This is a genomic window from Saccharothrix sp. NRRL B-16314 (genome assembly GCF_000716595.1).
In the GTDB taxonomy this organism is placed as follows: Bacteria; Actinomycetota; Actinomycetes; order Mycobacteriales; family Pseudonocardiaceae; genus Actinosynnema.
Genome location: NZ_JNXC01000002.1, coordinates 111,290 through 166,355 on the forward strand (window position 1 = coordinate 111,290; position 55,066 = coordinate 166,355).

The following is a 55,066-nucleotide window of genomic DNA, read 5'->3' on the forward strand; positions in this document are numbered from 1 at the left end:
ACCGCAACGCGGACGGCTCGATCGCCGAGATGTGCGGCAACGGGGTGCGCGTGTTCTCCCGGTACCTGGTGGAGGCCGAGCTCGTGCCCGCCGGTGAGTTCACCATCGGCACGCGGGCCGGTGAGCGGCACGTCGTCGTGCACTCGGACGGCACGGTCACGGTGGACATGGGGCGGGTGCTGGTCACCGGCACGAGCACCGCCACGGTCGACGGCCGGACGTTCAGCGGGGTCGCGGTGGACGTCGGCAACCCGCACCTGGGCTGCGTGACGGACGTGCCGGTGGCGGAGCTCGACCTGCACCTGCCGCCCGGCCACGACCCGGCGCAGTTCCCGCACGGCGTGAACGTCGAGTTCGTCAACGTGCTGGGCGACGGCGCCCTCCGGATGCGCGTGCACGAGCGCGGCGTGGGCGAGACCAGGTCGTGCGGCACCGGCACGGTGGCCGCGGTGGCGTCGTGGCTGCACGGCACCGGTCAGCGGGTCGGCAAGGCCACTGTGGACGTCCTCGGTGGACAGGTGTCCGTGGTGATCGAGGAGGAGAGCTCGACGCTCACCGGCCCGGCCGTGCTGCTCGCCCGCGGTGAACTCGACCAAGCCTGGTGGGACGCGCTCTAAGAACTACCGGAGCACGAGCGCCACGCCGTGGTCCAGCCGTCGGTCGAACGCGGTCGGCTCGAGGTCGTCCGCCACGGCCCGCAGTGACGGGTAGCCGCCCAGCGAATCACCCAGTCCGGCGACGCCGGGCGCGGCCTGCTCCTCCTGCACCAGCCCCAGCGTGAGGTGGACGAGGGTCCACAGGGTCCACGCCGGGCGGGGCACACCACCCGCTACCAAGGCCGCCGCCAACGCTTCGGCGAAGCGCAGCGTGCCGGGCTCGGCCGCGCAGGTCCCGACCACGCCGAACGCCACCCGGTCGGCGTCGACCTCCTGCGGAACACGCGGGCGCAGACCGCGCTGATGACGGCGTACTCGGTGGAGGGGCAGGCGTTGCGCGAGGTGATCAGCGCCCGGATCGCGGACGTGCCGGCGTTCTCGCGGACGTTGGCCGAATCGCTGTCCGCGCTGTCCGTCGCGTACCCGGCGGGACCGGACGACCACCCGTTGACCGGCACCCGCGCGCCAAACCTGGAGTTCGCCGACGGCGACCTGTTCACCCTGCTGCACCCCGGCCGGCCGGTGCTGCTCGACTTCACCTGCGGCGCGCTCGACGGTCGTCCGGTGGCGCTGACCGGCGACCGCCCGGCGTGGGCGGACGTGCGGTCCGCGCTGATCCGGCCGGACGGCCACGTCGGGTGGGCCGCCTAGAGGGCGAAGACCTCCAGCCTGCCGAGCCGATCCCCGGCCACCGTCTCCGGCGGCGAGGTGGGCGCGGTGCAGCAGACGAGCTGGTCCTCCACGATGGCGACGGCGAAGCAGAGCTGGCTGGTTTCCACCTTCCGGGTGATCTCGCCGCCCTCTTCGACCCGGAACGCGAACGGCTGGAGCGCGGGCGCGACCCACACTCCGCCATCGGCGTCCACGGCGATGCCGTCCGGCGCGATGAAGTGCTCGCGCAGCGACGCCCACACCTGCCGGTCCGACAACGAGCCGTCGTCGGCGACCGCGAAGCTGGTCAGGCCGAAGGCGAGGGTTTCCGCGACCACCAGCCGTCCCCGCTCGCCACCTCGGCCGGGCAGCAGCCCCATCCCGTTGGGGAATTTCAGGTCCTCGGCCGCGACGCCGACCGCGCCGTCCGGCTGGACCAGCGCCAACGGCGTGCCGGGCGGCACCCAGTCCGGCTGCAGCATCGGCGCCTCGCCACCCGCCGCGATGGCCGCGTGCAGGTCGAAGCCGAAGTTGCCGACGTACGCGCGACCGCGGGCGTCGACCAGCATGTCGTTGGCGTGGAAGGTGGCGATGCCGTTCAGGTCGGCGTGCTCGACCAGGCCGCCGTCCTCCAGCCGCAGCACCTTCCGGTCCAGCATCGACACCACGAGCAGCCGACCGTCCGGCAGCCAGCCCAGGCCCGACGGCTGCCCCGGCACCGTGCAGACGACCTCCTCGTCGCCCGTCGCCAGGTCGAGCGCGCGGACCTCGTGGCCGTAGAAGTCCGAGTAGTAGAGCCTGCCGTCGGCCCCCTGGCGCGGCCCCTCGCCGAACCGGAGACCTTCGCGGAGCACGGTGGTGTCAGCCATGCCGGTCGACCGTAGTGACCGCCGGCACCTCCCGCATCGCCCGCAGTGGTGACAGGACCACCCACAGCACCGACAGTGCCTGCCCCGTCATCGCCACCCACAACGTCCCCGTGACCCCGATGCCGCCGCCGAGCACGCCGCCGACCAACCCGCCCAGCGGCATCGAGCCCCACACCACGAACCGGATGCTGGCGTTCATCCGGCCCAGCAGGTGGTCCGGGCAGATGGACTGCCGGTAGCTGACCTGGGCGATGTTGTAGACGGTCGCCCCGTACGCCACCGCGGCCTCGCCGACGACCAGGAACGCGATCCGCCAGTCCGCCGCGCCGAGCGGGATGAGGATCCCGAACGGCCAGGTGACCAGGCCGGACAGCCAGATCACCGTGTTCTGGCCGAACCGGGCGTTCCACCGGTTGACGGTCAGCGCGCCCAGCACGCCGCCGATGCCCGCCGAGCTGAGCACCAGGCCGACCACGCCCTCGGACAGGTCCAGCCCGCGCACCAGGAACAGCACCAGCACGGCCGCACCCATGCCGCCGAAGAAGTTGGCGGTACCCGTGCAGCCGACGATCGCGCGCAGCGAGCGGTGCCCGAAGACGAACCTCAAGCCCTCGGCGATCTCGTGCGCCAACCCCGGCTTGTCCGGCTGCCGGGGCGGCGGTTCCTCCGTGCGGATGCGCAGCAGGAACAACGCCGAGGCCAGGTAGCCGACCGCGGTGGCCAGCACACCGACCGCCGCGCCGACGACCTGAGCGACACCACCGGCCACGGCCGGGCCGGACACCTCCGCCACCGCCCGGCTGGCCTCCAGCTTCGAGTTGCCCTCGACCAGCTGCTCCCGGCCGACCAGCGCGGGCAGGTACGACTGGTAGGCGATGTCGAACATGACCGTGGCCGCGCCGACCAGCAGCGCGACCACGACGAGGTGCGTCAGCGTGAGCGCGCCCAGCCACCAGGCCACCGGCACGGTCAGGAGCAGGGCCGCCCTCGTGAAGTCGGCCACGAGCATCACCGGGCGGCGGCGCAGCCGGTCGACCCACACCCCGGCGGGCAGCCCGATCAGCAGGAACGCGGCCGTGCCGGCGGCCGACAGCACGCCCATCTCGAACGGCGTCGCGGCCAGCGCGCCCACGGCGAGCAGCGGCAACACCGTCCGGCCGATCGTCGAGCCGAACTGGCTGATGGTGTCGCCTGCCCACAGCAGGCGGAAGTCGCGATGAGACCAGAGGGACACGCCCTGAAGTCTCGCGGGAGTGATTGGAAAGTGTCAATCACTGAGCGGAGACGAGTCTTATGCTGTGCCCGTGCCCAGACGGATCGCCACCGCCGACGAGGCCGCCGCCCTCGCCTCGGACGTGCGACTGCGGATCATCCGGCTCACGTACGACACGCCGCTCACGAACAAGGAGATCGCCGAACGCCTCGGCAAGGACCCCGCCACCACCCTCCACCACGTGCGCAAACTCGTCGCGACGGGCTTCCTCGAACCGCAAGGGGCGCGCTCGGGCAACCGGGGCGCGCGGGAGATCCCCTACCTGTCGACCGGCCTGTCGTGGCAGCTCGACTGGCGGAAGAGGCCGCTGGCGGCCAAGGAGGCGATCCTCCAGGCGTTCCTGGGCGAGGTCGCCGACGTGGGCGTCGACGCGCTGCGACAGGTCCGGCTCGTGGTGCGGGCCGACCCGGAGGAACTAAACCGGCGCCTCCGTTCGTTGTTCGATGAGCTGGCAGCCGAGCCGGCACACCCCGACGGGGAACGCGTGGCGATCTACCTGGCGATGTACCCGGGCGATTAACCACTCGGACCCGGTAGGGGTGCCGTGGGACGATGAAGGGCAAATGACGGAAAACACGCACATCAGCAACGACTGGCTCGACCACGAGGACGAGCTGTCCACCGGCGACCTGGCGCTCGAAGAGCGCGCCGCACTGCGTCGCGTAGCGGGATTGTCCACCGAGCTCGAGGACATCACCGAGGTCGAGTACCGGCAGCTCCGACTGGAGCGCGTCGTGCTGGTCGGCGTGTGGACCGAAGGCACGGCGGCCGACTCCGAGGCGTCCCTGGCCGAGCTGGCCCTGCTCGCCGAGACGGCGGGCTCCGAAGTGCTGGAAGGCCTCGTGCAGCGGCGCGACCGGCCCGACCCGGCCACCTACATCGGCTCCGGCAAGGTCCACGAGCTGCGCGACGTCGTGATCGCGACGGGCGCGGACACGGTGATCTGCGACGGCGAGCTCTCCCCCGGCCAGCTGCGCCAGCTGGAGGAGAAGCTCAAGGTCAAGGTCGTCGACCGCACCGCGCTGATCCTGGACATCTTCGCCCAGCACGCGTCCACCCGTGAGGGCAAGGCGCAGGTCGAGATGGCCCAGCTCCAGTACCTCATGCCGCGACTGCGCGGTTGGGGTGAGTCGCTGTCCCGGCAGGCCGGTGGTCGTGCCGGCGGTGCCAACGGCGGCGTGGGTCTGCGCGGTCCCGGTGAGACGAAGCTGGAGACCGACCGCAGGCGCATCCGCGCGCGCATCGCGAAGCTGCGCCGCGAGATCGCCGCCATGAGCGTCACCCGGGAGACCAAGCGGCACCGCCGGATCGCCAACTCGGTGCCGAACGTGGCCATCGCGGGGTACACGAACGCGGGCAAGTCCAGCCTGCTCAACGCGCTGACCGGCGCGGGGGTGCTGGTGCAGGACGCCCTGTTCGCGACCCTCGACCCGACCACGCGGCGCACCGAGACGCCCGAGGGCCTGCCCTACACGTTGACCGACACGGTCGGCTTCGTGCGGCACCTGCCGCACCAGCTGGTCGAGGCGTTCCGGTCGACGCTGGAGGAGGTGGCCGACGCGGACCTGCTGGTCCACGTGGTCGACGGCTCGGACGCGATGCCGGAGAAGCAAGTCGTCGCGGTCCGCGAGGTGATCACCGAGATCTCGTCGCGGCGGGACGACCCGATGCCGACCGAGCTGCTGGTGGTGAACAAGGTCGACGCGGTGGGCGAACTGGGCATGGCCCGCCTGCGCCACCTGTTCCCGACGGCGGTGTTCGTGTCGGCGCAGACCGGTGAGGGCATCGCCGAGCTGCGGGAGCGCATCGCGACCATGACGCCGCGGCCGGAGGTCGTGGTCGACGCGATGGTGCCGTACGCGCGGGGCGAGCTGGTCGCGCGCGTGCACCGCGAGGGCGAGGTGCTCAAGGAGCGCCACACCGAGGAGGGCACCGAGCTGTCCGCCCGGGTGCCGCGTGACCTGGCCGGCGTGCTGGAGAAGTTCGCCGTGGACGGAAGCCGCGCTTGAGCCGTTGCGCGCGTTCGCGGTAGTCGTCGGGCTGTTGTTGACGGCCGGTTCCGCCTCGGCGGAGCCGGCCGTCGTCGACGTGTGCGCGGTGACCGACCCGCGCCTGGAGGAGCTGTCCGGCTTCGCGTCCGACGGCAACCAGTGGTTCGCGGTGAACGACAGCGACAACGGCCGGCTGCTGATCCAGGTGCTCGACCGGAATTGCGCGATCACCCGGACGATCACCGCGCCGAACAACCCGTTCGACGTCGAAGACCTCGCCCTCGCTCCTGACGGAACCCTGTGGGCGGCGGACACCGGCGACAACGGCAAGTCGCGGGAAACCGTGGCATTGCACGCGGTTTCACCGGACGGCGGCAGTCGTTTGTACCGACTCACGTATCCTGACGGAAAGCATGACGCCGAAGCATTGTTGGTGGACGGCGCGGGCATTCCGCACATCATCACGAAGGAAACGATCGGGTCGGCTTTGGTGTACCGGCCGGCGTCCGGGTTGAGCGAGGGCGCGGCGACGCCGATGGAGCAGGTGGCCCGCGTGTCGATCGGCAGCACGGACACCGCAGGCGGCCCGTTGCAGAACCCCGTGGTGACGCGCGTGGTCACCGGTGGCGCCATGTCGCGGGACGGCAAGGTGGCAGCGCTGCGGACCTACACCGACGCGTACCTGTTCCCGGTGCCGGACGGCGACCTGGCGAAGGCGTTGGAGGCCGACCCGGTGCGGGTGCCGCTGGCCGGCGAGCCGCAGGGCGAGGCCATCGCGTTCGACCCGGACGGCACGCTGCTGTCGGCGTCCGAGTTCGGCAACGCCGGCAGCACGTCGTCGACCGTGCGTGCGGTCACCGGTGCGGCGGCGTTGGCCGAGCCGCCGGCGCCCACCACGACCCCTGCGGAGGCCCCGGCGCCCGGCGGTGACGCTTCGGCCGCTCCCCCGTCCTCCGAACCGCGTTCGGTGTGGCCGGTGGTGGGTGGCGGCGCGGTGGCGTTGGTGCTGCTGGGAGCCCTGGTACGGCGTTCACGCAGGCGAAAGGCGTAAGTGGCCCGCGCCTCACGGCCCGGACCGCCCGCCTTCCACGTCCTGCCGACTCCCGGAACCGCCGTCGCCAGAGCCGCCCGCTTCAAAGCCTCCCGCTGACAGAGCTTCCGCTTCAGAGCCTGCGCAGTACCGCCACGACCTTGCCCAGGATCGTCGCCTCGTCACCGGGGATCGGCTGGTAGGCGACGTTGTGCGGCATCAGCCACACGTGCCCGTCTTCCTTGCGCTTGAACGACTTCACGGTGGCCTCACCGTCGATCATCGCGGCCACCACCTCGCCGTTGTCCGCCGTCGGCTGCTGCCGGACGACGACCCAGTCGCCGTCGGTGATGGCGGCGTCCACCATCGAGTCACCCACGACCTTCAGCAGGAAGACGTCACCCTCGCCGACGATCTCGCGCGGCAGCGGGAACACGTCCTCGATGGCCTCTTCCGCCAGGATCGGCCCACCGGCCGCGATGCGGCCCAGCATGGGCACGTACGCGGGCGTCGGCTTGGACGACGGGTCCAAGCCGGTCACGATCTCGGTCGGCAGCACGCCCACCGCGCGCGGCCGGTTCGGATCGCGACGCAGGTAGCCCTTCCGCTCCAACGCGCGCAGCTGGTGGGCGACCGAGGAGGTGGAGGTCAGGCCGACCGCCTCCCCGATCTCGCGCACGCTGGGCGGGTAGCCGAACCGGTCCAGCCAGTCGCGGATCACGTCGAGCACCTTGCGCTGGCGCAGGGTGAGCCCGGCGTTGCCCGCGATGTCCGCCGGTTCGGGCGCGGAGGGCACATCGGCGGTGCGCAGGTCTTCGCTTGTCTTGCGTGCCACGGTGCTTCCTCCTCACCGGTCCCGATTGCCCAGGCCGGCTATCCGACGATCTTCACTTGTGGACGGTAGTCGCGTTACCTGTCCAGATCAAACACCTGTTCGAAGTAAACCTCGGCGTGTCGTAGCGATTTCGCCCGACGAAGTGGTAGACATTCGCACGGACGTTCGATCGAACACAGGTTCGATCAGGATCGGATGACCTGCGATGGAGGGCATCATGGCGGTGGTCATTGGCACCCGGAACAGCTTCGAACTCGTGGACGGCGCCGGTGCCGAGGATGTCGCCCTCGGCGCCGGATTGCGACCCGGACCGCGCGTGCTCCGCCGGTTCGAGTTGGCGGACAAGGACAGTCGCCGCCCCGCCACCCGAGCCCGGCGACTCGCAGTACACCGCACCTCGCCGGACCCCGCAGCCTGCCAGGTGCGGCCCCGGCGCCACCCGGCACTCGAGTTCCTCGCGTACTCCGCTGCTGCAGCCGTGTTCGCCGCGCTGCTGAGCCTGCTCTACCTGTACGCGTCAGGGGCCACCACCGTCCCCGAACGTACTAACGTCGTACACGTCCAGGTGGGCGAGACCCTGTGGGACGTGGCGGAGCGCAACGCCCCCCACAGCGACCCGGATGCCGTCGTCTCCCGCATCCGCGACCTGAACGACCTCCCCGACGCCGACATCACCCCCGGCCAACCCCTCGTCGTCCCCGACGGCACCCCCTAACCCCGTGAGTCCTACGTTCAGAACCCGTGAGTCCTACGTTCGGAACACTCGTGTCCTACGTTCGGAACCCGTGAGTTGAACGTTCAGGACGGCACGGCGACGTCTCGAGCGTTGGACTCGCGCGTCCTGAGCGTTGAACTCGGGTGTTCGGAACGTAGGACATGGGTGTTCGGAACGTAGGACTCACGCGTCGTGAACGTAGGACTCACGGGTTCTGGACGTAGGACTCACGCGTTTGCGTTTGCGATTTGGCGGTGACCTGCGGCGAGCCGGCGGGCGTTCCGTGATCGGCGGGTCGCGGAGCGCGCACTCACCCGACCGGGTGACGAGAACGGGCGTGTCCGAGTTGCAGAGCGGTAGGCTCGCGGCATAGGTTGACCCCTACATCTAGTGGTTACACCGTTGTAGTTAGTCCACAGGTTGGGGTATTCCCCATCATGGTGGCTAACGCGATGGATGCTGCGCGGAGGAGGGGAGACGAGCCGTGCGATGCCCGTTCTGCCGGAACGCGGACTCCCGCGTGGTCGATTCGCGCGAGGTGGACGAAGGCCAGGTGATCCGCCGCCGGCGGTCCTGCTCCAGCTGCGGTCGCCGGTTCACCACCGTGGAGGAAGCCGTGCTCGCGGTGGTCAAGCGGTCCGGTGTCACCGAGCCGTTCAGCCGGGACAAGGTCGTCAACGGCGTCCGCCGCGCCTGCCAGGGCCGCCCCGTCGACGAGGACGCCCTGCAGCAGCTCGCCCACCGCGTCGAGGAATCCATCCGCTCGGGCGGCAACGCCGAGATCCCGAGCCACGAGGTGGGCCTGGCCATCCTCGGCCCGCTGCGCGACCTGGACGAGGTGGCCTACCTGCGGTTCGCCTCCGTCTACCGCTCCTTCTCGTCCGTCGAGGACTTCGAGAAGGAGATCGCCGATCTTCGCACCGCCCAGCTCACGGACGACTGAGCGGACGCGCCGCAGGACTGACGGGTGCAGGACCGGCGACGCAGGACAACAGCAGGACAACGAGCGACCGCCTCGGACGGGGAGCCCGGACGTGGTCGCGCCGACACACTTCGAAGACGATTCGAAAGACGAGAGGGACCCGGGATGACGGAGACCGTCGGTGGCTCCAGCAAGAGGACGGCCACCCGCAACGGCGCGGGGGACAAGAACGCCAAGCTGAAGGTGGAGCGCGTCTTCACCACGGCGGGCAAGCACCCGTATGACGAGGTCACCTGGGAGCACCGCGACGTCGTCATGACGAACTGGCGCGACGGCTCGGTGAACTTCGAGCAGCGCGGCGTCGAGTTCCCCGACTTCTGGTCTGTCAACGCGACCAACATCGTCACCAGCAAGTACTTCCGCGGCGCGGTCGGTACGCCGCAGCGCGAGCACAGCCTGCGCCAGCTCATCGACCGCGTGGTGAAGACGTACGTCGCGGCGGGCGTGGAGCACGCCTACTTCGCCACCGCCGAGGACGCCGAGATCTACGAGCACGAGCTGACCTGGATGCTGCTGCACCAGGTGTTCAGCTTCAACTCGCCGGTCTGGTTCAACGTCGGCACCACCTCTCCGCAGCAGGTCAGCGCCTGCTTCATCCTGTCGGTCGACGACACGATGGAGTCGATCCTGAACTGGTACCGCGAGGAGGGCCTGATCTTCAAGGGCGGCTCCGGCGCCGGCCTGAACCTCTCCCGGATCCGGTCGTCCAAGGAGCTGCTGTCGTCCGGCGGCACGGCGTCCGGCCCGGTGTCGTTCATGCGCGGCGCGGACGCGTCGGCGGGCACCATAAAGTCCGGTGGCGCGACCCGCCGTGCGGCGAAGATGGTCGTGCTGGACGTAGACCACCCCGACGTCGAGGAGTTCATCCAGACGAAGGCGCGTGAAGAGGACAAGGTCCGCGCGCTGCGCGACGCCGGGTTCGACATGGACCTGGGCGGCAAGGACATCGTGTCCGTGCAGTACCAGAACGCGAACAACTCGATCCGCGTGTCGGACGAGTTCATGCGCTCCTACGAGGACGGCGGCCAGTTCGGCCTGCGCTCCCGCCAGACCGGCGAGGTCATCGAGCACGTCGACGCGAAGGACCTGTTCCGCAAGCTGGCGCAGGCCGCGTGGGAGTGCGCCGACCCGGGCATCCAGTACGACGGCACGATCAACGACTGGCACACCACGCCGGAGTCGGGTCGGATCACCGCCTCGAACCCGTGCTCGGAGTACATGCACCTGGACAACTCCAGCTGCAACCTGGCGTCGCTGAACCTGATGAAGTTCCTGAAGGACGACGGCACGTTCAACGCGGAGCTGTTCGCCAAGTCGGTCGAGCTGATCATCACCGCGATGGACATCTCGATCTGCTTCGCGGACTTCCCGACGCCCGCGATCGGCGAGACGACCCGTGCGTTCCGCCAGCTCGGCATCGGCTACGCGAACCTGGGCGCGCTGCTCATGGCAACCGGTCACGCGTACGACTCCGAGGGTGGCCGCGCGCTGGCCGCCGCGATCACGTCCCTGATGCAGGCTGTGGCGTACAAGCGTTCCGCGGAGCTGGCGGGCATCGTCGGCCCGTACGAGGGCTACGCCCGCAACGCCGAGGCGCACCAGCGGGTCATCCGCAAGCACTCGGCCGCGAACGACATGCTGCGCACCTACCACTCGAACGATGCCGCGGTGCAGAAGGTCGCGACCAAGGCGTGGCAGGAGTGCCAGAAGGTCGGCGCCCGCAACGGCTGGCGGAACGCGCAGGCCAGCGTGCTCGCGCCCACCGGCACCATCGGTCTGATGATGGACTGCGACACGACCGGCATCGAGCCGGACCTGGCGCTGGTGAAGTTCAAGAAGCTGGTCGGCGGCGGCTCGATGCAGATCGTCAACCAGACGGTGCCGCGCGCGCTGCGGGTCATGGGGTACCAGGAGGAGCAGCTCGAGGCGATCGTCGAGTACATCGGCGAGCACGGTCACGTGGTCGACGCTCCCGGGTTGAAGACCGAGCACTACGAGGTGTTCGACTGCGCGATGGGCGACCGGTCGATCGCGCCGATGGGTCACGTGCGGATGATGGCGGCGGTGCAGCCGTTCATCTCGGGCGCCATCTCGAAGACGGTGAACATGCCGGAGACGGCGACCGTCGCCGAGGTCGAGGAGATCTACTACCAGGGCTGGAAGCTGGGCCTGAAGGCGCTGGCGATCTACCGCGACAACTGCAAGGTCGGCCAGCCGCTGTCGGCGGGCAAGACGGCCAAGGCGGTCGGTGCGGGCTCGCCCTCGTCCGAGGTGAAGACCGAGACGATCGTGGAGTACCGGCCGGTGCGCAAGCGCCTGCCGAAGAAGCGCCCGTCGCAGACGGTGTCGTTCACGGTCGGCGGCGCGGAGGGCTACCTGCACGCCGGTTCGTACCCGGACGACGGGCTGGGCGAGATCTTCGTCAAGCTCGGCAAGCAGGGTTCGACGCTCGCCGGCGTGATGGACGCGTTCTCGATGTCCATCTCGGTGGGCCTGCAGTACGGCATCCCGCTGGAGTTCTACGTCTCGAAGTTCCAGAACCTGCGCTTCGAGCCGGCGGGCATGACGGACGACCCGGACGTCCGCATCGCGACCAGCGTCCTGGACTACCTGTTCCGCCGGCTGGCGCTCGACTACCTGCCGTTCGAGAAGCGCGCGCAGCTCGGCATCTTCACCGCCGACGAGCGCACCGCGCAGGTGTCGGCCGACTACGGCAACGGCGACGTGGACCTGGAGGGTCTGCGCACGTCGGTCGACTCGGCTCCCGCTCCGGCCGCCACCCCGGCGCCCGAGGAGAAGAAGCCCAAGCCGCAGGACGTGAAGGTGGGCAGCTCCACGGAACTGCTCGAACTGCACCTGGGCAAGGCCGCCGACGCGCCGCTGTGCATGACGTGCGGCACGAAGATGCGCCCGGCCGGCTCCTGCTACCTGTGCGAGGGCTGCGGCTCCACCTCGGGCTGCAGCTGATCACGCACTGATGGGAAGTCACGTGCGGTGAGGCGTGACTGACAGCTTCACTGCGACATGGGGGCTGGGACCAACGCGTCCCAGCCCCCATGCGTTTAAGTACGTCACGTACTTGACGTACTCAGACCGGACGGGCACCCTGGTGAGGACACCGGGAGGCTGGCATGTCCGCTGTCCACTACGAGAGCTACACCGAGGCTCGCGCGCACCTGAAGGACTTGCTGGATGCCGCCGAGCAGGGACGGGTCGCCACAGTCCGGCGTGACGCGACCACGACAGCCGTCGTGGACGTCAAGCGGTTGCGCGACTTCCTGGCGTCGATCGTTCCGTCACGCGCTCAGGTCGTTCCCGAGGCCGACGGCTGGTCGGTGTTCATCCCCGGGCTGCCGGTGTCCGCTGACGGTCCGTCGTTCGACGAGGCGATCACCGAGATGATCGACGCGCTGCGGGAGTACGCGGAAGACTGGCAGGACCACCTGCTCGACGTCCCGAACCACCGTGCCAACTGGGGATTAGTGCAGTTGATCAGTTTCAGCGACGACGAGCAGCTGCGCGACTGGCTCGTGGGTACCGCGCGGTGACTTCCTGGCCACAGCCGACGCGCAAGGATCACGAGACCTTCTGCGAGGTCGAGGAGTGGCGTCGGGTGCGCGACGCCCGCGGGCGGACCGGAACGCATCACGTGACCTACGAACTGGACCTGGTCGACGGCCGGACCCTGCGCACCCGCATCTCGCACCCGGTGGATCGCAGCAATTACGGCCAGAGCATCTGGAAGCACATCCTCCGTGATCAGCTGGACGTCGACGAGCCCGCGTTCTGGTCCTGCGCGCAGGACGGCGTCAAGCCCGATCGCGGGAAGCCCGAGCCACCGGCGGAGGCCCTCCCCGCCGACCTCGTGCACATGTTGATCTCGCGTGTCGGCCTGCCCGAGTCCGAGGTGGCCGGGATGGGCAAGGACGAGGCGGTCGCCAGGCTGCAGAGCTACTGGACCGAGGGCAGCTGATCGAGTGCGGAAGTCGCTCACGCGCACGAAGAAGGTCGAGCGGTTGGCTTAGGGTTGGCGGCACATGTCTGCCACTTCCGCACACCGATCACTGGACGGGCTTTCCGTCGGCGACGCCTTGGGCGCGCAGTTCTTCGTCCCCGGCCGCTCCCGCTCCGACCTCGCCGCCGGTAGGCCGCCCGCCGGGCCGTGGCCCTGGACGGACGACACCGAGATGGCCTGTCTGCTGCTGGCCGAACTGCACGAGCACGGCCGGGTCGACCAGGACCGGTTGGCTGCCTCGTTCGCCGAGCACTGCGAGCCCTACCGGGGGTACGGGCCCGGGGCGGTGGTGGTGTTGCACCGGATCCGGGACGGGGTGCCTTGGCGGGAGGCCGCGACGACGGCCTACCGGGGTGAGGGGTCCTGTGGCAACGGGGCGGCGATGCGGGTGGCCCCGCTCGGCGCGTTCTTCGCCGACGACCTCGACGCCGTGGTGACGCAGGCCGTCCTGTCGGCCGAGGTGACGCACCTGCACCCCGAGGGCGTCGCGGGAGCGGTGGCCGTGGCGGTTGCGGCGGCGGTGCCGGGGCCCGATCTGCTGGACGCGGTGTTGGACCACCTGGGTGACACCCAGGTGCGCCGCGGTGTGGTGGACGCCCGCCGGCTGCTCGGGCGTTCCACGGCCGAGGCCGCGTACGAGTTGGGCAACGGCTCCCACTCGACCGCCCAGGACACCGTCCCGTTCGCCCTCTGGGCTGCCGCCACGCACGCCGACGACTACCGGGCCGCCATCGTGGCCTGCGTCGAAGCGGGCGGTGACATGGACACGACCGCCGCGATGGTCGGCGGCATCGTCGCCTGCCGCGCGGACGTTCCGGCCGACTGGCAGGCCCTCCGCGAACCACTGCCGCCGGACCTGCGGACCGGTTCGCCCCTGACGTTCTAGACCACCACCGGTCTGCACGAGACCTCCACCGGATCTCCACGCGAAACCGGCGCGGGGCCGTCCATGCTGGAACGGGGACAGCGCGGACGGGAAGGTCTGATCGTGGGCGGCTTCAGCTGGTGGGTGCGGGAGTTCGAGGCGGAGGCGCGGCGGCGGTCGGAGGTCGGTGATCCGGATTTCACGCAGTCCGCACGACTCCACCCCGCGGTCGTCAAGAGCGTGCAGCGGTTCCAGGTCGGGGAGGCCGGTGACGGCGCGAACCTGATCGCGAAGGCCGCGGCTGCGGGCGACGGCGACTACAAGAAGGTCGTGCGGCTGTTCGTCGGAGAGGAGCAGAACCACGCTCGGCTGCTCGAACTGCTGTTGACCTCGGCCGGCGCCCCGACGATCGCGAGCCACTGGTCCGACGTGGTGTTCGTCAAGCTCCGGCGGGCGCTGGGGCTCCGCCTGGAGCTGATGGTCCTGCTGATCGCCGAGGTCGTCGCCCTCCGCTACTACCGGGCGCTCCGCGACGGCACCCGCGATCCGCTCACCACCGAGGTGGCGGGCCGAATCCTCGCGGACGAGCAGCGGCACGTCCCGTTCCACTGCGACCGGCTGCGGGACGCTTTCGCCGGGTGGCCCCGTCCGGCGAAAGCGGCCACGACGGCGATCTGGTGGCTGCTGCTCTGCGGCGCCGTGGTCACGGTCGCGTGGGACCACGGTCCCGCGTTGCGCCACCTCGGGGTGACGCGACGCGGTTTCGCCGTGGACGTCGCCGGCCTGTTCCGGACCGCCCTGACCGGGGTACGAGCAGGTCAGGACCGCCGGAACAGCTTGTTGCCCAGCCACACGAGCGGGTCGTAGCGCTGGTCGGCCACCCGTTCCTTCATCGGGATCAGCGCGTTGTCGGTGATCTTGATGTGCTCCGGGCACACGTCCGTGCAGCACTTGGTGATGTTGCACAGCCCCAACCCGTGGGACGACTGCACCTCGCCGACCCGGTCCGCCTCGTCCAGCGGGTGCATCTCCAGCTCCGCGACCCGCATCAGGAACCGCGGTCCGGCGAACGACTCTTTGTTCTCCTCGTGGTCGCGGATGACGTGGCAGGTGTTGTTGCACAGGAAGCACTCGATGCACTTGCGGAACTCCTGCGAGCGCTCCACGTCGACCTGCTGCATCCGGTACTCCCCCGGACCGACACCGGCCGGCGGCCTGAACGACGGGATCTCGCGCGCCTTCCGGTAGTTGTACGACACGTCCGTCACCAGGTCGCGGATCACCGGGAACGTGCGCATCGGCGTCACGGTCACCGTCTCGTCCTCCGCGAACACCGACATCCGCGTCATGCACAGCAGTCGCGGCTTGCCGTTGATCTCCGCCGAGCACGACCCGCACTTGCCCGCCTTGCAGTTCCACCGCACGGCGAGGTCCGGCGTCTGGGTCGCCTGCAACCGGTGGATCACGTCGAGCACGACTTCGCCCTCGTTCACCTCGACGGTGAAGTCCTCGAGCCCGCCGCCCTGGTCCGAGCCGCGCCACACCCGGAAGTGCCCCTGGTACCCCATGTCACCCCTCCAGCTCGTCCGCGGCCAGGTACTTCTGCAACTCGCTGTGCTCGAACAACGCCAGCAGGTCCGGCCGGATCGGGATCTGCGGTTCCTCCACGACGTCGACGGCCGAGTCGGAGAGCGTGCACACCAACAACTTCCGCCGCCAGTCCGGGTCCATGCCCGGGAAGTCGTCGCGTGTGTGGCCGCCGCGGCTCTCGGTGCGCAGCAGCGCGGCCCGCGCCACGCATTCGCTGACCACGAGCATGTTCCGCAGGTCCAGCGCGAGGTGCCAGCCCGGGTTGAACTGCCGGTGCCCTTCGACCACCAACGTCGCGGCCCGCCGCTTCAGCTCGTCCAGCCGCTTGATCGCCTGGTCCATCTCGTCCGCCTTGCGGATGATGCCGACCAGGTCGTTCATCACCTGCTGCAGCTCCATGTGCAGCGTGTACGGGTTCTCGCCGCCTCCCGAGGAACCGGAGAACGGCGCCACGGCCACCCGTTCCGCCTCGGCCACGGCGTCGTCCGAGCACACCGGCCGGGCCGAAAGCCCTGCCACGTAGGAAGAAGCGCCCGCACCCGCCCGGCGCCCGAACACGAGCAGGTCGGACAACGAGTTGCCGCCCAGCCGGTTCGAGCCGTGCATCCCGCCGGACACCTCACCGGCCGCGAACAGCCCCGGCACCGACGACGAGCCCGTGTCCGGCTCGACCTGCACGCCGCCCATCACGTAGTGGCACGTCGGCCCGACTTCCATCGGCTGCGCGGTGATGTCGACGTCCGCCAGCTCCTTGAACTGGTGGTGCATCGACGGCAGCCGCCGCATGATCTCCTCGGCGGGCAGGCGCGTCGACACGTCCAGGAACACGCCGCCGTGCTCCGACCCGCGCCCCGCCTTCACCTCGGAGTTGATGGCTCGGGCGACCTCGTCGCGCGGCAGCAGCTCCGGTGGCCGCCGGTTCCCGCCCGGGTCGGCGTACCAGCGGTCCGCCTCGGCCTCGTTGTCGGCGTACTTGTCCTTGAACACCTCGGGGATGTAGTCGAACATGAACCGCTTGCCGTCGGAGTTGCGCAGCACGCCGCCGTCTCCGCGGACCGACTCGGTGACCAGGATCCCCTTCACCGACGGCGGCCAGACCATGCCGGTGGGGTGGAACTGGACGAACTCCATGTTGATCAGCGACGCGCCGGCCCGCAACGCCAGGGCGTGACCGTCGCCGGTGTACTCCCACGAGTTCGACGTCACCTTGAACGACTTGCCGATACCGCCGGTCGCGAGCACCACGGCGGGCGCCTCGAACAGCACGAACCGGCCGGACTCGCGCCAGTAGCCGAACGCGCCGGCCACCCGGCCGTCGTCCAGGACGAGGTCGGTGACGGTGAACTCCTGGAACACCTTCAGCCGCGACTCGTAGTCACCCGTCTCGGCGAAGTCGTCCTGCTGGAGCGACACGACCTTCTGCTGGAGGCTGCGGATCAGCTCGAGGCCGGTGCGGTCGCCCACGTGGGCCAACCGCGGGTACTCGTGGCCACCGAAGTTGCGCTGGCTGATCCGGCCGTCCCCGGTGCGGTCGAACAGCGCGCCGTACGTCTCCAGCTCCCACACCCGGTCAGGGGCCTCCTTGGCGTGCAGCTCGGCCATCCGCCAGTTGTTGAGGAACTTCCCGCCGCGCATGGTGTCCCGGAAGTGCACCTGCCAGTTGTCGTTCGAGTTCACGTTGCCCATGGCCGCGGCGATGCCGCCCTCGGCCATCACCGTGTGCGCCTTGCCGAACAACGACTTGCAGAGGACCGCCGTGCGCATCCCGTGTTCCCTGGCCTCGATCGCGGCACGCAGACCAGCACCGCCGGCACCGATCACGAGCACGTCGAACGAATGCCGCTCCACCTCGGGCAAGACAACTCCCTAGTTGACGAATCGGAGGTCGGAGATCGTCCCGGAGGCGACCAGCGCGACGTAGAGGTCGGTGAGGCAGACGAAGATCAGCGAGGCCCACGCCAGCTGCATGTGCTTGGCGTTGAGCTTGGAGATCCGCGTCCACGCCCAGTACCGGACCGGGTGCTTGGAGAAGTGCTTCAACCGCCCGCCCGCGATGTGCCGGCACGAGTGGCACGACAGCGTGTACGCGCCGAGCAGCCCGACGTTCACCAGCAGCACGACGTTGCCCAGGCCGATGCCCGTGCTGAACGCGAAGGCCGTGTCGTAGATGTTGATCAGCAGCAGGAACGACGCCGCGTAGAAGAAGTAGCGGTGCAGGTTCTGCGCGATCAGCGGGAAGCGGGTCTCACCGGTGTACTTGGCGTGCGGCTCGGCCACCGCGCACGCGGGCGGGGACAGCCACGCCGCCCGGTAGTACGCCTTGCGGTAGTAGTAGCAGGTCACCCGGAAGCCGAGCAGGAACGGGATGATGATCACCGGTGGGGTGAGGAACCCGGGCAGCTCGGGCAGGATCCGGCCGAAGTGCGCCGCGTTCGGCAGGCACTCCTCGGTCAGGCAGGGCGAGTACATCGGCGTCAGGTAGCGGTACTCGTCCACCCAGTAGTGGTCGCCCATGAAGGTCCGCACGGCCGCGTAGATCGAAATCAGGAGCAGGCCCACGAACGTCGTCAGCGGGGGTAGCCACCACCGGTCCGTCCGCAACGTGCGCTGGGCGATCTGCGCCCTCATACCTCACCTCGTTCCACTTCGCTGTGGCGTGGGGAATGCTGTGGTGCGAGACACATTGTGGCGTGTGACACAGTGCCGGGCCGGAAAAGGGAGCGGCCCCCGCGTGGTCACGCGGGGGCCGGCCGGGATTCGTTCAGGTGCGTTGACTGCGGTAGCCGCCGAGTCCTTCGTCGTCCGCGTCGCTCCACAGCTTCGGGTCGTAGGGCGTGTCGGGCACGACGACCACCTCCCGTTCCACCCGGGGTGCTTCCCGTTGTCGGGGCGCGCTCTCCAGGTCGAGCAGCTCGGTCGCGTCGATGTCCAGGCGTTCGACGTCGTTGGCCAGCCTCTGCACCGCGGCCACGTCGCCGTACCGCGCGCGCAGGCCACCGACGCAGTGGCGCAACTGGCCTAGCGCCCGGCGCAGCTCCACGATCTCGGAGGACGTCATGGTCAGCACCTCCCTCGGGTCCGGTCCGTGTGCCGACTCTGCCAAGTGGAGAGCGCTGTGACAAGAACCACAGCCGCCTCGGTCGTGTCTCATGATCTGAATCGTTTTTGTGACGATCATGTCTCGTGACATAGTGTGCGAGCTGTCACGTCCGTCCGTGCGACGCCAGCGCTGTCGTCCACCGGGCCCACCACGGCCCGTGATCACCACCGGAGACAGCGAACCCATGAGCGTGCATCCCGTCGTCACCGAAGTGACGGCTCGAATCGCCGCCCGCAGCGCCGCCGGCCGGTCCGCCTACCTCGAACGCATCGCCCAGGCCCAGCAGGAGGGCCCGGCCCGTCGCGACATGGCGTGCAGCAACCTCGCGCACGGCTTCGCCGGGATCACGGGCGGTGACAAAGACCTCCTCCGCGCGCTGCGTCGCCCGAACGTGGCGATCGTGTCCGCGTACAACGACATGCTGTCCGCCCACCAGCCCATGCACGAGTACCCCGCGTGGATCAAGGACGCGGCACGCGCCGTCGGCGGCGTGGCCCAGTTCGCGGGCGGCGTGCCCGCGATGTGCGACGGCATCACGCAGGGCCGCGCGGGCATGGAGCTGTCGCTGTTCAGCCGCGAGGTCATCGCGATGGCCACCGCGATCGCGCTGTCGCACGAGATGTTCGACTCGGCGCTGCTGCTGGGCGTGTGCGACAAGATCACCCCCGGCCTGCTGATCGGCGCGCTGTCGTTCGGGCACCTGCCCGCGATCCTGGTGCCCGCCGGTCCGATGAACTCCGGCCTGCCGAACTCGGAGAAGGCCCGGGTGCGGCAGCTGTTCGCGGAGAACAAGGCGTCCCGCGAGGACCTGCTGGAGGCCGAGGCGCAGTCCTACCACAGCCCCGGGACCTGCACGTTCTACGGCACGGCCAACTCGAACCAGCTCGTCGTCGAGGTCATGGGCCTGCACCTGCCCGGCGCGAGCTTCGTGCCGCCGGGTACCAAGCTGCGCAAGGCGTTGACCGAAGAGGCCGCGCGGCGGGCGGTGGAGATCAGCCGGGGCGAGGAGTACACCCCGATCGGGCACGTGGTGGACGTGAAGTCGGTCGTCAACGGCGTGATCGCGCTGCTGGCCACCGGCGGCTCGACCAACCACACGATGCACCTGGTGGCCATCGCTTCGGCCGCGGGCATCGAGCTGAACTGGGACGACTTCGCCGAGCTGTCCTCGGTGGTGCCGCTGCTGGCCCGCGTCTACCCGAACGGCTCGGCGGACATCAACCACTTCCAGGCGGCGGGTGGCGTGTCCTACCTGGTCTCGACGCTGCTGGACGCCGGCCTGCTGCACCGCGACGTGCAGACCGTGGCCGGGCCCGGCCTGGACCGCTACCGGCAGGAGCCGGTGCTGGTCGAGGGCGTGCTGATGTGGCGTCCCGGACCGCCGCACTCGCTGGACACCGACGTGCTGCGGTCCGCGTCGGAGCCGTTCGCGGCCGACGGCGGTCTGCGCATGCTGTCCGGCAACCTCGGCCGGGCGGTGATCAAGGTGTCGGCGGTCAAGCCGGAGCACCGGATCGTCGAGGCGCCCGCGCGGGTGTTCACGTCGCAGGAGGCGTTCAGCACCGCGTTCAAGGCGGGCGAGCTGGAGCGGGACGTGGTGGTCGTGGTGCGGCAGCAGGGGCCGCAGGCGAACGGGATGCCGGAGCTGCACAAGCTCATCCCGGCGCTGGGCGTGCTGATGGACCGCGGGTACAAGGTCGCGCTGGTCACCGACGGCCGGATGTCCGGCGCGTCGGGCAAGGTCCCGGCGGCCATCCAGGTCACCCCGGAGGCGGCCGTCGGCGGACCGCTGGCGCGGGTGCGGGACGGTGACGTGCTGCGGATCGACGCGGAGACCGGCACGCTCGAGGTGTTCGTGGACCCTGCGGAGCTCGCCGACCGCGAGCTGGTGGACTTCCCGCCGGACGCGCAGGCGTGGACCGGCACCGGCCGGGAGCTGTTCGCCGCGTTGCGCCGGGCGATCGGGCCCGCCGACCGGGGCGCGAGCGTGTTCGGACCGATCGCGGCCTCGCACTTCGAGGGCCAGTTCAACCAGGAGGTTTCCCGGTGACCACCACCCCAGCCCACGCCACGGCGGCGGACCTGCTGGCGCTGTCGCCCGTCATCCCGGTCGTCGTCGTGGACGACGCCGAGCACGCCGTGCCGCTGGCGCAGGCGTTGCTGCGCGGTGGTGTGCGGGTGATCGAGCTGACCCTGCGCACGCCCGCCGCCCTGGCCGCGATCGAGCGGGTCGCGGCGGAGGTGCCGGGCATCGTGATCGGCGCGGGCACCGTGACCACGCCGGAGCACGCCGAGCAGGCGGCGAAGGCCGGAGCGGCGTTCCTCGTGACGCCGGGGTCGACGGACCGCGTGCTGGACGCGGCCGAGGACACCGGGCTACCGTTCCTGCCGGGTGTGGCGACCGTGTCCGAGGCGATGCGGCTGGTCGAGCGCGGGCTGACGTCGCTCAAGTTCTTCCCGGCCGAGGCCGCGGGCGGGGTGGACTACCTGAAGTCCATCGGCGGTCCGCTGCCCGGCCTGCGGTTCTGCCCGACCGGTGGCATCACGCCGGAGAGCGCGCCGCGCTACCTGGCGTTGCCGAACGTCGGGTGCGTCGGCGGGTCGTGGCTGGCGCCGAAGGACGCGCTGGCCTCGGGTGACTTCGCGCGGATCGAGGAACTGGCCCGCGCCGCCGCTGCCCTCTGACGTTCCGGCTGTCGGGCGCCTCCCTTCCCGGGGAGGCGCCCCGCTTCGTACTCTCGCCCCCTGATCCCTGCCCACGCGGACTGCGGCGATAGCGTTGGGGCGTTCACTTCGGGGGAGGTAGTGAGGGATGAGCGCGCGACGAACCACCGTGGTCGCCGAACCGCACGGCCAGGTGGCGCTGGTGTCGGTCGGGTTCCCGCTGGTGGGTGCGGGCGTGGTGTGGGGCTTGAAGTCCGTCGCCGGTTGGGTGGCCGACCTGTCCTGGGCGCCGATGCAGGGGCCGTTCCGGTTGGTGGCGTCCATTCCGGAGCCTTGGGCGACGATCGGGTCGGTGGCCTTGGGCGCTGTGCTCGGGCTGGTGGTGGCCGGCATCGCGGCGCACGAGCGGCTCGTGGTCGAGGTGTTCAACGAGGGCGTCGAGCTGTTGCGGGGCGGCAAGCACAAGAGCTTCGACCGGACGCTGGTGTCCGGGGCGTTCCTGGACGGCAAGAAGCTCGTGCTGCTCGGGGTGGACACCGGTGAGCTGGCCCGGGAGAGCCACGACCTGAAGCCGACGGACCTGGCGGACGCGTTCCAGTCGCACGGGTACCAGTGGTTGGAAGGCGGCGACCCGTACCGGGACGACTACCGGCGCTGGGTCGACGGGACGCCCGGGTTGCCGGCGGGAGCGAACGCGTTGTTGAAGGTGCGGGCCGAGGCGTTGCGCAAGAGCGACAGCACGGACGCGGCCGACCTGCGCGACGAGCTGAGCCGACTCGGCGTCGTGGTCCGCGAGGAGAAGAAGCGCCAGTACTGGCGCTTGGCCCGCCAACTCCCCTGATCCACCAACTCCCCTGACCCGCCAAGCGCCTGACCCGCCAACCCCTTGGCCCCGCAGGCCCAGCTCTCCACCCGGACACCCGAACCGTCCACTCCGGCACTGCACACCGTCCACTCCGGCACCGCGACCCCGCCAGTCGGGCACCGCCGACCGTCCACTCCGGCACGGCGAGTTGGCCGGGGGCGCGCGTGGCTAGCCGGTGCCGGGTCGGTACTGGAGGTCAGTACGGGTCAGCACGGGTCAGTACTGGGTCAGGTCGTCCAGGGTTGTGGTGTCCTCACCGGCGCGGCGCAGTTCTTCGCGCACCACCCGGTAGGCGAGGCCTTCCGGGTAGCCCTTGCGGGCCAGGGCGGAAACCAGGCGGCGGATCTTGGTGGTGTCGTCCAGGCCACCCATGGTGCGCAGCTTCTTGCGCACCAGGTCCCGCGCCCGGTCTTCCTCGGCCTGGTCGTCCACCGCTGCGACGGCCTCGGCGACCACCTCGTCCGCCACGCCCTTGCGGCGCAGCTCCATGGCCAGGGCCCGCCTACCCAACCCCTGGTAGGTGTGCCGCGAACGGACCCAGACCTCGGCGAAGGCGACGTCGTCGATCAGGCCCGCCCGGTCGAACTTGGCCAGCACCAGTTCGGCCGTCGGCTCCGTGATGCCCTTGCGCAGCAGCGCATCCTTCAACTCCACGCGCGTCCGGGCCCGTGCGGTGAGCAGCGCGTAGCAGATGTCCGTCGCCTTGCGCTGCTCCTTCGCCGGGTCGACCGGAACCGGCTCGGTGTCGTCGGCCGAAGGGTCGCGGGACAGCCCGCGACCACGGCCACCTCGTCCAGCCATGCCAGGTTAGAACTCGACCGGCGCCGCCGGGACGGTGTCGTCGGCGTCGAGGGTGGCGCCGATCCCCAGCTTGTCCTTGATCCGCTTCTCGATCTCGTTGGCCACGTCCGGGTTGTCGCGCAGGAACTTCCGCGCGTTCTCCTTGCCCTGGCCCAGCTGGTCGCCCTCGTAGGTGTACCAGGCGCCCGACTTGCGCAGGATGCCCTGGTCGACGCCCATGTCGATGAGCGAACCCTCACGGCTGATGCCCTGGCCGTAGAGGATGTCGAACTCGGCCTGCTTGAACGGCGGGGCCACCTTGTTCTTCACGACCTTGACCCTGGTGCGGTTGCCGACCGGCTCGCCGCCGTCCTTCAGGGTCTCGATGCGCCGCACGTCCAGCCGGACCGACGCGTAGAACTTCAACGCCTTGCCACCGGTCGTGGTCTCGGGCGAGCCGAACATCACGCCGATCTTCTCGCGCAGCTGGTTGATGAAGATCGCGGTGGTGTTGGAGTTGCTGAGCGCGCCGGTGATCTTCCGCAGCGCCTGGCTCATCAGGCGGGCCTGGAGACCCACGTGGTTGTCGCCCATCTCGCCCTCGATCTCGGCGCGCGGCACCAGGGCCGCCACCGAGTCGATGACCAGGATGTCGAGGGCGCCGGAACGGACCAGCATGTCCGCGATCTCCAGCGCCTGCTCACCGGTGTCGGGCTGGGAGACCAGCAGCGCGTCGGTGTCGACGCCCAGCTTCTTGGCGTAGTCCGGGTCGAGCGCGTGCTCGGCGTCGATGAACGCCGCGATGCCGCCGTTGCGCTGGGCGTTGGCCACGGCGTGCAGCGCCACCGTCGTCTTACCGGAGGACTCCGGGCCGTAGATCTCCACCACGCGGCCACGCGGCAGGCCGCCGATGCCCAGCGCCACGTCGAGCGCGATCGCACCGGTGGGGATCACCTGGAGCGGGGCGCGGACTTCGTCGCCGAGCCGCATGACCGAGCCCTTGCCGTACTGTTTGTCGATCTGGGCCAGGGCCAGTTCGAGGGCCTTGTCCCGGTCGGGTGCCTGGGGTGCCATCTGGAGTCCACCTCGGAGTGTCTTGGGGTCGCTGTGCGATGTCGGGGCCGACGTTACGGGTGGGGTCCGACATTTTTCGGCGGGGACCAGGTCACCTGCGGGGTGTCGTCACCCGGTCGTGTCGGGGAGTGTAGCCGAACAGGTGTTCGACCGCCTGGCCGACACGCCGGGTCACCGCCGCTGTTCCGGCACGTCGAAGGCGTCGCAGACGGCCAGCCAGATCTCCTTGACCGGCAGCCCCGCTTCCAGCGCCTGGTCGGGCGTCCGGCCACCGAGGGCGGACAGCACGTGGTCGCCGGCTACCATCTCCGCTCTGACCTGGCCGAACTCGTCGGCCATCCGCCGGCGGAACATCGTGATGCGCATCGACGTCAGGCTATCGCGCCGCCTTCCGGGCCGGACGGTCGACGTGGTCGTCCACAGTGGATCTTCACCGCGCGGCGGCGACCAGGCCGCCGTCGATGACGAGGTCCTGCCCGTTGATGTAGGACGCTTCACCGGAGGCGAGGAACGCGACGGCGTCGGCGACGTCCTCGGCGGTGCCGACCCGACCGGCGGCCACCGCGGCGACGACGGCGGCCTGCGCCTCGACGGGGACGTTGTCGTGGAACATCGGGGTCTCGATGTAGCCGGGGCTGACCGAGTTGACCCGCACTCCCCTGGGTGCCAAGTCGGCCGCGAGAGTGCGCGCCAGGTTGTGCACGGCCGCCTTGGTCGCCGCGTAGAGGGACGCGCCGGCCAGGCCGCGGTGCAGCGTCCACGACGCGTTGATCACGATCGCGGCGTTGTCGGACAGCAGCGGGAGGGTCTTCTGGACGGTGAAGAACACGCCCTTGAAGTTGATGTCCACGACGCGGCCGAACTCGGCCTCGGTGACGTCGGCGTTCGGCCGGAACGAAGCGACGCCCGCGTTCGCGAAGACCACGTCCAACCGCCCGTGCCGGTCCCGGATCGCGGCCGTCAGCGCGTCGAGGTCGGTGAGGCTCGCCACGTCGCCGCGCACCGCGAGGACACCGCCGCCCAGCTCTTCGACCGCAGCGTCCAACCGGGCCTGGTCGCGCCCGGTGACGACCACCTGCGCGCCCTCGGCGAGCAACCTCCGCGCGGCGGCCAGCCCCATGCCGCTCGTGCCGCCGGTGATGAGCGCGATCTTGTCCTTGAACCGGGAAGTGCTGTGCGTCATGGGACCAGCGTGCCGACGGGCGTGGGGCGCAAACAGTGCGCGCTCAACCTGGGAGCGGCACCACCACCATCAGACCGAGGCGACCAGTCCGCGGTGCGACAGGCGTTCGAGCCGCTCCTCGGTCCCGGTGCCCGGCCGCGGGTTGCACAGCTCCAGGTACCGGTCCGAGCGGTCGGCCACCGCCAGGGTCGTCACGTCGAAGAGCAGGTCACCGGCCTCGGGGTGGTGGATCGCCTTCACCGCCTGCACCGGTGCGCCGACCTCGTGGCGCGCCCACAGCTCGGCGAACTCGGGGCTCACGGCGCTGAGCGCGTCGACCACCCGGTCGAACTCCGGGTCCGCGGGCGCGTGCGCCGCGTCGGCACGGAAGGCGGCGACGACGACCGGCGCGACCGACGCCCAGTGGACGTGCATGTCGCGGTACCGGGCGTTGGTGAAGAACGTGATCAGGCAGTTGTGGTCGGTGTCGTCGTAGCCGAACACCGTCCGGGTCGCGTCGTTGATCGCGAGCAGGTTCCAGTACCGGTCCCGGAGGATCGCGGGTCGCGGCGCCCACGCGTCGATCAGGCGGCGCAGCTCCGGGCTGACCGCGTCACCACGCGCGCCACCGACGCGCGGCGGGTTGAGGCCGGCCAGCAGGTACAGGTGGGCGCGTTCGAGCTCGGTCAGGCGCAGCGCCCGGCTGATCGCGTCGAGCACCTCGGCCGACGCGGTGATGTCGCGACCCTGCTCCAGCCAGGTGTACCAGGACACCCCGACACCGGCGAGCGCGGCGACCTCCTCGCGCCGCAGCCCCGGCGTCCGGCGCCGGCCCACCGCCACCACGCCGACGTCGGCGGGCGTGAGCCGGGCCCGGCAGGTCCGCAGGAAGTCGCGGAGTTGCTCGCGCCGACGCAGTCTCACCGCAGGGGATTCGCTGGTCATGTGCCACGGTAACAACGGGACCGGACCGCGCGTGGCAGCCGTCCGGCCGACGGATCGCGGTTACCGCGCCGCCTTCCAGGCCGGGCTGTCGACGTAGTGGTTGTCGAACCGGTCCTGCGAGTCGCGGATCTCCTGCGGGCTCGCCTCGCCGCGCTGCACGCGGTCGAGCAGCCGGTAGTAGTCGAACCGGCCCATGCCGGGCGTGAAGACGAACAGGACGTCCGCGTCGGCGCCCTTGAGCGCGCCGAAGGCGTGCGGCACGCGTGGCGGCACGACGAGGAAGTCGCCGCGCTCCAGGGTCACCACGTCCTCGTCCAGCAGCACCTGGAGCGTCCCGTCGAGCACGAAGAACAACTCCGAGGCTCGGGTGTGGAAGTGCGGCGGCGCGCCGTCCGAGCCGTCGCGGAAAGTGGACCGGTTGCCGGTCAGGCCGTCCAGGTCGGCGAGGAGGGTGATGACGGCGGCCGGGTCGGCGTCGAGCTTTTCGGCCTGGGCGGAACGGACGAGGAGCGTGTTTTCCATGTGCTCGAGACTCGTCGCCCGGAGGACCCCGAACAACGACGGTAACCGGATGGAACGATAACCTGAAGGTTATGGAACGACGTGACCTGGAGGTTTTCCTGGCGCTGGCGGAGGAGCTGCACTTCAGCCGCACCGCCGAGCGCCTGCACGTCTCCCAGGCGCGGGTCAGCCAGTCCGTCAAGCAGCTGGAACGCCGCATCGGCGCGCCCCTGTTCGAACGCACCAGCCGTCGCGTCGCCCTGACCCCCATCGGCCGCAGACTGCGGGACGACCTCGCACCTGCCTACCAGCAGATCGTGGACGGCATAGCGCGCGCTGTGGAGGCCGCGCGCGGGACGGACCTGCTGCGGGTCGGGTTCGAGGCGCCGGCCGTCGCCGACCTCGTCGCGGACGTCCTCGACACCTTCCGCGCCCGCCACCCCGGCAGCGAGGTGCGCGTGCGCGAGGCCTCGTTCACCGACCCGTTCGCGCTGCTCAGGGCAGGTGAGGTCGATGTGCTGGTGACCATGTTCCCGGTGCGCGAGCCCGATCTGACGTCCGGTCCGGTGGTCTTCGAGGAGCCCTTGGTGCTCGCCGTGCCCGACACGCACCCGTTCACGCGGCAGAAGTCCGTGACCCTGGAGGACCTGGGCCGCGACACGGTCTTCCGCGCCTCCTACTGGCGTGACACGACTCCCGATGGCGTCCCGGTGAAGCGCGGACGGGACCTCACGACGTTCCAGGAGCTGCTCGCCGCCATCGCCGACGGCGAGGGCGTCTGCCCGCTGGGCGCGCACGCGGTCGGCTACTTCACCCGCCCGAAGATCGCGTTCCTGCCGCTGGTGGGCGCTCCGCACGTGGAGTGGGGACTGGTCTGGCGCAGTGCCGGCGAAACGGCCAGGGTCCGCGAATTCGCCGCGGCGGCGCGCTAACCTCGACGTGTGCTGTTGCTGCAGGAAGACCCCACGGGGATGTCTTCGCCGATCGCCACGATCGCGGTGATCGCCGCGCTGGTGGCGGCGATCGTCGTGGGCGTGCGGGCGCTCTGGTACAACCGGAAGCGCTGATCACCGCACCCGCTGGAGCGACGCGAACAGGCACGCCACCAGCAGCGGCAGCGCGGTGAACCCGACGAGCAGCCCCAACGCGGCGTAGGACCACGCGGTCACCACCACGCCCGCCGTGATGCCGCCGAGCGCGCCGCCGACGTTCATGCACAGGTCGGACAGGCCCTGCGCGGCCGGCCGGTCCAGCACCTCCACCGACTCGGTGAGCAGCGCCGATCCCGCCACCAGCCCCGCCGACCAGCCGAAGCCGAGCAGCGCCAGACCGGCGGCGAGCTGCGGCGCGTCGTGCGAGGGCGCCATGCCCGCGATGCCGGCCGAGGCGACCACGAGCGCGGCGCCGATCGTCAGCACCGGCACCCGGCCCAGCCGGTCGGCCATCCACCCGAACAGCGGGCTGGCCGCGTACATCGAGGCGACGTGCAGGCTGATCACCACGCCGACGACGCGCAGCGACGAGCCGCCGTGGTCCATGTGCACCGGGGTCATCGACATCAGGCCCACCATCGCGGTGTGGCAGAGGGTCACGCCGCCCAGCGCGAGCCTCGCGGTCGGGGGCAGCGACCGCCACAGCGCCTTCGCGCCCTTGGTCTCGCCCATCCCCCCGGCGCAGTGCGCGGGCGTCACGGCGGACCGCGCGATGGCCAACGGGTCGGGCCTGAGGAACCGCAGGACCACGACCGCGGCCAGGCAGAACAGCACGGCCGCCAGCAGGTACGGCCCGGCCCCCACCGGCAACCCCAGCCGCACGGCCACGTCACCCGCCGGTGCGGCCAGGTTCGGCCCGGCCACCGCGCCCAACGTGGCCGCCCACACCACCAGCGCCACCGAGCGCGCCCTGCGGTGGGGGTGGGCCAGGTCGGCGCCCGCGTACCGGCCGGCGAAGTTCGCGCTGGACGCCGCACCGAACAGGACCAGCGAGACCAGCAGCACGTGCCACGAGCCGAGCACCACCGCGCACGCCGCCACCGCCGCGCCGATCGCGCCCGCGCCGTAGCCGAAGACCAGCGCCGGACGGCGTCCGCGCCGGGCCGCCATCCGGGCCACCGGCACCGCGAACAGGGCCGCGCCGAGCACCGCGCTGGTCTGCGCCAGCCCGCCGACCACGTCGGCTTCGGCGAGCACGGCCGCGATGAGAGTGCTCACCGCCAGGCCGATGGTGACGCCCGCCGCGCCGAGCACCTGGGTCACCGCCAGCACCCGCAGGACCCTGCGCTGCACGACGTCGACCACGGTCACGATCTTGATCGTGCCAAAGGACCGGTGGCGCGGCCAGCCACCGTCCGGGTCAGGTGCCGGGTTGGACCGTCGCCTCGAAGAAGTCCGCGACCTGGTCCGCGGACAGCTCCTCGCCGCCGCTCTTCGTCACGATGCCCAGCAACGGGAGGTCGTCCGCGGTGAACACGAGCAGCCCGAGCCCGCCGTCGGCGGCTGCGCGGTACTTGCCCTTGAGCCCGTTGCCCGCCCACTGCGCCTCGACCATGTCGGCCTTGAGCGACTGCACGACGGCCTCGGCGCCGTGCTGCGCGCCGACGACCGTCTCGGTGAGGACGTACTGGACCGAGTAGTCGTCCTTCACCGAGCAGCTGACCACGGTGCCCTTGATGGCGTTGACGCCGCCGACACCCGGCGTGCCGCCCGCCTTGCACGTGCTGGTGTCCGGGATCGTGCCCGCGAGGCGGCGCAGGCACTCGGTGAAGCCCTTGTCGTCCTGCTGGGTGTCGTTCTTGCAGTCCTGCGCGGTGGGCACGCCCGGCCCGCTGAACGCGACGAGCCCGCCGACCACGGCCAGCGCGAGCACCACCACCGCCGCGCCGATCGAGATCAGCATGGTCCGGCTGGGCTTCTTCTTCTCCGCGGGCAACTGGCGCGTGACGGTCGGGAAGTTGAACTGCTGCGGCCCGGTCGGCGGGTTCACCTGGTAGGGCCCGCTGACCGCAGGGTTGACCTGGTACGCGCCGCTGGCGTTCGGGTTGACCTGGTACGGACCGCTGGCGTTCGGGTTCACCTGGTACGGACCGCTGACACCCGGGTTCACCTGGTACGCGCCGCTGGTCGCGGGGTTGGCCTGGTAGCCGCCGCCGGTCGCGGGGTTTGCCTGGTACCCGCCGCTGGTGTTCGGGTTCACCGGCTTGGTGACGACCGTGTCCGGCTCCTTGGGCCTGGTCGTCTCCTGGGAGCGCGGGGTGACGCCGTTCTTGGGGACGTGGTGCGCGCCCAGGGCCACCGAGGTCTCCGGCTGGTCCAGGCTCGTCGGCACGATCCGCACCTGCTCGGCGATCATCGTCGCGACCAGCGGGATGCGGCTGGCGCCGCCGACCAGGTAGATGCCCGCGAGCTGGTTGGGCGCCATGCCGGTGGAGCGGATCGTGGACTCCAGCAGCTCCACGCTGCGCATCATGCTCGGCCGGACCAGGGCTTCCAGGTCGGACCGGTTGACCAGCACGTCCTCGAACGGCTCCGGCATCGGCACCTCGGTGTGCGCGTGCCGCGACAACGACTCCTTGGCGGCACGCACGTCCTCCTGGAGCGCGCGGCGGGCCCGGCGGTCGGCGGTGGACTCCGGGCGCAGCAGCCGCTGCCAGGCCGCCGGGTCGCGGTGCGAAACCTGCCGCCCGACGTGTTCGAGGAGGGCCTGGTCGACGTCCAGGCCGCCCAGGTCCTGCAGGCCGTCCTCGGCGAGCACGGTGAAGCCGTTCTGGGTGGCGCCGACGATGGCCACGTCGAACGTGCCGGCACCGAGGTCGTACACCGCGAGCGCCTGGCCGACGGCGAGCGAGGCGTAGTGGGAGGCGGCGGCGACCGGCTCCGGGACCAGCACGACCTCGCCCTTGGCGCCCGAGAGGCGTGCCGCGGACAGCAGCACGTTGCGGCGGGTCAGGCCCCACTGGGCGGGGTGGGTGAGGCGGACCTCGTCCAGCGACTCGCCGCCCAGCTGGCGGTTGGTCTCGTCCAGGACGCGGCGCAGCACGGCGGCCAGCGCGTCGGTGACCGGGACGACGTTGTCGCCGAGGAGCAGCACGCCGTCGTCCACGCGACGCTTGGGGTTGGGTTCGAAGCGGGCCGGGTCGAGGCGGGCGCGGCGCTCCGCGTCACGGCCGACCACGAGGGTGCCGTCCTCTTCGCAGTAGACGGCCGACGGCATGGTGGCCGAACCGTCCACCTCCACGACCCGGGGCGGCCGGCCGTGCGCGGCGAGCACCGCGACGGTGTTGGAAGTGCCCAGGTCGACGGACAGGACGCGCACGGTCACCCCTTTGGTTTCGAACGGGGTGATCGTGCCACAAACCAAAATTGTCGGACCCCGGGTTCACTATGGACGGCATGGAAGTTCTGTCCGCGTTCTCCCCCGCGACCCGGCAGTGGTTCGCCGGGGCCTTCGCCGCGCCCACCGCGGCACAGGTGGGCGCGTGGGAGGCGGCGGCGGCCGGCGAACACGCGCTGGTCATCGCGCCGACGGGGTCCGGCAAGACGTTGGCCGCGTTCCTCTGGGCGCTGGACCGGCTGGCGTCCACGCCGAAGCCCGCCGAGCCGAAGCGGCGGTGCCGGTTGCTGTACGTCTCGCCGCTGAAGGCGCTGGCAGTGGACGTGGAGCGGAACCTGCGCGCGCCGTTGGCGGGCATCCGGCAGGCCGCGCACCGGCTGTCGCTGCCCGAACCGGACATCACGGTCGGCATGCGCACCGGCGACACACCGGCGGACGCGCGGCGGGCGTTCGCGCGGACGCCGCCGGACGTGCTGGTCACCACGCCTGAGTCGCTGTTCCTGGTGCTCACGTCGGCGGCGCGGGAGTCGTTGCGCGGTGTCGAGACGGTGATCGTGGACGAGGTGCACGCGGTGGCGGGCACGAAGCGCGGCGCGCACCTCGCACTGTCACTCGAACGGCTGGACTCGCTGTTGGAGCGGCCCGCCCAGCGGATCGGGCTGTCCGCGACGGTCCGGCCGGTCGAGGAGGTCGGCGCGTTCCTCGCGGGTGGTCGGTCGGTGCGGGTCGTGCAGCCGAAGACGGCGAAGACGATCGAGGTGCGGGTCGAGGTTCCCGTCGAGGACATGTCGGTGCTCGGCGAGCCGACCGGCGAGGTGTCCGGCTCGGCGGCGGGCGCGGAGCAGCGGGCGTCGATCTGGCCGTCGGTCGAGCAGCGGATCCTGGAGCTGGTCCGGCAGCACCGGTCCACGATCGTGTTCGTCAACTCCCGGCGGCTGGCCGAACGGCTCACCGCTCGGCTCAACGAGCTGGCCGAGGAGGCCGAGCAGGCGGCACCCGAGCCGGCAGACCTCGACCGGGCAGACCCAGACCGGACAGGACCCGACCAGGCAGGAGCCGACCAGGCAAGACCCGACCGAGCAGACCCAGACTGGGCAGGACCCGACCAGGCAGCACCAGACCAGGCAGCACCAGACCAGGCAGCACCAGACCAGGCAGCACCAGACCAGGCAGCACCAGACCGGGCAGCACCAGACCGGGCAGCACCAGACCGGGCAGCACCAGACCGGGCAGCACCAGACCGGGCGCGAGCCGACCGGGCAGGAGCCGACCGGGCAGGAGCCGACCGGGCAGGAGCCGAGCCGTTCCCCGCCGAGCCGTTCCCCGCCCAGGCGGTCGGCCAGTCCGGCGTGACGACCCAGCGCGGCGTGACGATCGCCCGCGCCCACCACGGCTCCATGGCGCGCGAGCAGCGGGTGGTGGTCGAGGAGGAGCTGAAGTCGGGGCGGCTGCCGTGCGTGGTGGCGACGTCGTCGCTGGAGCTGGGCATCGACATGGGTGCGGTCGACCTGGTGGTGCAGGTGGAGGCCCCGCCGACGGTGGCGTCCGGGTTGCAGCGCGTCGGCCGCGCGGGGCACCAGGTGGGCGCGGTGTCGCGCGGGGTGATGTTCCCGAAGTTCCGGGGCGACCTGGTGTCGTGCGCGGTGGTGGCGGAGCGGATGCGGGACGGCGCGATCGAGGCCGTGCGGTACCCGCGCAACCCGCTGGACGTGCTGGCGCAGCAGGTCGTGGCCATGGTGGCGATGGAGACGTGGACGGTCGAGGCGTTGGCCGGGCTGGTGCGGCGGGCCGCGCCGTTCGCCGCGCTGCCGGAATCGGCGTTGCAGGCGGTGCTCGACATGCTCGCGGGTCGGTACCCGAGCGAGGAGTTCGGCGAGCTGCGGCCCCGGATCACGTGGGACCGGATCACCGGTGAGCTGCGCGGCCGGCCGGGGGCGCAGCGGCTGGCGGTGACGTCGGGCGGCACGATCCCGGACCGGGGGCTGTTCGCGGTGATGACGCCGCCGTCGGAGCGCGGTCCCGGCTCGCGGGTGGGCGAGCTGGACGAGGAGATGGTCTACGAGTCGCGGGTGGGCGACACGTTCCTGCTGGGCACGTCGTCGTGGCGGGTCGAGGACATCACCCACGACCGGGTGATCGTGGTGCCCGCGCCCGGTCAGCCCGCGCGGATGCCGTTCTGGAAGGGCGACGCGCCCGGACGTCCGCTGGAGTTGGGGCGCGCGCTGGGGAAGTTCCTCCGCGAGGTGTCCACGATGGACGACGTGAAGGCGGCCGAGCGGACGGGGTCGGCCGGTTTGGACGCGTGGGCGACGTCGAACCTACTGGCGTACCTGGGCGAGCAGCGCGAGGCGACCAGGCACGTGCCGAACGACCGGATCGTGCTGGTGGAGCGGTTCCGGGACGAGCTGGGCGACTGGCGGCTGGTGGTGCACTCGCCGTTCGGCGCGCAGGTCAACGCGCCGTGGGCGTTGGCGATCGCGGCCCGGCTGCGGGAGCGGCGCGGTATCGAGGTGCAGGCGGCGCACTCCGACGACGGCATCGTGATCCGGCTACCCGACGCGGTCGACCCGGACGGCGCGCAGGTCGTGGCGGGGGCGGACGACGTGCTGCTCGACCCGGAGGAGGTCGAGCAGATCGTGGTGGCCGAGGTGGGCGGGTCGGCTCTGTTCGCGGCCCGGTTCCGGGAGTGCGCGGCGCGGTCGCTGCTGCTCCCCCGGCGTGATCCGCGCAAGCGGTCCCCGCTGTGGCAGCAGCGGCAGCGGGCGGCGCAGCTGCTGTCCGTCGCGGCGAAGTACGAGAGCTTCCCGGTGGTGCTGGAGGCGATGCGCGAGGTCTTGCAGGACGTGTACGACGTGCCCGGCCTGCGTGAGCTGATGACGGAGATCCGGGCCAGGCGGGTGCGGGTGGTCGAGGTGGAGACGCCGTCGCCGTCGCCGTTCGCCCGCAGCTTGTTGTTCGGGTACGTCGGGATGTTCCTGTACGAGGTGGACGCGCCGCTGGCCGAGCGGCGGGCGGCGGCGTTGTCGCTGGACTCGGCGCTGCTGGCGGAGCTGCTGGGTTCCGAGGCGATCCGTGAGCTGCTGGACCCGGAGGTGGTCGAGGAGGTCGAGCGCACCCTGCAACGCCTCGCGCCCGACCGGCACGCGCGGGACGCGGAGGGCGCGGCGGACCTGCTGCGGTTCCTCGGTGACCTGTCGGAGGCGGAGGCGCTGGAGCGGGGTGTGCGGCCGGAGTGGCTGGCGGACCTCGTGGTGCAGCGGCGGGCGATCCGGGTGCGCATCGCGGGTGAGGACCGCGTGATCACGATCGAGGACGCGGGCCGGGTGCGGGACGCGTTGGGCGTGGCGCTGCCGGTCGGCGTGCCGGAGGTGTTCACCGAACCCGTGGCCGACCCGTTGGGTGACCTGCTGTCCCGGTACGCGCGGACGCACGGGCCGTTCCTGGCGGCGGAGGCGGCGGAGCGGTTCGGGCTGGGCGTCGCCGTGGTGACCGGGGTGTTGGAGCGGATGGCGGCCACCGGGCGGCTGGTGCGCGGTGAGCTGAGACCTCTGTCGCTCGCGGGACACCCGAAATCCGGGGCGGGCACCCACACCGAGTACTGCGATGCCGAGGTGCTGCGGCGGTTGCGGCGCGCGTCGCTGGCCCGGCTGCGGGCCGAGGTCGAGCCGGTGGAGCCCGCCGCGCTCGGCCGGTTCCTGCCGGGCTGGCACGGGGTGGGCAGGCGGTTGCGGTCCGCGCCGACGGTGGACGACGTGTACTCGGTGGTCGAGCAGTTGGCGGGTGCGCCGCTGCCCGCGAGCGCGGTCGAGTCGCTGGTGCTGCCCGCGCGGCTGCCCGGCTACAGCCCGGCGCTGCTGGACGAGCTGACCGCGTCCGGCGAGGTGACGTGGACCGGGTGCGGGTCGCTGGCGGGTGGTGACGGCTGGATCGCGTTGGCGCCGACGGACGTGGCCGACCTGCTGCTGCCGGACCTGGTGCCCGAGGCGATGCCGGACTCGTCGTTGCACACGGCCGTGGTGGAGGCGTTGGGCGGCGGGGCGTTGTTCTTCCGGCAACTGGTCGACCGGGTGTCGTTGCAGGGTCCGACGACGGACGGTGAGGTCGTCGGCGCGCTGTGGGACCTGGTGTGGGCCGGTGTGGTCACCAACGACACGCTGGCGCCGTTGCGGGCGCTGGTCGCGGGTGGCGGCACGGCGCACAAGCCCCGGCGGGCCGCGCCACGCGGTCGGTACGCGCGGATGCGGGCGGGTCGGCCGGACATGCCGAGCCGCACCGGACCGCCGACGGTGGCGGGCCGGTGGTCGCTGGCTGTGGTGCCCGCTGCCGATGCGACGCGGCGGGCGCACGCGCGGGCCGAGGCGTTCCTGGAGCGGCACGGCGTGCTGACGCGCGGTGCGTTGGACACCGAGCGGGTGACGGGTGGGTTCAGCGCGGTGTACCGGGTGCTGCGGGCGATGGAGGAGTCCGGGCAGGTCGTGCGCGGGTACGTGGTCGAAGGGCTCGGCGCGGCGCAGTTCGCGGCGCGGGGTGCGGTGGACAGGCTGCGCGCGTCGTCCCGGCCGGTGGGGCAGGAGCACGCGGGTGCGCCGGACGCCGTGGTGCTGGCGGCGGCCGATCCGGCGCAGCCCTACGGTGCGGCGCTGCCGTGGCCGGAGTCGTCGGGTGAGGGCAAGCACCGGCCGGGCCGGAAGTCCGGTGCTCTGGTGGTGCTGGTGGACGGTGCGGCGACGCTCTACGTGGAACGTGGTGGGCGGTCGCTGCTGTCGTTCACCGAGGAGGAAGAACCTCTGCGCTCGGCCGCCCAGGTGTTGGGGCGGGCCGTGCGCGACGGGTGGTTGGGTCAGCTGGCGGTGCAGCGGGCGGACGGGGAGGTGGCATTGGGCTCACGCTTGGCCGGCATCCTCCAGGACGCGGGCTTCCGGGCAACCCCCAAGGGGTTGCGGCTGCGCGCATAGGGCTGAGGCCGGGCTTCGCCGACGACTCGGAACCCCGGACTTTGGCCCCGACCCTGAGCTCCGGGTTTCTGGTCCGGGCCGGGGCTGCGCGGGCTCCGGCCGGGGCCGGATTGGGGCTGAGCGGCAGGCCAGGGCCTTCGCACCCTGGATCGGGCCGCGCGGACTCCAGGCTGGGTCGAGGGTTTGGACCGGGCAGCAGGCCGGCTTCCAGGCTGCGGCTGCGGCTGCGGCTGCGGCTGCGGCTGCGGCTGCGGCTGCGGCTGCGGACCAGGGTTGGGGATGGCTTCGGGCGCTGGGTTGGGGTTCCGGATCGTGGGCTGGGGCTGGAGCTGAGGGCTCCGGACCGCTGGCCCCAGAGGCTGGGTTCCGGCTGGCGGCGCGGAGCTGGGGGCGTCAGGCGTGTCGGGCTGAGGCGTCGTCAGGTGCGCACCTCCGCCCTGTCAGGCGCGGACCAGGCGGTTTGCCAGGGTGGACATCGTGTACGTGCCGATGCCCAGCACGACCTCCAGCGCGTTGCGGGTGGTGAAGCCGGCGGTCAGGAATTCGGCCAGTTCGTCCTCCGGCACCTCGCCGGCGGTGGCCAGCACCCGCAGGGTGAACTGCCGCAGCGCCTCCAGCCGCCCGTCGTCCAGCGGCTCCCCGGACCGCAGCGCAGCGATCTGCGCCGCCTCCGCCCCCAACTCCCGGAGACGGCCGGTGTGCATGGCGACGCAGACCCGGCACTCGTTGCGGGTGGCGATGGTCATGACCACCACCTCCCGGGCGAGTGGGTCGAGGGTGCTCGCCTCGAAGAGCCCACTCGCGTGGAGGAAGCCGCCGAGCATCTCGGGCGACTCGGCGAGCAGCGCCACCGCCGGCGGCAGGTGGCCCAGGTGGGCGACGGTGGACTCCATCAGTCGCCGTGAGCCGGCGGGGGCGGATTCGAGCGTGTGCTGGGCGAACATGCGGAACTCCCGGTAAAGTCGACAACGTGGTTGTCGAAACAGTAAACCAGGTTGTCGAGTTTGTCGAGCGCGTCCATGGCTGACAACGACCCGCCGGGCTTCGAGCTGCCCCTGTTGCTGTTCGCCGGGTTCCGGTCGCTGATCGACCAGCTGCACGCCGAACTGGCCACACGCGGACACCCCGACGTACGACCCGCGTACGGGTTCGCCATGCAGGCGATCGGCGTCCTCGGCGCGACCGCCAGCGAGATCGGACGCCGCCTCGGCGTCTCCAAGCAGGCCGCCGGCAAGACCGTCGACCGGCTCGCCGCCCTCGGCTACGTCGAACGCGTCGACGACCCGCACGACGCGCGGCGCAAGCTGATCCGGCTCACGCCGCGCGGGATCGATTCGCTGGTCCAGTCAGCGGAGATCTTCGACCGGCTGCGGGCCAGGTGGGTCGAAGCACTCGGCGCGGACCGGGTCGCGCAGCTGGAGTCCTCCCTCCGCACGGTCGTGCCCAACGCCGGGTTCCCGGTCGACGTGCCTGGCTGGTTCGGCTGACGCGTCAGCGGAACAGAGCGCTGTAGGCGTTGAGCGCGGGCTGGCCGCCCAGGTGTGCATAAAGGACGTTCGAGTCGCGCGGGATCTCGCCGGTGGAGACGAGTTCCACCAGGCCCGCCAGCGACTTGCCCTCGTACACCGGGTCGGTGATCATGCCTTCCAGGCTCGCGCCCAGCCGCATCGCGTCCAAAGTGGACTCCCCCGGCACGCCGTAGATGCCTTCGTGGAACCGGTCGTCGAGGATCACGTCCGCGTCGGTCACCTCGACCTCCAGCAGGTGCGCCGTGTTCTTGGCGATCCTCAGCACCTGGTCACGGGTGTCGCACGGCTCGGCGGACGCGTCGATGCCGATGATCGTCCGCCCGCTGCCCGCGAACCCGGCCACCATGCCCGCCTGCGTGCTGCCGGTCACCGAGCACACGACCACCGTGTCGAACCGCACCCCCAGCTCGGCCTCCTGCCGCTCGACCTCGACCGCCCACCCGGCGAACCCCAGCCCGCCCAACGGGTGGTCCGACGCACCGGCCGGGATCGCGTAGGGCTTGCCACCCGCCGCACGCACGTCCTCGATCGCCTGCTCCCAAGCCGGCTTCACGCCGATGCCGAAGCCCGCCTCCACCAGCCGCACGTCGGCGCCCATCAACCGGCTGAGCAGGATGTTCCCCACCCGGTCGTACACCGCGTCCGGCCAGTCCACCCAGCTCTCCTGCACCAGCACGCACTTCAGCCCCGCCCGCGCCGCCGCCGCGGCCACCTGCCGGGTGTGGTTCGACTGCACGCCGCCGATGGACACCAGCGTGTCGCAGCCCGTGGCCAACGCGTCCGCCACCAGGTACTCAAGCTTGCGCGTCTTGTTGCCGCCGAAGGCCAACCCGGAGTTGCAGTCCTCCCGCTTGGCCCACACCCGCGCACCGCCGAGGTGCCGGCCCAGCCGCTCCAACTCGTGCACCGGCGAAGGGCCGAAGGTCAACGGGAAGCGCGCGAAATCGTCCAGCGCCATGATCAGTTCTCCTCAACCAGCAGGTCGGCCAACGTCGCCCAGTTCCGCTCGACCAGCCGCTCCACGAGGTCGGCGTCGGCCGCGGCGCAGGCGGTGATGATCTCGTCGTGCATCGCCACCGAGTGGCGGCCGGTCGGCGCGGCGAACCTCGACCGCTCCAACCGGCGGACGAGCGGGGTGTAGCGCTCGATGGTGGCCGCCACGGCGAAGTTGCCACTCCGCCGCACCGCCACCGCGTGGAACTCGTCGTCCGCGGCCAGCGCGGCGGGCACGTCGCCGGCGGCCAAGGCCTGCGCGAACGACGAGTTGGCGGCACGCATCGCGTCCAGGTCTGCCTCCACCATGCGCGGAACGGCCAGCCGTGCGGCCAACGCGTGCATGGTCCGGACGACGACGTACGCGTCACGCACCGCCGCCGTGTCCAGCGGGGTGACCCGCGTGTAGCTGTGCGGCTTGCTCTCGACCAGGCCTTCGTCGGTCAGCCGCGCCAACGCCTCGCGCACCGGCGTCCGGGACAGGCCCAGCCGTTCGGCCAGCTCCGCGTCCTTGATCGGCACGCCGGGCGCCAGGTCGCCGCCCAGGATCGCCTCGCGGATCGCGGTCAGCGCCTGGTCCCGGAATAACGCTCGACCAATATATTGCATATCGGCACTGTAGACGGTGCTGCTCGACAACGCACCGATCGGTACCGGCGAACTCCCGGCGTCAGCCCAGCTGGTCGCGGCGGCGGATCAGGTAGGCGGTCTCGGCGGTGTTGCCCGCCAGTTCGACGGCCCGGTCGTAGGCGGCGCGCGACTGTCCGCTGCGGCCCAGCCGGCGCAGCAGGTCGGCCCGGGTCACGTGGTAGGCGTGATAGCCGGCCAACTTGCCCTCGAGGCGGTCGACGGCCGCCAGCGCCACCTCCGGGCCGTCGAGCTCGGCGACCGCGATGGCCCGGTTGAGGGCGACGATCGGCGAGGGGTCGAGGCGGACGAGCTGGTCGTAGAGGGCGACGACCTGCGACCAGTCGGTGTCGCGGACGTCGCGGGCGGAGGTGTGCACGGCGTTGACGGCCGCCAGGATCTGGTAGCGACCCGGAGCCACCCCGCTGGCCAGGCGCTCGCGCACCAACCGGTGCCCCTCGGCGATCAGCGCCGCGTCCCAGGCGCCGCGGTCCTGCTGGTCGAGGGCGACCAGCTCACCGCTCGCCGACACCCGGGCGGTGCGGCGGGACTCGATGAGGAGCATCAGCGCCAGCAGCCCGGCGACCTCGCCGTCGTCCGGCATGAGGGCGCGGATCAGGCGAGTGAGCCGGATCGCCTCGGCGGTCAGGCCGGGGCGCACCGGACCGGTGTCGGGGCCGGTCGCCAGGTAACCCTCGTTGAAGATCAGGAAGAGGACGGCGAGCACGCCGGAGACGCGGACCGGCAGGTCCTCCGCGGACGGCACCCGGTAGGGGATGCGAGCCGCCTTGATCTTCGCCTTCGCGCGGGTGATCCGCCGGCCCATCGCGGTCTCCTGCACCAGGAAGGCACGGGCGATCTCGGGCACGGTCAGACCGCCGACCATGCGCAGCGTCAGCGCCACGCGGGTCTCCGGCGCGAGCGCCGGGTGGCAGCAGGTGAAGATCAGCCGGAGCCGCTCGTCCTCGATGGCGTCCTCGACGGCGCCGTCGAAGACGTCGACAGGCTCGGGCGGGTCGTCGCCGTACAGCACCCGAGCCTCCTTCTGCTTGTCGTCGCGCTTGCTCTCGCGCCGGATCCGGTCGACGGCCCTGCGGTGGGCGGTGGTGGTCAGCCAGCCGCCGGGGTTGGGCGGCACACCGTCCGCGGGCCACCGCTCGACGGCCACCGCGAACGCCTCCGCCGCCGCCTCCTCGGCGATGTCCAGGTCGCCGAAACGCCTGGTCAGGACGGCGACCACCCGTGCCCACTCCTCGTGGTGCGCCCGGGTGATCGCCTCGCTGACATCGCTCACAGGAACGGCCGCACCTCGACCTTCCGGTTGCAGGCCTTCGACCCGTCGGTGGCGAGCCTGAGCGCCACGTCGAGGTCGGCGGCCTCGATGATCCAGAAGCCGACCAGGTACTCCTTCGACTCCACGAAAGGCCCGTCGGTGAACAGCGCCTCGCCACCGCGGTTGTCGACGACGGTGGCCGTGTCGGGCCCGCCGAGCCCGCCGGCGAAGACCCAGTGCCCCTCGGCCTGGAGCCGGTCGTTGAACACGTCGATCGCGGCCATCTCGTCCGACGTGGCCAGGGCGGACGAGTCGTGGATCACGGAAAGCAGGTACTGCATCTGAGATCATCTCCTGTGCTCCGGGGCGCCCTCGTGAGCGGCCTCTCACCCCTACTACGAACGCCCCTGCCCCGATCCGACACCGGTCAGCGCGGTGTCAGGACGCAGAACTCGTTGCCCTCGGGGTCGGCCAGCACCACCCACGGCACGTCGATCTGCCCGACGTCCGCCCGCACCGCGCCCCACGCCTCCAGCCGCGCCACCTCCATCAGCAGGTCGCCGTCGGCGGGTGGCGCGAGGTCCAGGTGGATCCGGTTCTTCACCGTCTTCGGCTCGGCCACCCGCACGAACTCCAGCGACGGCCCGGCCTCCTGGCTCAGCGACGCGAAGTCGGCGTGCTCGCCGGTCACCGGCAACCCGACCACACCGGCCCAGAACGCCGCCTGCGCCACCGGGTCGGACGAGTCCACCACCACCGCGGCCACCAGGCCGGTGTGGGCGTACTCGTCGCGCTGCTCCAGCACGCAGAACTCGTTGCCCTCCGGGTCGGCCAGCACCACCCACGGCACGTCGCCCTGCCCGATGTCCACCTTCTTCGCGCCCAGGTCGAGCGCCCGCGCCACGATGTCCGCCTGGTCCTCCGACGACGAGGAAGCCAGGTCCAGGTGCACGCGGTCCTTCACCACCTTCGGCTCGGGCACCGCCCCGAACACCAGTTCCATCCGGCCGCTGAGCGCCACGTCGACCTCGTCGGCGCTCTCGCCGGTGATCGGCTGCTCCAGCAACGCCGACCAGAAACGGCCAAGGGCCGCCGGGTCGACCGCGTCCACGACGACGTCGCACCACCTCGTTGCCATGGACCGACGGTAACGTCTGCCCAATGGCTGAGCTGGTACTTGGTCCGGTGTTGCGGCACGTCGACTCGACTTCGGCGACGGTGTGGGTCGAGACGGACGCCGCGTGCGCGGTCACGGTCGCGGGCGGCCGGGCGGAGACGTTCCGAGTCGGTGAGCAGCACTTCGCCCTGGTCGTGGTCGAAGGGCTGTCCCCCGGCACGACCACGCCCTACGACGTGCGACTGGACGACGCGGTGGTGTGGCCGCAGCCGGATTCGCCGTACCCGCCGCCCGTCATCAGGACCGACCCGGTGCGGCGGCTGCTGTTCGGCTCGTGCCGCGCGGCGAAGTCCGAGCCCGAGCCGGGGAAGCCGGACAAGCTCGGGCCGGACGCGCTGGACGCGTACGCGCTGCGGATGGTGGACCAGCCGCGCGCCGAGTGGCCGGACGCGCTGGTGCTGCTCGGCGACCAGGTCTACGCGGACGAGCCGACGCCGCGGGTCACCCGGTGGCTGGCGGAACGCAGACCCGAGCCCGCGGGCGAGGTGGTGTCGTTCCGCGAGTACGCCGAGCTGTACCACGAGTCGTGGGCCGACCCGGAGATCCGCTGGCTGATGTCCGTCGTGCCGACCTCGATGATCTTCGACGACCACGACGTGCGCGACGACTGGAACACCTCGCGGACGTGGCGCGAGCAGATGGCGGCCAAGCGGTGGTGGCCGGAGCGCATCCGGGCCGGTCTCGCGTCGTACTGGGTGTACCAGCACCTGGGCAACCTCTCGCCGCGCGAGCTGGCGTCCGACGAGTTGTACGGGAAGGTCCTGGCCGACGGCGGTGACGTGCAGGGGCTGCTCGAGGACTTCGCCGCGCAGGCCGACCGGGAGGTCGAAGGCGGCAAGTCGACGCGGTGGAGCTACCGGCGGGACTTCGGCCGGGTGCGGCTGCTGGTGATCGACACCCGGGGCGGGCGGATCCTGTCCGGGCCGGAACGGCTGATGGTGGGCGACCGCGAGTTCGAGTGGATCGAGGAGAACGCCGAGGGCGACTTCGACCACCTGCTGGTCGGCTCGTCGCTGCCGTGGCTGATGCCGCACGCGCTGAGCCACTTCCAGTCGCTGAACGAGCGGATGGCGGGCCTGCCGGGGTGGCGTGGCCGGTTCGGGGAGAAGGTGCGGCAGGTCGCGGACCTGGAGCACTGGCCCGCGTTCCGGGGTTCGTTCGAGCGGCTGGCCCGGCTGCTGGGGCGGATCGCGCGGTCCGACGAAGCGCCCGCCACGGTGTGCGTGCTGTCCGGGGACGTGCACCACAGCTACGCGGCACGGGCGGAGTTCGAGGCGCCGGTGGACTCGAAGGTGTACCAGCTCGTCTGCTCGCCGGTGCACAACGATCCGCCGTGGGTGTTCCGGCCCGCGTTCCGGCTGTCGTGGTCACGGCCGGTCGCGCGGGTGCTGCGGTGGTGGGCGGACCGGCGCGGGATCTCGCCGGACCCGGTGGGGTGGCGCAAGCTCAGCGGCCCGCACTTCGGCAACTCGGTGGGCGTGCTGGAGATCGACGGCCGCGACGCGCGCTTCCGGTTGGAGACGGCGACCACCGACGGTCTGCGGGAGGCCACCTCCCTGGCGCTCTGAGTTGTGCACGGGGCGTGTGGTGATCATCAGTAGCTTCTCCGAGCGCGTGTGCCGTTCGACGCGCACGCGCACCGATGGCAGTCCACTGGTTGGAGAAGCATCTTGAGGAAGTTCGTTCGCGGCCTGCGCGCGACCGTCCTGGCCGCCGCGCTGGTCGCGTCGGTCGGCGTCGACACCGCGTCCGCCGCTCCCGCCCCCGTCGGCGAAGTCCTCACCTGGGGCACGGCTTCGGTGACGGCGGTCCCGATCCCCGAGGAGGCCGGATCGGGGGTCACCGCCATCTCCGCCGGGTTCAAGCACAACCTGGCGGTCAAGGACGGCAGGGTCCTGCTCTGGAGCGCACCCGACGCGCTGGAGAGCGAGCACTCGCGGGTGCCGCTGGACGCGTGGGACGGTGTCACCTCCGTCGCCGCGGGCACGTACCACAGCCTGGCCTTGAAGGACGGCAAGGTGATCGCCTGGGGCCGCTGGCTGCTCACGGACGTGCCCGAGGCCGCGCTGTCGGGCGTCACGGCCATCGCCGCCGGCCAGCACTACAGCCTGGCGCTGAAGGACGGCGGCGTGATCGCGTGGGGCTATGAGGAAGGTGGCCCCGGCATCAACTTCGGCCAGTTCGACGTGCCGGAGGAGGCGAAGTCGGGCGTGACGGCGATCGCCGCCGGGCTCGGCCACGCGCTGGCGCTCAAGGACGGCAAGGTCATCGCCTGGGGCTGGAACAAGTACGGCCAGATCAACGTGCCCGCGCAGGCCCTGTCCGGTGTCACGGCCATCGCCGCGGGCGCACAGCACAACCTGGCGCTGAAGGAGAACGGCGAGGTCGTCGCCTGGGGCTGGAACCTGTACGAGCAGGCGTCGGTGCCCACGATCGCGAAGTCCGGCGTCACCGCCATCGCCGCCGGCCAGATCCACAACATGGTGCTCAAGAACGGCGCCGTCATCGTCTGGAACTACAACGGCCAAGGCCAGATGGACGTGTCGGCCGAGGTCAAGGCGGGCGGCATCCAGCAGATCAGCTCGGCCTACTACCACAACCTGGTGCTGAGGTAGGGGGCGACGTCGGCCCGCCGGTCGGACGAGCGGCGGGCCGACGGGCTACTTGGTGGCCAGCCTCAGCAACGCCCACAGCTGGGCGATCGCGTCGTGGTCACCGGTCGGCGGCGGCAGGTCGCGGTCCGGGATGCGGCCCCACAACCAGCGGTACAGCTGCATCGGGGTGCCGGTCACCTCGCCGTTCGCCGACTTCGCCTCCTCGTCGTCGACCAGTCGTGTCACGGCCGGGTCCGGTCCGGTCGTCGCCAGCCACACCTTGTCCCCGGCGCGGAGTGCCACGGTCCCCTGACGGGTGCCGCGCACGCCGAGGAGGTCCAGCCGGTGTCCCAGCCACAGCGACAGGATCTCGTCCACGCCGTCCTCGGCCACGTCGTCGTCCACCGGGTCCACCGGCAGCCCGGCCGCCGACTGGACGTCCATCCGGTGCACGGTCGACTCGTGCGCCAGCCGCCGTGCCCAGAAGTTGTGGTTGCGCTCGGCGGGCCACCACGTCTCGCACTGCTCGTCCGGCTCGCGGGCCCGCAACGCCCGAACCAACGGCGGCACACCCGACCGGACGTACTCGGGCAGCGTCTGCCCCTTCTCCGGGTCCTGCTGCCACACCAGCGGTTGGCTGCCTTCCCTCAGCCACGTCGACACCATCCGGTACGTGCTGCCCACGTGCCTCGCCGTCTCCCCGAGGTTGAGTCCCGGGCACGCGGGCACCTGGCGTTCCGGGCGCTGTCCTTCGGCCGACGCCGCGAGGCGCTCGGCTTCCTGCTCCACTACGTCGATCAGGCGGTCGTAGGCGACCAGTCCCCTGCTCACAGTCCGTCCTCGTACATGATCTCGTCGACCAACTCGGTGAACTGCGCCGCTTGGCGCACCAGGTCGTCGGCTGCCCGCGGGGTGACCTGCCTGGTGATGCCCGCCGACACGGCCGCGCGCGTCGCCGAGCACTCGGCGAAGAACGCGGCCCACTCGCGCAGTTCCGGCGCGAGGGAGGACAGCAGGACCCACACGCTGGTCGGCCTGGCCCGGCCCCGGTGGGGTCGGCCGCGGGCCGCCAGCACGGCCGCCGCGGCCCGCATCGCGGCCAGGTAGGCCGTGGCGAAGCGGGTGTGCGGCGCCGGGTCCCGTTCGGCCTCGGTCAGGCACTCGCGCGCCTGGCCGAGCAGGGTCACGGCCGACGTCGGTGGCAGTGGGAGGGGAATGCGGCGGGGGAAGGTCTGAGTCATCTCGCGGCCTCCTCGCGGCGTCGGGACAGCGACGACCGCCGCGGGGAGACGGCGGCACTTGGTGGTGGGGCGCTTCCCCCGCCCCACCACCAAGGCATTGCTCGAACAAACGTTCGAGCAGGACCAGACTAACCTGCCGGCCCGGAACTCCTCAAGCCGACCGCCCATGGTCTTATGAACGGGTGAGCGCACTCGACCACCCCGGCATCCGCAAGGTGGCCGCCGCACTGTCCGAGGCGGGCCACCACGAGGCGGCGAACGGGATCCGCGTGCTGGCCGACGCCGTTCGCACCGCCGCCGAGGCGGCCGAGGCGGTGGGGGTGCCGGTCGGCGCGATCGCGAACAGCCTGGTGTTCGCCGCAGTGACCGACGGCGTCGCCGCGCCGCTGCTCGTGCTCACGTCCGGCGCGCACCGGGCGGACACCGGCAGGCTCGCCGCGCTGACCGGCGCCGACTCGATCGAACGGGCCACGCCCGCGTTCGTCCGCGAGCACACCGGCCAGGTCATCGGCGGCGTCTCCCCGGTGGGGCACCCCGCGCCGATCCGCACGTTCGTCGACGTCGCGCTGGAGCAGTACGACGCGGTGTGGGCCGCCGCCGGGCACCCGCACGCGGTCTACCCCACGACTTACGCCGGCCTGGTCGACCTGACCGGCGGCACACCCGCCGAGGTCGCCCGATCCGAGGGTTCGCAGTCCGAGGGTGCCCGGTCCGAGGGTTCGCGGTCCGAGGGTTCGCGGTGACCGCCGCGCCGTCGCAGCGGATCGTCACGCTGTCCTCGCGCGAGCTGAACTCCCGGCTGGACGAGGCACTGGCGCTCTACGTGAGCGCGATGGACTACCCGCCCGGCACGGCCGAGCAGCGCGCGCCCATGTGGTTGGCGCACATGCTGCGCGAGGGCTGGCGGTGCGTGGTGGCGCTGGGAGAGCAGGACGAGCTCGTCGGCATCGGCTACGGCTACCGTGGCTCGGTCGGCCAGTGGTGGCACGAGCAGGTCCGGCACGGGCTGACCATGGTCGCCGGGCCGAACGCGGTCGAGGAGTGGATGCGCGACTACTTCGAGCTGACCGAGCTGCACGTCCTGCCGCGCGCGCAGAGCCGGGGCATCGGCGAGCAGCTGCTGCGGAACCTGCTGGCCGGCGTGCCCAGCTCACGGGTTCTGCTGTCCACGCCGGAGGGCACGAGCAAGGCGTGGCGGCTGTACCGGCGGATGGGTTTCGTCGACGTGCTGCGGCACTACCAGTTCACCGGTGACCCCCGGCCGTTCGCCGTGCTGGGTCGCGTCCTCCCGGTCACCTGACGCCCGCCGCCCGGCCCGTGGCTACACGTCCGCCGCCGCGAGCAGGCGCAGCTCCCCACCGGGGTGGATCGCCCTGCTGAGGATCCGGTTGTGCCGGTCGATGACCTGCTCGGCCGTCAAGCCCGCTTCGGGGTCGCCGTCGGCGGCCGGCGCGTGCCCGTCGCTGACCAGCACCACGTCCAGGCCGTGGCTCAGCGCGGACCTCGCGGTCGCGTCGACGCAGTAGTCGGTGGCGACGCCGGTCAGCACGACGGTGTCCACGCCTCGTTCCGCGAGCAGCGCCGCGAGGTCGGTGCGGTAGAACGCGTCGGTCGCCGTCTTGTGGATCACCACGTCGGCCGGTTCGAGGCCGAGGCGCGGGCTGATCCCGGTACCCGGTGCCTCCGGGTCGAACTCCGTTCCCGGTGCCCCGACCTGGCGCAACGCGATCACCGGCATGCCGTTGCGCCGGGCCTTGCGCGCGAGTGAGGAGATCCGGTCGACAAGCTCCTCGCCGCGCCAGACGACCGGGATCAGCAGCTCCTGCAGGTCGACGACCACCAGTGCTGCCTTCATGCCGGCACCGCCCATCCGGGGACTAGAACGGCGAGACGAAACCCGTCGCCTGGAGGTACCTGCCCGCGTTCAGCCCTTCGATCGGGCGCAGCTTCGAGTAGACGACCCGGTCGCCGAAGTTGCCCTCGACGGTGCGGACGTGCGTCGCCTGGCGCCCGGTCCGGTCGTACTTGACCTCGACCACCAGGCCGACGTGCGCGTGCATGTCCGGGTAGTTGCCGTAGACCACGGCGTCACCCGGCTCCACGTCGCGCTCGCCGATGTCCTTCCACCGGCCGTTGGCCTTGCCCCACTTCTGCCAGTACGTCGCCCAGTGCGCCTGGTCGAGCACGGACCCGCCCGGCTCGGGGCGCATCGACGGCTTGTCCGGCACGCCGCCCGTCGTCCACGCCCAGTTGACGAACACGCCGCACCACTCGGCCGGGCGCAGGACGCCCTGGCCGGTCTGCTGGTACTTCTCGGGGTAGTAGTTGCCCTTCGCCTCGCGCTGGCCGACCTCGCGCAGCGCGTGGTCCACGATCTCCTGCCGCACGCGCCACTCGGCCTGGTCCTCGACCGGCTGGGCCTGCCCGGACGCCGGGACGCCGGCGATCAGCAGCGCACCGGCCAGCACCACGCCGAGGGTCGACCGCATCGCACGTCTGGTCATCGGTTCCCCTGCCCCCTCATCCGGCCCGCACGTCCATCCAACCCCCGGTCCGGTGACCTCGGCGTGAGGTCACCGGACCCGAACGGGTCAGAGCTCCGCGAGCCGCTCACGAAGAGTGTCCAGGCCCATGGCTCCCATTTCCAAGGCTTCCCGGTGAAAACGCTTGAGGTCGAACTCGGCACCGTGCCGGGCACGGGCGTCCTCGCGGGCCGCCAGCCACAGCCGTTCGCCGAGCTTGTACGACGGCGCCTGGCCGGGCCAGCCCAGGTAGCGGTCGATCTCGTCCTTCACGTGCGCCGCGTCGGTGATGGTGCGGGTGAGCATGAACTCCAGACCCAGGTCCGGCGTCCACCGCTCGCCCTCGTGGAACCCGGTGCCGCGGGGGATTTCCAGCTCCAGGTGCATGCCGATGTCGATGATGACGCGGGCGGCCCGGAACAGGTGGGCGTCGAGCATGCCCAGCAGGTCGCCGTCGTCCTCCAGGTAGCCGAGCTCGCGCATCAGCCGCTCGGCGTACAAGGCCCAGCCCTCGCCGTGACCGGATACCCAGCACATCAGCCGCTGGAACTCGTTCAGCTTCTCCGCCTGGTAGACGGCCGTGGCGACCTGGAGGTGGTGGCCGGGCACGCCCTCGTGGTAGACGGTCGAGACCTCGCGCCAGGTGGAGAACTCGTCCTTGTCCTCCGGCACGGACCACCACATGCGGCCGGGCCGGCTGAAGTCCGGCGTGGGACCGCTGTAGTACGCGCCGACGCCACCGCCGGGCGGCGCGATGCGGCACTCCAGCTTCATCAGCTCGTCCGGCAGGTCGAAGTGCACGCCGCGGACGGCCAGCAGCGCCTTGTCGGACAGCTCCTGCATCCACGACTGGAGGCCGTCCTTGCCTCGCACCAGGTAACTCGGGTTCGCGTCCAGCGCGGCGGCGGCCTCGGCGAGCGTGGCGCCCGGCTTGATCCGGTCCGCCACCTGCTTCATCTCGGTCTCGATGCGGGTGAACTCCTCCCAGCCCCACTCGTAGGCCTCGGCCAGGTCGAGGCGGGAGCCGGTGAAGAACCGGGACTGCAGCCGGTAGACGTCCTCGCCGACCGCGTCCTTCTTCGGCGCCTTCGGCGCGAGGTCGTCGCGCAGGAACACGGCCAGGTCGCCGTACGCCTCGGCGGCGGCCTTCGCGCCCGCCTCCAGCTCGGTGCGCAGCGCACCGTCCGCGGGGGCGCCCGCGATCAGGGTGGCGAAGAACGACGACTGGCCACCGGCCCGGCCCGCCCACCGGTCGCACTGCTCGGCGACCCGGGTGACCTGCCGCAACGCCGCCGACCGGTCCTTATCCGCGGCGTAGGCGAGGCCCGCGCGCAGGTTCGCCACCGCGTCCGGCACGGCGGTGAGCCGCTTGGCGATCACGGCCCAGTCGTCGGCGGTCTCGGTCGGCATCATGTCGAACACTTCGCGCAGCGACTGCACGGGGCTGGCGATGACGTTGAGGTTGCCCTCCATCAGGCCGGCCTCGTGCAGCTCGACCTCCAGGCCGGTCCGCTCCAGGAACACGGCCTTCGCGTCGGCTTCCGACTTGTCGGCCGGTTCGGCCGCGGTGATGGCGGCGAGCGCGCGCTGTGCCAGCTCCTTACGGGCGGCGTGGCCCTCCGGTGAGTAGTCGGTCAGCCGGTCGTCGTGACCGGGCATGCCGATGAACGTCGCGGCCAGCGGGTCCGCTGCCGCGTAGTCGGCTACGAACTGGTTGCTGATGCCGTGCACGCCGGCGGAGGAGGAGGTCGACATGAATCGCACGCTACCTCCGGCGCGTGTCCCTCCAACAGGTAATTAGCCACGCTCACGACCGTGTCCCAGCGGTCAACTTTTGACCGCTGCCGGCAGGATGGCCGCGTGTCCAGGGCCTCCGCGCTCCTCCTGCCGATGTTCCTCCTCGCGCTCTTCTCGCTGACGGGGTGCGTCCGGCTGCACGCCGCCATGGCGTTGTCCCAGGACGACCGGGTGTCCGGCGAGATCGTCGCCGCCACGCCGCCCACCCAGGACAACGACCCCGGCCCGCAGTTGAAGGTGCCGAACGAGCTGGCCAGCCGGGTCACCACCAAGCCGTACAAGGTGAACGACTACGTCGGCACGCAGCTCTCGTTCAGCGCGTTGACGTTCGAGGAGGTCAGGACGCTGTCGGCGGCGACGAGCGCGTCGTCCAGCCGGTACCAGCTGTCCTTCCGGCGGTCGGGCGACCTGGTGACGCTGTCCGGGTCGGTCGACCTGACGCAGGTGCCGCCGGAGCGCGCCGACATCCAGGTGAAGATCAGCTTCCCGGGTGAGGTCGTGGACACGAACGGGCGAGAGGAAGACGACGCGACCATCGCGTGGACCCCGAAGCCCGGCCAGGCCTCGATGCTGACCGCGACGGTCCGGTACGCCGGTGAGAACTCGGTGTCGTACTTCGGGTGGACCATGCTGGTCGCCGGGTTGACCGGCGGGGCGGTGCTGATCGTGCTGGTCCTGGCGCTGGTGGCCCACCGCCGCAGCCAGGTCGCGTAGACCGCTGTCACACGGGGGTGGGCGGCCTCGTCCACCTGGCATGAGGATGAAATTCGCCAAAGTGGCGCCCGAGGCCTACCGCCTGATGATCGGACTGGCGACCTACGCCGCCGAGAACGTCGACCGCACGCTGGTCGACCTGGTCCAGCTGCGCGCGTCGGTGCTCAACGGCTGCGCGTACTGCGTGGACCTCCACACGATCGACGCGGTGAAGGCCGGTGAGAACACGCAGCGGCTGTTCGCCGTGTCCGTGTGGCGTGAGTCGAAGTTCTTCAGCGCTGCCGAGCGGGTGGCGCTGGAGCTGACCGACGCGGTGACCCGGCTCGGCGAGCACGGCGTGCCCGACGAGTTGTGGGAGCGCGCGAGCGCGACGTTCACCGAGAAGGAACTGGCCGACCTGCTCGCGCTGATCATCAGCATCAACGGCCTGAACCGGCTCGGCGTGACCCTCGACTCGGCCACGGAGCTGCACCTGCACACCTGAGCCGGACCGTCCACGTCCTCGGTGTCGCGGTTCGAGTGACACCGAGGACGTGCCGGAAGGTCAGGCGCGGGCGGGCACCAGGCCCAGGCGGCCGACGATCTCGCGGGTCGCCTTCGACCGGTTGAACGTGTAGAAGTGCAGGCACGGCACGCCCTCAGCGAGCAGCCGCTCCGCCACCTCCGTCACCACGTCGATGCCTTCCTTGCGGAAACCCGCGGGGTCGTCCACGTACGGGTTCAGCCGCCGCGCGAACGACTCCGGCATCGACGCGCCCGACAGCTCCACCGTCTTGACCAGCGTCCGCGGCGTGGTCAGCGGCATGAGGCCCGGCAGGATGTCCGCGTCGCAGCCCAGCGCGGCCACCCGGTCGCGCAGGCGCAGGAAGTCGTCCGGCTCGAAGAACAGCTGCGCGATCGCGAAGTCGGCGCCCGCCCGCAGCTTCCGCACCAGGTGCTTGGTGTCCTCGTCCAGGTCCGCCGACCGGGGGTGCCCGTAGGGGAACGCCGCCACGCCCACGCAGAAGTCGCCGAGCTCACGGCACAGCCGGACCAGCTCCTCGGCGTAGGTCAGCCCCTCCGGGTGGGCCACCCACGCGCCGTTGGGGTCGCCGGGCGGGTCGCCGCGCACGGCCAGGATGTTGCGCACGCCGACCGCCGCGTACCAGCCGATCACGTTGCGCAGCTCGGCCACCGAGTGGTCGACGGCGGTCAGGTGCGCCATCGGCACCAGCGTCGTCTCCTGCGCCACCCGGCCGGTGGTGCGGATCGTCCGGTCGCGCGAGGAGCCGCCCGCGCCGTAGGTGATGGACACGAACGCCGGGTCGAAGGCCTCCAGCTCGCGGATCGCGCGCCAGAGCACGGTCTCGTCCGCCTCGTCGCGTGGCGGGAAGAACTCGACGGAGAACACGGGAGAGTCCCCGCGCAGGCGTTCGACCACCGACGTCATGGGATTCAGCTTAGAGGTACGTCCGGACAGTGGGAGTTCCCTTTCACTTATTGGGACAAGCCCCCCGGTTGGGCACCCGGCGGCGGCAGAGGTGACCATAGACGGGTGCCGTTCCACGCGTTGGACCTAGAACTGCCCAAGCACGTCGACGAGGCGTTGGCAGGTTATCTCGCCGACCGCCGGGCGTTGGGCGTGCGCATGGAGGAGACGTTCACCGACGCCGTGGACGCGCTGTCCGATTTCGTCCTCGGCGGTGGCAAGCGGATCCGGCCGACGTTCGCCTGGTGGGGCTGGCGCGCGGCGGGCGGCGACCCGGGCGACGACCTGGCCGACGCGGTGCTCACCGCGGTCAGCTCGCTGGAGCTGCTCCAGGCTTGCGCGCTGGTGCACGACGACCTGATGGACGCCTCCGAGACCCGCCGCGGCATGCCCACCGTGCACGTCCGGTTCGCGCGCAAGCACCGCGCCGAGGGCTGGCTCGGCGAGGCCGACCGGTTCGGGCTGGCCGCGTCGGTGCTGATCGGCGACGTGGCGCTGGCCTGGGCGGACGACATGCTGTTCGCCGCCGGGCTGCCCACCGACGCCCTCCAGCGGCTGAGCCTGCCGTGGCGCGACATGCGCACCGAGATGCTGGCCGGCCAGTTCCTCGACGTGCTCACCCAGGCCCGCGGCGACAGCTCGCCGGACGCCGCCCTGCGCATCGACCGGCTCAAGACCGCCGCGTACACCGTGGAACGGCCGCTGCACATGGGCGCGGCGATCGGCGGCGGCTCACCCGAGCTGGTGGACGGCCTGCGCTCGTTCGGCCGGGACATCGGGGTGGCCTTCCAGCTGCGGGACGACCTGCTCGGCGTGTTCGGCGACCCGGCGGTGACCGGCAAGCCCGCGGGCGACGACCTGCGCGAGGGCAAGCGGACCCTGCTCGTGGCGCTGGGGATGGAGTTCGGCGCGGACGTCTTGCACGAGGCGCTGGGCAAGCCGGACCTGGACGTGGCCCTGGTGGACGAGGTGCGCGCCCGGCTGCGCGAGGTCGGCGCGGTGGACGCGGTCGAGGAGCGGATCGTCGAGCTGACCGGGTCGGCCCTGCGCGCCCTCGACCGGGCGCCGGTCGCCGAACCCGCTGGTGAGCGGCTGGCGGAGCTGGCGGTCAGCGCCACGAAGCGGACCTACTGACGATGCGCACGGTCACCGGCCGCACGGACCACGTTGTCGTGGTCGGCGCGGGACTCGCGGGCTTGTCCGCCGCGCTGCACCTGCTCGGCGCGGGCCGCCGGGTCACCGTGGTCGAGCGGGACGCCGTGCCCGGCGGCCGGGCCGGGCGGCTGGACCTCGGCGGGTACCGGTTCGACACCGGGCCGACCGTGCTGACCATGCCGGAACTGGTGGACGAGGCGCTGCACGCGGTCGGCGACTCGCTGCACGAGCGGCTCGACCTGCGTCCCGTGGAGCCCGCCTACCGGGCCAGGTTCGCCGACGGCAGCACGCTGGACGTGCACGCGGACGCCGAGGCGATGGAGGCCGAGGTGCGCCGGTTCGCCGGTCCGCGCGAGGCCGAGGGGTACCGGGCGCTGCGCCGCTGGCTGACCGACCTGTACCGGGTGGAGCGCGACGCGTTCATCGGCGCGAACTTCGACTCGCCGTTGTCGCTGGTCACGCCCCAGTTGGCGAAGCTGGCCGGTTTGCGCGGGTTCGCCAGGCTCGGGCCGTCGGTCGCGCGGTTCGTGCACGACGAGCGGTTGCAGCGGGTGTTCTCGTTCCAGTCGCTCTACGCGGGCGTGGCGCCGCGCAAGGCCCTCGCCGCGTACGGCGTGATCGCGTACATGGACACCATCGCGGGCGTCCACTACCCGCAGGGCGGGATGCGGGCGCTCCCGGACGCGTTGGCCGCTGCCGCCCGGGACGCGGGCGCCGACCTGCGCTTCCAGACCCCGGTGGCCTGGCTGGAACGCATCGGCGGCCGGGTCGCCGCCGTGCGGACCTCGCACGGTGAGCGCATCCCGTGCGACGCGGTCGTGCTCACCCCGGACCTGCCGATGTCGTACCGCCTGCTGGGCCACCGCCCGCGCCGTCCGCTCCCGATGACGTGGTCGCCGTCGGCGGTCGTGCTGCACGCGGGCGTGGACCGGACGTGGCCGGAACTGGCGCACCACACCTTGTTCTTCGGCCGCGCGTGGGAGCGGACGTTCGACGAGCTGACCCGCCGCGGCTCGCTGATGAGCGACCCGTCGCTGCTGGTCACCGCGCCGCCGGGGCAGGGCATGTTCGTGCTGGCGCCCGCGCCGAACCTGCGCACCGGCCGGATCGACTGGGACCGGGTCGGCCCCGCCTACCGGGACGAGCTGGTCGGCGTGCTGGAGGCGCGCGGGCTGACCGGCTTCGGCGAGTCCATCCAGGTCGAGCACCTGGTCACGCCGAAGGACTGGGCCGCGATGGGCCTGGCCGCCGGCACGCCGTTCTCCGCCGCGCACACGTTCGCCCAGACCGGCCCGTTCCGGCCGCGGAACCTGGTGCTGGACAACGTGGTGCTGGCCGGTTGCGGCACCACGCCGGGCGTGGGCGTGCCGCCGGTGCTGATCTCGGGCCGGCTCGCCGCGCAGCGGGTCACGGGGTCCGTCGGCGCAAGGTCGCGGCGCCCAGCAGCAAGGCCACGAGCGCACACCCCGCGATGACCACCAGGTTCCGCACCAGCGTGCCGTCCACTTCGGCGGACGTCGTCACCCGCGTCAGCGCGTCGACCGCGTAGGACAGCGGCAGCGCGTCGGAGATCCAGTTCAGCACCGTCGCCATCCGGTCGCGCGGCACGAACAGCCCGCACAGCAGCACCTGCGGCATCACGATCGCGGGCATGAACTGCACGGCCTGGAACTCGGTGCGGGCGAACGCGCTGGCGAACAGGCCGAGCGCCATGCCGAGCAGCGCGTCCAGCACCGCGATCACCAGCAGCAGCCACACCGAGCCGGCGATCTCCAGCCCGAGCCAGGTCAGCGCGACCGTGGCCGCCACCGCCACCTGCACCACCGCCACCAGCCCGAACGCCAGCGCGTAGCCCAGCAGCACTTCGACCCTGCCGATCGGCATCGTCATGAGCCGCTCCAGCGTGGCGGTGAGCCGCTCCCGCAGGGTGGTGATCGACGTGACGATGAACATGATCGTGAACGGGAAGACGCCCAGCAGCGCGGGCGCGGCCCGGTTGAACGCCTGCCCGGAGTCGAAGACGTACCGCAGCAGCACGAGCAGCAACGACGGCATGAGCACCATCAGCGCCACGGTGCGGTGGTCGTGCCGGAGCTGGGTGAGGATCCGCTTCGCGGTGGCCAGGGTGT

55 protein-coding genes and 2 pseudogenes (2 of these 57 cut by a window edge) are annotated in these 55,066 nt (G+C 71.5%); 28 read left to right on the top strand and 29 right to left on the bottom strand.

The genetic code is table 11. The annotated features are described in order from the left end of the window. Positions 1-617, top strand: partial view of a diaminopimelate epimerase gene (gene dapF, locus OQ02_RS05430; RefSeq protein ID WP_033437149.1) — the 3' portion only. 184 nt of this gene lie to the left of the window's left edge; only the last 617 of its 801 coding nucleotides appear in the window; the start codon falls outside the window, past its left edge; its stop codon occupies positions 615-617. Between the two features lie 3 nt (positions 618-620). Here the strand turns inward: dapF and OQ02_RS05435 are convergent, their stop codons facing one another. Further along, positions 621-911, bottom strand: a complete 291-nt coding sequence (locus OQ02_RS05435) for a hypothetical protein (protein WP_051771870.1) — start codon at positions 909-911, stop codon at positions 621-623. A gap of 48 nt (positions 912-959) precedes the next feature. Between OQ02_RS05435 and OQ02_RS05440 the strand changes: the two genes are divergently transcribed. Further along, the gene (locus OQ02_RS05440) at positions 960-1,307 is read left to right on the top strand and encodes an aromatic-ring hydroxylase C-terminal domain-containing protein (RefSeq protein WP_051771873.1); all 348 of its coding nucleotides are present in this window, start codon (positions 960-962) and stop codon (positions 1,305-1,307) included. Here OQ02_RS05440 and OQ02_RS05445 read toward each other — a convergent pair. Beyond that, positions 1,304-2,176, bottom strand: coding sequence for an SMP-30/gluconolactonase/LRE family protein (locus OQ02_RS05445; protein WP_033437151.1), 873 nt, complete (start codon positions 2,174-2,176; stop codon positions 1,304-1,306). The genes OQ02_RS05440 and OQ02_RS05445 overlap by 4 nt on opposite strands. After that, positions 2,169-3,410, bottom strand: coding sequence for an MFS transporter (locus tag OQ02_RS05450; RefSeq protein WP_033437152.1), 1,242 nt, complete (start codon positions 3,408-3,410; stop codon positions 2,169-2,171). The genes OQ02_RS05445 and OQ02_RS05450 overlap by 8 nt, the downstream gene beginning before the upstream one ends. A gap of 64 nt (positions 3,411-3,474) precedes the next feature. Here OQ02_RS05450 and OQ02_RS05455 point away from each other — a divergent pair, with 64 nt between their 5' ends. From OQ02_RS05455 to OQ02_RS05465, 3 genes are read left to right on the top strand one after another with little or no spacing between them, the layout of a single operon-like run. Continuing rightward, positions 3,475-3,969, top strand: a complete 495-nt coding sequence (locus OQ02_RS05455) for an ArsR/SmtB family transcription factor (RefSeq protein ID WP_033437153.1) — start codon at positions 3,475-3,477, stop codon at positions 3,967-3,969. A 43-nt stretch (positions 3,970-4,012) separates the two neighbouring features. Then, positions 4,013-5,458, top strand: coding sequence for a GTPase HflX (gene hflX / locus OQ02_RS05460; RefSeq protein ID WP_033437154.1), 1,446 nt, complete (start codon positions 4,013-4,015; stop codon positions 5,456-5,458). A 4-nt stretch (positions 5,459-5,462) separates the two neighbouring features. Then, entirely contained in the window at positions 5,463-6,491 is a 1,029-nt protein-coding gene (locus OQ02_RS05465) for a hypothetical protein (protein ID WP_033437155.1), read from the top strand. 112 nt (positions 6,492-6,603) lie between these two features. On the opposite strand, the gene lexA is transcribed toward OQ02_RS05465, so the two are convergent. Continuing rightward, positions 6,604-7,281: a transcriptional repressor LexA gene (gene lexA, locus OQ02_RS05470; RefSeq protein ID WP_231499899.1), complete on the bottom strand. Its 678-nt coding sequence runs from the start codon at positions 7,279-7,281 to the stop codon at positions 6,604-6,606. Positions 7,282-7,522: 241 nt separating this feature from the next. Between lexA and OQ02_RS42180 the strand changes: the two genes are divergently transcribed. From OQ02_RS42180 to OQ02_RS05505, 7 genes are all read left to right on the top strand, one after another. Next, positions 7,523-8,020 (top strand): LysM peptidoglycan-binding domain-containing protein, encoded by a 498-nt coding sequence (locus tag OQ02_RS42180; RefSeq protein WP_197043221.1) that lies wholly within the window; start codon positions 7,523-7,525, stop codon positions 8,018-8,020. A gap of 484 nt (positions 8,021-8,504) precedes the next feature. Then, positions 8,505-8,963 carry a transcriptional regulator NrdR gene (gene nrdR, locus OQ02_RS05480; RefSeq protein ID WP_033437157.1) on the top strand — a complete coding sequence of 153 codons (459 nt, stop codon included), beginning with the start codon at positions 8,505-8,507 and terminating at the stop codon, positions 8,961-8,963. Between the two features lie 144 nt (positions 8,964-9,107). Further along, entirely contained in the window at positions 9,108-11,969 is a 2,862-nt protein-coding gene (locus OQ02_RS05485) for a vitamin B12-dependent ribonucleotide reductase (RefSeq protein ID WP_033437158.1), read from the top strand. A gap of 164 nt (positions 11,970-12,133) precedes the next feature. Next, positions 12,134-12,550, top strand: coding sequence for a prevent-host-death protein (locus OQ02_RS05490; protein ID WP_033437159.1), 417 nt, complete (start codon positions 12,134-12,136; stop codon positions 12,548-12,550). Beyond that, positions 12,547-12,975, top strand: coding sequence for a hypothetical protein (locus tag OQ02_RS05495; protein ID WP_033437160.1), 429 nt, complete (start codon positions 12,547-12,549; stop codon positions 12,973-12,975). The genes OQ02_RS05490 and OQ02_RS05495 overlap by 4 nt, the downstream gene beginning before the upstream one ends. Positions 12,976-13,039: 64 nt before the next feature. Next, positions 13,040-13,903, top strand: coding sequence for an ADP-ribosylglycohydrolase family protein (locus OQ02_RS05500; RefSeq protein WP_033437161.1), 864 nt, complete (start codon positions 13,040-13,042; stop codon positions 13,901-13,903). A 63-nt stretch (positions 13,904-13,966) separates the two neighbouring features. Then, positions 13,967-14,749 (top strand): ferritin-like domain-containing protein, encoded by a 783-nt coding sequence (locus OQ02_RS05505; protein ID WP_051771880.1) that lies wholly within the window; start codon positions 13,967-13,969, stop codon positions 14,747-14,749. Here OQ02_RS05505 and OQ02_RS05510 read toward each other — a convergent pair. The 4 genes from OQ02_RS05510 to OQ02_RS05525 form a co-directional block, all read right to left on the bottom strand. After that, positions 14,701-15,450, bottom strand: a complete 750-nt coding sequence (locus OQ02_RS05510) for a succinate dehydrogenase/fumarate reductase iron-sulfur subunit (protein WP_033437162.1) — start codon at positions 15,448-15,450, stop codon at positions 14,701-14,703. The genes OQ02_RS05505 and OQ02_RS05510 overlap by 49 nt on opposite strands. Before the next feature lies 1 nt (position 15,451). Next, positions 15,452-17,329 carry a fumarate reductase/succinate dehydrogenase flavoprotein subunit gene (locus tag OQ02_RS05515; RefSeq protein WP_033437163.1) on the bottom strand — a complete coding sequence of 626 codons (1,878 nt, stop codon included), beginning with the start codon at positions 17,327-17,329 and terminating at the stop codon, positions 15,452-15,454. A gap of 9 nt (positions 17,330-17,338) precedes the next feature. Beyond that, positions 17,339-18,100 (bottom strand): hypothetical protein, encoded by a 762-nt coding sequence (locus OQ02_RS05520; RefSeq protein ID WP_033437164.1) that lies wholly within the window; start codon positions 18,098-18,100, stop codon positions 17,339-17,341. A 133-nt stretch (positions 18,101-18,233) separates the two neighbouring features. Further along, positions 18,234-18,530: a hypothetical protein gene (locus OQ02_RS05525; protein WP_033437165.1), complete on the bottom strand. Its 297-nt coding sequence runs from the start codon at positions 18,528-18,530 to the stop codon at positions 18,234-18,236. 226 nt (positions 18,531-18,756) lie between these two features. On the opposite strand from OQ02_RS05525, the gene edd reads away from it, so the two are divergent. The 3 genes from edd to OQ02_RS05540 all read left to right on the top strand — a co-directional run bounded on the left by edd (position 18,757) and on the right by OQ02_RS05540 (position 22,077). Beyond that, positions 18,757-20,622 carry a phosphogluconate dehydratase gene (gene edd / locus OQ02_RS05530; protein WP_033437417.1) on the top strand — a complete coding sequence of 622 codons (1,866 nt, stop codon included), beginning with the start codon at positions 18,757-18,759 and terminating at the stop codon, positions 20,620-20,622. Next, on the top strand, positions 20,619-21,257 hold the full coding sequence (gene eda, locus OQ02_RS05535; protein ID WP_231499886.1) for a bifunctional 4-hydroxy-2-oxoglutarate aldolase/2-dehydro-3-deoxy-phosphogluconate aldolase: 639 nt from the start codon (positions 20,619-20,621) through the stop codon (positions 21,255-21,257). The genes edd and eda overlap by 4 nt, the downstream gene beginning before the upstream one ends. Before the next feature lie 127 nt (positions 21,258-21,384). Further along, positions 21,385-22,077: a YqeB family protein gene (locus OQ02_RS05540; protein WP_033437166.1), complete on the top strand. Its 693-nt coding sequence runs from the start codon at positions 21,385-21,387 to the stop codon at positions 22,075-22,077. 240 nt (positions 22,078-22,317) lie between these two features. Here OQ02_RS05540 and OQ02_RS05545 read toward each other — a convergent pair whose 3' ends face one another. The 6 genes from OQ02_RS05545 to OQ02_RS05570 form a co-directional block, all read right to left on the bottom strand. Continuing rightward, positions 22,318-22,902 carry a regulatory protein RecX gene (locus tag OQ02_RS05545; protein WP_033437167.1) on the bottom strand — a complete coding sequence of 195 codons (585 nt, stop codon included), beginning with the start codon at positions 22,900-22,902 and terminating at the stop codon, positions 22,318-22,320. A 6-nt stretch (positions 22,903-22,908) separates the two neighbouring features. Beyond that, positions 22,909-23,955 (bottom strand): recombinase RecA, encoded by a 1,047-nt coding sequence (gene recA / locus OQ02_RS05550; protein ID WP_033437168.1) that lies wholly within the window; start codon positions 23,953-23,955, stop codon positions 22,909-22,911. Between the two features lie 171 nt (positions 23,956-24,126). Then, positions 24,127-24,321 carry a DUF3046 domain-containing protein gene (locus OQ02_RS05555; protein ID WP_033437169.1) on the bottom strand — a complete coding sequence of 65 codons (195 nt, stop codon included), beginning with the start codon at positions 24,319-24,321 and terminating at the stop codon, positions 24,127-24,129. A gap of 64 nt (positions 24,322-24,385) precedes the next feature. After that, positions 24,386-25,138 carry a glucose 1-dehydrogenase gene (locus OQ02_RS05560; protein WP_033437170.1) on the bottom strand — a complete coding sequence of 251 codons (753 nt, stop codon included), beginning with the start codon at positions 25,136-25,138 and terminating at the stop codon, positions 24,386-24,388. A gap of 69 nt (positions 25,139-25,207) precedes the next feature. Beyond that, positions 25,208-26,062 (bottom strand): helix-turn-helix transcriptional regulator, encoded by an 855-nt coding sequence (locus OQ02_RS05565; protein WP_033437171.1) that lies wholly within the window; start codon positions 26,060-26,062, stop codon positions 25,208-25,210. A gap of 60 nt (positions 26,063-26,122) precedes the next feature. Then, positions 26,123-26,584 carry a cupin domain-containing protein gene (locus OQ02_RS05570; protein ID WP_033437172.1) on the bottom strand — a complete coding sequence of 154 codons (462 nt, stop codon included), beginning with the start codon at positions 26,582-26,584 and terminating at the stop codon, positions 26,123-26,125. Positions 26,585-26,655: 71 nt separating this feature from the next. Between OQ02_RS05570 and OQ02_RS05575 the strand changes: the two genes are divergently transcribed. Together OQ02_RS05575 and OQ02_RS46620 are read left to right on the top strand one after the other, a co-directional pair. Then, the gene (locus OQ02_RS05575) at positions 26,656-27,495 is read left to right on the top strand and encodes a LysR family transcriptional regulator (protein ID WP_033437173.1); all 840 of its coding nucleotides are present in this window, start codon (positions 26,656-26,658) and stop codon (positions 27,493-27,495) included. A gap of 9 nt (positions 27,496-27,504) precedes the next feature. Further along, positions 27,505-27,630: a hypothetical protein gene (locus OQ02_RS46620; RefSeq protein ID WP_269321595.1), complete on the top strand. Its 126-nt coding sequence runs from the start codon at positions 27,505-27,507 to the stop codon at positions 27,628-27,630. On the opposite strand, the gene OQ02_RS05580 is transcribed toward OQ02_RS46620, so the two are convergent. Continuing rightward, the gene (locus OQ02_RS05580; protein WP_231499887.1) at positions 27,631-28,866 is read right to left on the bottom strand and encodes an MFS transporter; all 1,236 of its coding nucleotides are present in this window, start codon (positions 28,864-28,866) and stop codon (positions 27,631-27,633) included. A gap of 49 nt (positions 28,867-28,915) precedes the next feature. Then, positions 28,916-30,874, bottom strand: coding sequence for an Hsp70 family protein (locus tag OQ02_RS05585; RefSeq protein WP_033437419.1), 1,959 nt, complete (start codon positions 30,872-30,874; stop codon positions 28,916-28,918). A 77-nt stretch (positions 30,875-30,951) separates the two neighbouring features. Between OQ02_RS05585 and OQ02_RS47110 the strand changes: the two are divergent. Together OQ02_RS47110 and OQ02_RS05590 are read left to right on the top strand one after the other, a co-directional pair. After that, positions 30,952-31,569, top strand: a pseudogene (locus tag OQ02_RS47110) (DEAD/DEAH box helicase); the annotation flags it as partial. A 168-nt stretch (positions 31,570-31,737) separates the two neighbouring features. Beyond that, positions 31,738-35,847 (top strand): annotated as a pseudogene (locus tag OQ02_RS05590) (Lhr family helicase); the annotation flags it as partial. 440 nt (positions 35,848-36,287) lie between these two features. On the opposite strand, the gene OQ02_RS05595 reads toward OQ02_RS05590, so the two are convergent. Beyond that, positions 36,288-36,791 carry a carboxymuconolactone decarboxylase family protein gene (locus tag OQ02_RS05595; protein ID WP_033437176.1) on the bottom strand — a complete coding sequence of 168 codons (504 nt, stop codon included), beginning with the start codon at positions 36,789-36,791 and terminating at the stop codon, positions 36,288-36,290. A gap of 75 nt (positions 36,792-36,866) precedes the next feature. On the opposite strand from OQ02_RS05595, the gene OQ02_RS05600 reads away from it, so the two are divergent. Further along, entirely contained in the window at positions 36,867-37,334 is a 468-nt protein-coding gene (locus OQ02_RS05600; protein WP_033437177.1) for a MarR family winged helix-turn-helix transcriptional regulator, read from the top strand. A 4-nt stretch (positions 37,335-37,338) separates the two neighbouring features. Here the strand turns inward: OQ02_RS05600 and OQ02_RS05605 are convergent, their stop codons facing one another. From OQ02_RS05605 to OQ02_RS05625, 5 genes are all read right to left on the bottom strand, one after another. Then, complete coding sequence (locus OQ02_RS05605; RefSeq protein ID WP_033437178.1) at positions 37,339-38,334, bottom strand: 1-aminocyclopropane-1-carboxylate deaminase; 996 nt, start codon at positions 38,332-38,334, stop codon at positions 37,339-37,341. Between the two features lie 2 nt (positions 38,335-38,336). Beyond that, positions 38,337-38,978, bottom strand: a complete 642-nt coding sequence (locus tag OQ02_RS05610) for a GntR family transcriptional regulator (RefSeq protein ID WP_033437179.1) — start codon at positions 38,976-38,978, stop codon at positions 38,337-38,339. Between the two features lie 61 nt (positions 38,979-39,039). Further along, positions 39,040-40,290 (bottom strand): RNA polymerase sigma factor, encoded by a 1,251-nt coding sequence (locus tag OQ02_RS05615; protein ID WP_033437180.1) that lies wholly within the window; start codon positions 40,288-40,290, stop codon positions 39,040-39,042. Next, positions 40,287-40,610, bottom strand: coding sequence for a YciI family protein (locus tag OQ02_RS05620; protein ID WP_033437181.1), 324 nt, complete (start codon positions 40,608-40,610; stop codon positions 40,287-40,289). Before OQ02_RS05620 ends, OQ02_RS05615 begins: the two co-directional genes overlap by 4 nt. 86 nt (positions 40,611-40,696) lie before the next feature. Then, complete coding sequence (locus tag OQ02_RS05625; RefSeq protein ID WP_033437182.1) at positions 40,697-41,407, bottom strand: VOC family protein; 711 nt, start codon at positions 41,405-41,407, stop codon at positions 40,697-40,699. A 23-nt stretch (positions 41,408-41,430) separates the two neighbouring features. Between OQ02_RS05625 and OQ02_RS05630 the strand changes: the two genes are divergently transcribed. Continuing rightward, positions 41,431-43,014 (top strand): alkaline phosphatase D family protein, encoded by a 1,584-nt coding sequence (locus OQ02_RS05630; RefSeq protein ID WP_033437183.1) that lies wholly within the window; start codon positions 41,431-41,433, stop codon positions 43,012-43,014. Positions 43,015-43,116: 102 nt separating this feature from the next. Next, on the top strand, positions 43,117-44,061 hold the full coding sequence (locus OQ02_RS05635; RefSeq protein ID WP_051771883.1) for an RCC1 domain-containing protein: 945 nt from the start codon (positions 43,117-43,119) through the stop codon (positions 44,059-44,061). A gap of 45 nt (positions 44,062-44,106) precedes the next feature. Here the strand turns inward: OQ02_RS05635 and OQ02_RS05640 are convergent, their stop codons facing one another. Both OQ02_RS05640 and OQ02_RS05645 read right to left on the bottom strand, forming a co-directional pair. Continuing rightward, entirely contained in the window at positions 44,107-44,871 is a 765-nt protein-coding gene (locus tag OQ02_RS05640) for a maleylpyruvate isomerase family mycothiol-dependent enzyme (protein ID WP_033437184.1), read from the bottom strand. After that, positions 44,868-45,281, bottom strand: a complete 414-nt coding sequence (locus OQ02_RS05645; RefSeq protein ID WP_033437185.1) for an SAV_6107 family HEPN domain-containing protein — start codon at positions 45,279-45,281, stop codon at positions 44,868-44,870. Before OQ02_RS05645 ends, OQ02_RS05640 begins: the two co-directional genes overlap by 4 nt. 182 nt (positions 45,282-45,463) lie before the next feature. Here OQ02_RS05645 and OQ02_RS05650 point away from each other — a divergent pair, with 182 nt between their 5' ends. Next, positions 45,464-46,024, top strand: coding sequence for a YbaK/EbsC family protein (locus tag OQ02_RS05650; protein ID WP_051771895.1), 561 nt, complete (start codon positions 45,464-45,466; stop codon positions 46,022-46,024). Beyond that, positions 46,021-46,581, top strand: coding sequence for a GNAT family N-acetyltransferase (locus OQ02_RS05655; RefSeq protein ID WP_033437186.1), 561 nt, complete (start codon positions 46,021-46,023; stop codon positions 46,579-46,581). The genes OQ02_RS05650 and OQ02_RS05655 overlap by 4 nt, the downstream gene beginning before the upstream one ends. A gap of 21 nt (positions 46,582-46,602) precedes the next feature. Here the strand turns inward: OQ02_RS05655 and OQ02_RS05660 are convergent, their stop codons facing one another. The 3 genes from OQ02_RS05660 to OQ02_RS05670 form a co-directional block, all read right to left on the bottom strand. Then, positions 46,603-47,136, bottom strand: coding sequence for an isochorismatase family cysteine hydrolase (locus OQ02_RS05660; protein WP_081915439.1), 534 nt, complete (start codon positions 47,134-47,136; stop codon positions 46,603-46,605). A gap of 22 nt (positions 47,137-47,158) precedes the next feature. Beyond that, positions 47,159-47,785: a CHAP domain-containing protein gene (locus OQ02_RS05665; RefSeq protein WP_033437187.1), complete on the bottom strand. Its 627-nt coding sequence runs from the start codon at positions 47,783-47,785 to the stop codon at positions 47,159-47,161. Between the two features lie 87 nt (positions 47,786-47,872). Continuing rightward, the gene (locus OQ02_RS05670; protein WP_033437188.1) at positions 47,873-49,558 is read right to left on the bottom strand and encodes a DUF885 domain-containing protein; all 1,686 of its coding nucleotides are present in this window, start codon (positions 49,556-49,558) and stop codon (positions 47,873-47,875) included. Positions 49,559-49,663: 105 nt separating this feature from the next. Here OQ02_RS05670 and OQ02_RS05675 point away from each other — a divergent pair, with 105 nt between their 5' ends. Next, positions 49,664-50,314, top strand: coding sequence for a DUF3153 domain-containing protein (locus OQ02_RS05675; RefSeq protein ID WP_033437189.1), 651 nt, complete (start codon positions 49,664-49,666; stop codon positions 50,312-50,314). Between the two features lie 46 nt (positions 50,315-50,360). Next, a complete protein-coding gene (locus tag OQ02_RS05680) occupies positions 50,361-50,798 on the top strand; it encodes a carboxymuconolactone decarboxylase family protein (RefSeq protein WP_231499888.1) in 438 nt (145 codons plus the stop codon). Positions 50,799-50,858: 60 nt separating this feature from the next. Here OQ02_RS05680 and OQ02_RS05685 read toward each other — a convergent pair whose 3' ends face one another. After that, entirely contained in the window at positions 50,859-51,743 is an 885-nt protein-coding gene (locus OQ02_RS05685) for a methylenetetrahydrofolate reductase (RefSeq protein WP_033437191.1), read from the bottom strand. Between the two features lie 105 nt (positions 51,744-51,848). On the opposite strand from OQ02_RS05685, the gene OQ02_RS05690 reads away from it, so the two are divergent. Both OQ02_RS05690 and crtI read left to right on the top strand, forming a co-directional pair. Further along, a complete protein-coding gene (locus tag OQ02_RS05690) occupies positions 51,849-52,916 on the top strand; it encodes a polyprenyl synthetase family protein (protein ID WP_033437192.1) in 1,068 nt (355 codons plus the stop codon). Between the two features lie 2 nt (positions 52,917-52,918). Further along, positions 52,919-54,412 carry a phytoene desaturase family protein gene (gene crtI / locus OQ02_RS05695; RefSeq protein WP_033437193.1) on the top strand — a complete coding sequence of 498 codons (1,494 nt, stop codon included), beginning with the start codon at positions 52,919-52,921 and terminating at the stop codon, positions 54,410-54,412. Here the strand turns inward: crtI and OQ02_RS05700 are convergent. Beyond that, positions 54,345-55,066 carry the 3' portion of an ABC transporter permease gene (locus OQ02_RS05700; RefSeq protein ID WP_033437194.1) on the bottom strand. Its footprint extends 10 nt past the window's final position, so 722 of the gene's 732 nt are visible here — the last part of the coding sequence; its start codon lies off the right edge, out of view; it ends in the stop codon at positions 54,345-54,347. The two genes, crtI and OQ02_RS05700, sit on opposite strands and share 68 nt — an antisense overlap.

What these genes read in the sequence shown, in the direction of transcription:
- OQ02_RS05440 (WP_051771873.1), top strand. Translation starts at nt 960, where the DNA reads ATGACGGCGTACTCGGTGGAGGGGCAGGCGTTGCGCGAGGTGATCAGC.
- OQ02_RS05445 (WP_033437151.1), bottom strand. Translation starts at nt 2,176, where the DNA reads ATGGCTGACACCACCGTGCTCCGCGAAGGTCTCCGGTTCGGCGAGGGG.
- hflX (WP_033437154.1), top strand. Translation starts at nt 4,013, where the DNA reads ATGACGGAAAACACGCACATCAGCAACGACTGGCTCGACCACGAGGAC.
- OQ02_RS42180 (WP_197043221.1), top strand. Translation starts at nt 7,523, where the DNA reads ATGGCGGTGGTCATTGGCACCCGGAACAGCTTCGAACTCGTGGACGGC.
- OQ02_RS05485 (WP_033437158.1), top strand. Translation starts at nt 9,108, where the DNA reads ATGACGGAGACCGTCGGTGGCTCCAGCAAGAGGACGGCCACCCGCAAC.
- OQ02_RS05490 (WP_033437159.1), top strand. Translation starts at nt 12,134, where the DNA reads ATGTCCGCTGTCCACTACGAGAGCTACACCGAGGCTCGCGCGCACCTG.
- OQ02_RS05500 (WP_033437161.1), top strand. Translation starts at nt 13,040, where the DNA reads ATGTCTGCCACTTCCGCACACCGATCACTGGACGGGCTTTCCGTCGGC.
- OQ02_RS05505 (WP_051771880.1), top strand. Translation starts at nt 13,967, where the DNA reads ATGCTGGAACGGGGACAGCGCGGACGGGAAGGTCTGATCGTGGGCGGC.
- OQ02_RS05510 (WP_033437162.1), bottom strand. Translation starts at nt 15,450, where the DNA reads ATGGGGTACCAGGGGCACTTCCGGGTGTGGCGCGGCTCGGACCAGGGC.
- OQ02_RS05520 (WP_033437164.1), bottom strand. Translation starts at nt 18,100, where the DNA reads ATGAGGGCGCAGATCGCCCAGCGCACGTTGCGGACGGACCGGTGGTGG.
- OQ02_RS05525 (WP_033437165.1), bottom strand. Translation starts at nt 18,530, where the DNA reads ATGACGTCCTCCGAGATCGTGGAGCTGCGCCGGGCGCTAGGCCAGTTG.
- edd (WP_033437417.1), top strand. Translation starts at nt 18,757, where the DNA reads ATGAGCGTGCATCCCGTCGTCACCGAAGTGACGGCTCGAATCGCCGCC.
- OQ02_RS05540 (WP_033437166.1), top strand. Translation starts at nt 21,385, where the DNA reads ATGAGCGCGCGACGAACCACCGTGGTCGCCGAACCGCACGGCCAGGTG.
- OQ02_RS05545 (WP_033437167.1), bottom strand. Translation starts at nt 22,902, where the DNA reads ATGGCTGGACGAGGTGGCCGTGGTCGCGGGCTGTCCCGCGACCCTTCG.
- recA (WP_033437168.1), bottom strand. Translation starts at nt 23,955, where the DNA reads ATGGCACCCCAGGCACCCGACCGGGACAAGGCCCTCGAACTGGCCCTG.
- OQ02_RS05555 (WP_033437169.1), bottom strand. Translation starts at nt 24,321, where the DNA reads ATGCGCATCACGATGTTCCGCCGGCGGATGGCCGACGAGTTCGGCCAG.
- OQ02_RS05560 (WP_033437170.1), bottom strand. Translation starts at nt 25,138, where the DNA reads ATGACGCACAGCACTTCCCGGTTCAAGGACAAGATCGCGCTCATCACC.
- OQ02_RS05565 (WP_033437171.1), bottom strand. Translation starts at nt 26,062, where the DNA reads ATGACCAGCGAATCCCCTGCGGTGAGACTGCGTCGGCGCGAGCAACTC.
- OQ02_RS05570 (WP_033437172.1), bottom strand. Translation starts at nt 26,584, where the DNA reads ATGGAAAACACGCTCCTCGTCCGTTCCGCCCAGGCCGAAAAGCTCGAC.
- OQ02_RS05575 (WP_033437173.1), top strand. Translation starts at nt 26,656, where the DNA reads ATGGAACGACGTGACCTGGAGGTTTTCCTGGCGCTGGCGGAGGAGCTG.
- OQ02_RS05595 (WP_033437176.1), bottom strand. Translation starts at nt 36,791, where the DNA reads ATGTTCGCCCAGCACACGCTCGAATCCGCCCCCGCCGGCTCACGGCGA.
- OQ02_RS05600 (WP_033437177.1), top strand. Translation starts at nt 36,867, where the DNA reads ATGGCTGACAACGACCCGCCGGGCTTCGAGCTGCCCCTGTTGCTGTTC.
- OQ02_RS05605 (WP_033437178.1), bottom strand. Translation starts at nt 38,334, where the DNA reads ATGGCGCTGGACGATTTCGCGCGCTTCCCGTTGACCTTCGGCCCTTCG.
- OQ02_RS05610 (WP_033437179.1), bottom strand. Translation starts at nt 38,978, where the DNA reads ATGCAATATATTGGTCGAGCGTTATTCCGGGACCAGGCGCTGACCGCG.
- OQ02_RS05620 (WP_033437181.1), bottom strand. Translation starts at nt 40,610, where the DNA reads ATGCAGTACCTGCTTTCCGTGATCCACGACTCGTCCGCCCTGGCCACG.
- OQ02_RS05625 (WP_033437182.1), bottom strand. Translation starts at nt 41,407, where the DNA reads ATGGCAACGAGGTGGTGCGACGTCGTCGTGGACGCGGTCGACCCGGCG.
- OQ02_RS05630 (WP_033437183.1), top strand. Translation starts at nt 41,431, where the DNA reads ATGGCTGAGCTGGTACTTGGTCCGGTGTTGCGGCACGTCGACTCGACT.
- OQ02_RS05645 (WP_033437185.1), bottom strand. Translation starts at nt 45,281, where the DNA reads ATGACTCAGACCTTCCCCCGCCGCATTCCCCTCCCACTGCCACCGACG.
- OQ02_RS05660 (WP_081915439.1), bottom strand. Translation starts at nt 47,136, where the DNA reads ATGAAGGCAGCACTGGTGGTCGTCGACCTGCAGGAGCTGCTGATCCCG.
- OQ02_RS05665 (WP_033437187.1), bottom strand. Translation starts at nt 47,785, where the DNA reads ATGACCAGACGTGCGATGCGGTCGACCCTCGGCGTGGTGCTGGCCGGT.
- OQ02_RS05670 (WP_033437188.1), bottom strand. Translation starts at nt 49,558, where the DNA reads ATGTCGACCTCCTCCTCCGCCGGCGTGCACGGCATCAGCAACCAGTTC.
- OQ02_RS05680 (WP_231499888.1), top strand. Translation starts at nt 50,361, where the DNA reads ATGAAATTCGCCAAAGTGGCGCCCGAGGCCTACCGCCTGATGATCGGA.
- OQ02_RS05685 (WP_033437191.1), bottom strand. Translation starts at nt 51,743, where the DNA reads ATGACGTCGGTGGTCGAACGCCTGCGCGGGGACTCTCCCGTGTTCTCC.
- crtI (WP_033437193.1), top strand. Translation starts at nt 52,919, where the DNA reads ATGCGCACGGTCACCGGCCGCACGGACCACGTTGTCGTGGTCGGCGCG.